Origin of the sequence: Citrobacter sp. CFNIH10, from assembly GCF_002934585.1 — a bacterium.
GTDB lineage: Bacteria > Pseudomonadota > Gammaproteobacteria > Enterobacterales > Enterobacteriaceae > Citrobacter_A > Citrobacter_A amalonaticus.
Genome location: NZ_CP026216.1, coordinates 4,697,938 through 4,755,608, shown reverse-complemented (window position 1 = coordinate 4,755,608; position 57,671 = coordinate 4,697,938). Strand labels below are relative to the sequence as shown.

General features: G+C 54.1%; 43 protein-coding genes and 4 pseudogenes (2 of these 47 only partly in view). 27 read left to right on the top strand and 20 right to left on the bottom strand.

All coding sequences use genetic code 11. The features are described from left to right. The 5 genes from C2U53_RS27245 to yfaU all read left to right on the top strand — a co-directional run. Positions 1-1,177 carry the 3' portion of a nicotinamide mononucleotide deamidase-related protein YfaY gene (locus C2U53_RS27245; protein WP_104446745.1) on the top strand. The gene continues 20 nt to the left of window position 1, outside the view, so the window shows 1,177 of its 1,197 coding nt (coding positions 21-1,197); the start codon falls outside the window, past its left edge; it ends in the stop codon at positions 1,175-1,177. A gap of 213 nt (positions 1,178-1,390) precedes the next feature. Beyond that, on the top strand, positions 1,391-2,173 hold the full coding sequence (locus C2U53_RS27240; RefSeq protein WP_043000045.1) for an IclR family transcriptional regulator: 783 nt from the start codon (positions 1,391-1,393) through the stop codon (positions 2,171-2,173). 14 nt (positions 2,174-2,187) lie between these two features. Continuing rightward, positions 2,188-3,393 (top strand): L-rhamnonate dehydratase, encoded by a 1,206-nt coding sequence (gene rhmD / locus C2U53_RS27235; RefSeq protein WP_104446926.1) that lies wholly within the window; start codon positions 2,188-2,190, stop codon positions 3,391-3,393. A gap of 56 nt (positions 3,394-3,449) precedes the next feature. Continuing rightward, complete coding sequence (locus C2U53_RS27230; protein WP_104446744.1) at positions 3,450-4,739, top strand: MFS transporter; 1,290 nt, start codon at positions 3,450-3,452, stop codon at positions 4,737-4,739. Between the two features lie 25 nt (positions 4,740-4,764). Beyond that, positions 4,765-5,568, top strand: a complete 804-nt coding sequence (gene yfaU / locus C2U53_RS27225; RefSeq protein ID WP_044258552.1) for a 2-keto-3-deoxy-L-rhamnonate aldolase — start codon at positions 4,765-4,767, stop codon at positions 5,566-5,568. Between the two features lie 45 nt (positions 5,569-5,613). Here yfaU and C2U53_RS27220 read toward each other — a convergent pair whose 3' ends face one another. The 4 genes from C2U53_RS27220 to glpA all read right to left on the bottom strand — a co-directional run bounded on the left by C2U53_RS27220 (position 5,614) and on the right by glpA (position 10,775). After that, the gene (locus C2U53_RS27220; protein ID WP_104446743.1) at positions 5,614-6,528 is read right to left on the bottom strand and encodes an Rpn family recombination-promoting nuclease/putative transposase; all 915 of its coding nucleotides are present in this window, start codon (positions 6,526-6,528) and stop codon (positions 5,614-5,616) included. 182 nt (positions 6,529-6,710) lie between these two features. Beyond that, on the bottom strand, positions 6,711-7,901 hold the full coding sequence (glpC, locus tag C2U53_RS27215) for an anaerobic glycerol-3-phosphate dehydrogenase subunit GlpC (RefSeq protein WP_043000049.1): 1,191 nt from the start codon (positions 7,899-7,901) through the stop codon (positions 6,711-6,713). Continuing rightward, positions 7,898-9,157 (bottom strand): glycerol-3-phosphate dehydrogenase subunit GlpB, encoded by a 1,260-nt coding sequence (glpB, locus tag C2U53_RS27210; protein ID WP_104446742.1) that lies wholly within the window; start codon positions 9,155-9,157, stop codon positions 7,898-7,900. The genes glpC and glpB overlap by 4 nt, the downstream gene beginning before the upstream one ends. Further along, positions 9,147-10,775 (bottom strand): anaerobic glycerol-3-phosphate dehydrogenase subunit A, encoded by a 1,629-nt coding sequence (gene glpA / locus C2U53_RS27205; protein ID WP_104446741.1) that lies wholly within the window; start codon positions 10,773-10,775, stop codon positions 9,147-9,149. Before glpA ends, glpB begins: the two co-directional genes overlap by 11 nt. A gap of 341 nt (positions 10,776-11,116) precedes the next feature. Between glpA and glpT the strand changes: the two genes are divergently transcribed. The 3 genes from glpT to inaA all read left to right on the top strand — a co-directional run bounded on the left by glpT (position 11,117) and on the right by inaA (position 14,383). Beyond that, positions 11,117-12,436 carry a glycerol-3-phosphate transporter gene (glpT, locus tag C2U53_RS27200; protein WP_104446740.1) on the top strand — a complete coding sequence of 440 codons (1,320 nt, stop codon included), beginning with the start codon at positions 11,117-11,119 and terminating at the stop codon, positions 12,434-12,436. Positions 12,437-12,440: 4 nt separating this feature from the next. Further along, the gene (glpQ, locus tag C2U53_RS27195; protein ID WP_043000052.1) at positions 12,441-13,517 is read left to right on the top strand and encodes a glycerophosphodiester phosphodiesterase; all 1,077 of its coding nucleotides are present in this window, start codon (positions 12,441-12,443) and stop codon (positions 13,515-13,517) included. 215 nt (positions 13,518-13,732) lie between these two features. Continuing rightward, entirely contained in the window at positions 13,733-14,383 is a 651-nt protein-coding gene (gene inaA, locus C2U53_RS27190) for a lipopolysaccharide kinase InaA (protein WP_043000053.1), read from the top strand. A 6-nt stretch (positions 14,384-14,389) separates the two neighbouring features. On the opposite strand, the gene yfaE is transcribed toward inaA, so the two are convergent. From yfaE to ubiG, 4 genes are all read right to left on the bottom strand, one after another. Continuing rightward, positions 14,390-14,644, bottom strand: coding sequence for a ferredoxin-like diferric-tyrosyl radical cofactor maintenance protein YfaE (yfaE, locus tag C2U53_RS27185; RefSeq protein ID WP_043000054.1), 255 nt, complete (start codon positions 14,642-14,644; stop codon positions 14,390-14,392). Next, on the bottom strand, positions 14,644-15,774 hold the full coding sequence (gene nrdB / locus C2U53_RS27180) for a class Ia ribonucleoside-diphosphate reductase subunit beta (protein ID WP_042317865.1): 1,131 nt from the start codon (positions 15,772-15,774) through the stop codon (positions 14,644-14,646). The genes yfaE and nrdB overlap by 1 nt, the downstream gene beginning before the upstream one ends. Positions 15,775-15,888: 114 nt before the next feature. Continuing rightward, complete coding sequence (nrdA, locus tag C2U53_RS27175) at positions 15,889-18,174, bottom strand: class 1a ribonucleoside-diphosphate reductase subunit alpha (RefSeq protein ID WP_044258561.1); 2,286 nt, start codon at positions 18,172-18,174, stop codon at positions 15,889-15,891. Positions 18,175-18,590: 416 nt separating this feature from the next. Further along, positions 18,591-19,319: a bifunctional 2-polyprenyl-6-hydroxyphenol methylase/3-demethylubiquinol 3-O-methyltransferase UbiG gene (gene ubiG, locus C2U53_RS27170; protein ID WP_044258562.1), complete on the bottom strand. Its 729-nt coding sequence runs from the start codon at positions 19,317-19,319 to the stop codon at positions 18,591-18,593. 146 nt (positions 19,320-19,465) lie between these two features. Here ubiG and gyrA point away from each other — a divergent pair, with 146 nt between their 5' ends. The 5 genes from gyrA to C2U53_RS27145 all read left to right on the top strand — a co-directional run bounded on the left by gyrA (position 19,466) and on the right by C2U53_RS27145 (position 25,413). After that, positions 19,466-22,102 carry a DNA topoisomerase (ATP-hydrolyzing) subunit A gene (gene gyrA / locus C2U53_RS27165; RefSeq protein ID WP_104446739.1) on the top strand — a complete coding sequence of 879 codons (2,637 nt, stop codon included), beginning with the start codon at positions 19,466-19,468 and terminating at the stop codon, positions 22,100-22,102. A 356-nt stretch (positions 22,103-22,458) separates the two neighbouring features. Continuing rightward, positions 22,459-22,980: a PTS glucitol/sorbitol transporter subunit IIC gene (locus C2U53_RS27160; RefSeq protein ID WP_042317872.1), complete on the top strand. Its 522-nt coding sequence runs from the start codon at positions 22,459-22,461 to the stop codon at positions 22,978-22,980. A gap of 9 nt (positions 22,981-22,989) precedes the next feature. After that, positions 22,990-23,388, top strand: a complete 399-nt coding sequence (locus C2U53_RS27155) for a PTS glucitol/sorbitol transporter subunit IIA (protein WP_043000058.1) — start codon at positions 22,990-22,992, stop codon at positions 23,386-23,388. Next, the gene (locus C2U53_RS27150; RefSeq protein ID WP_044266195.1) at positions 23,369-24,385 is read left to right on the top strand and encodes a PTS glucitol/sorbitol transporter subunit IIB; all 1,017 of its coding nucleotides are present in this window, start codon (positions 23,369-23,371) and stop codon (positions 24,383-24,385) included. The genes C2U53_RS27155 and C2U53_RS27150 overlap by 20 nt, the downstream gene beginning before the upstream one ends. A gap of 11 nt (positions 24,386-24,396) precedes the next feature. Beyond that, positions 24,397-25,413, top strand: a complete 1,017-nt coding sequence (locus tag C2U53_RS27145; RefSeq protein WP_104446738.1) for a Gfo/Idh/MocA family protein — start codon at positions 24,397-24,399, stop codon at positions 25,411-25,413. A 94-nt stretch (positions 25,414-25,507) separates the two neighbouring features. Here the strand turns inward: C2U53_RS27145 and C2U53_RS27140 are convergent, their stop codons facing one another. From C2U53_RS27140 to atoS, 7 genes and pseudogenes are all read right to left on the bottom strand, one after another. Continuing rightward, on the bottom strand, positions 25,508-26,263 hold the full coding sequence (locus C2U53_RS27140) for a MurR/RpiR family transcriptional regulator (RefSeq protein ID WP_104446737.1): 756 nt from the start codon (positions 26,261-26,263) through the stop codon (positions 25,508-25,510). Positions 26,264-26,455: 192 nt separating this feature from the next. Continuing rightward, positions 26,456-27,640: an acetyl-CoA C-acetyltransferase gene (locus C2U53_RS27135; RefSeq protein WP_104446736.1), complete on the bottom strand. Its 1,185-nt coding sequence runs from the start codon at positions 27,638-27,640 to the stop codon at positions 26,456-26,458. A gap of 30 nt (positions 27,641-27,670) precedes the next feature. Further along, a pseudogene (locus tag C2U53_RS27130) lies at positions 27,671-28,993 on the bottom strand (TIGR00366 family protein). After that, complete coding sequence (locus C2U53_RS27125) at positions 28,990-29,640, bottom strand: 3-oxoacid CoA-transferase subunit B (RefSeq protein WP_043000063.1); 651 nt, start codon at positions 29,638-29,640, stop codon at positions 28,990-28,992. The pseudogene C2U53_RS27130 and the gene C2U53_RS27125 overlap by 4 nt, the downstream one beginning before the upstream one ends. Then, positions 29,640-30,302: an acetate CoA-transferase subunit alpha gene (atoD, locus tag C2U53_RS27120; protein WP_043000064.1), complete on the bottom strand. Its 663-nt coding sequence runs from the start codon at positions 30,300-30,302 to the stop codon at positions 29,640-29,642. Before atoD ends, C2U53_RS27125 begins: the two co-directional genes overlap by 1 nt. Positions 30,303-30,499: 197 nt before the next feature. After that, entirely contained in the window at positions 30,500-31,885 is a 1,386-nt protein-coding gene (atoC, locus tag C2U53_RS27115; protein WP_044258579.1) for an acetoacetate metabolism transcriptional regulator AtoC, read from the bottom strand. Next, entirely contained in the window at positions 31,882-33,708 is a 1,827-nt protein-coding gene (gene atoS, locus C2U53_RS27110; protein ID WP_054175989.1) for a two-component system sensor histidine kinase AtoS, read from the bottom strand. The genes atoC and atoS overlap by 4 nt, the downstream gene beginning before the upstream one ends. 174 nt (positions 33,709-33,882) lie before the next feature. Between atoS and rcsC the strand changes: the two genes are divergently transcribed. Then, positions 33,883-36,729, top strand: coding sequence for a two-component system sensor histidine kinase RcsC (rcsC, locus tag C2U53_RS27105; RefSeq protein WP_104446735.1), 2,847 nt, complete (start codon positions 33,883-33,885; stop codon positions 36,727-36,729). 51 nt (positions 36,730-36,780) lie between these two features. On the opposite strand, the gene rcsB is transcribed toward rcsC, so the two are convergent. Continuing rightward, positions 36,781-37,431, bottom strand: a complete 651-nt coding sequence (gene rcsB / locus C2U53_RS27100; protein WP_001061917.1) for a response regulator transcription factor RcsB — start codon at positions 37,429-37,431, stop codon at positions 36,781-36,783. 15 nt (positions 37,432-37,446) lie between these two features. After that, entirely contained in the window at positions 37,447-40,116 is a 2,670-nt protein-coding gene (gene rcsD / locus C2U53_RS27095; protein WP_104446734.1) for a phosphotransferase RcsD, read from the bottom strand. 740 nt (positions 40,117-40,856) lie between these two features. Here rcsD and C2U53_RS27090 point away from each other — a divergent pair. From C2U53_RS27090 to mgtE, 6 genes and pseudogenes are all read left to right on the top strand, one after another. Further along, a pseudogene (locus C2U53_RS27090) lies at positions 40,857-41,987 on the top strand (porin OmpC). 115 nt (positions 41,988-42,102) lie between these two features. Then, a complete protein-coding gene (gene apbE / locus C2U53_RS27085; RefSeq protein ID WP_043000070.1) occupies positions 42,103-43,158 on the top strand; it encodes an FAD:protein FMN transferase ApbE in 1,056 nt (351 codons plus the stop codon). An 83-nt stretch (positions 43,159-43,241) separates the two neighbouring features. Next, positions 43,242-44,306 (top strand): bifunctional DNA-binding transcriptional regulator/O6-methylguanine-DNA methyltransferase Ada, encoded by a 1,065-nt coding sequence (gene ada, locus C2U53_RS27080; protein WP_044328459.1) that lies wholly within the window; start codon positions 43,242-43,244, stop codon positions 44,304-44,306. Then, complete coding sequence (gene alkB / locus C2U53_RS27075) at positions 44,306-44,956, top strand: DNA oxidative demethylase AlkB (RefSeq protein WP_058586850.1); 651 nt, start codon at positions 44,306-44,308, stop codon at positions 44,954-44,956. The genes ada and alkB overlap by 1 nt, the downstream gene beginning before the upstream one ends. A gap of 75 nt (positions 44,957-45,031) precedes the next feature. After that, positions 45,032-46,675 (top strand): multidrug ABC transporter permease/ATP-binding protein, encoded by a 1,644-nt coding sequence (locus tag C2U53_RS27070; RefSeq protein WP_043000073.1) that lies wholly within the window; start codon positions 45,032-45,034, stop codon positions 46,673-46,675. A 140-nt stretch (positions 46,676-46,815) separates the two neighbouring features. After that, complete coding sequence (gene mgtE, locus C2U53_RS27065; protein ID WP_044258589.1) at positions 46,816-48,252, top strand: magnesium transporter; 1,437 nt, start codon at positions 46,816-46,818, stop codon at positions 48,250-48,252. Here mgtE and C2U53_RS27060 read toward each other — a convergent pair. After that, positions 48,215-49,462 carry a SulP family inorganic anion transporter gene (locus C2U53_RS27060; protein WP_104446733.1) on the bottom strand — a complete coding sequence of 416 codons (1,248 nt, stop codon included), beginning with the start codon at positions 49,460-49,462 and terminating at the stop codon, positions 48,215-48,217. The genes mgtE and C2U53_RS27060 overlap by 38 nt on opposite strands. Positions 49,463-49,740: 278 nt before the next feature. Between C2U53_RS27060 and mqo the strand changes: the two genes are divergently transcribed. Further along, positions 49,741-51,396, top strand: a complete 1,656-nt coding sequence (gene mqo, locus C2U53_RS27055) for a malate dehydrogenase (quinone) (protein ID WP_104446732.1) — start codon at positions 49,741-49,743, stop codon at positions 51,394-51,396. Positions 51,397-51,443: 47 nt separating this feature from the next. Here the strand turns inward: mqo and eco are convergent, their stop codons facing one another. Beyond that, positions 51,444-51,941, bottom strand: coding sequence for a serine protease inhibitor ecotin (eco, locus tag C2U53_RS27050; protein ID WP_043001880.1), 498 nt, complete (start codon positions 51,939-51,941; stop codon positions 51,444-51,446). Between the two features lie 410 nt (positions 51,942-52,351). On the opposite strand from eco, the gene napF reads away from it, so the two are divergent. Together napF and C2U53_RS27040 are read left to right on the top strand one after the other, a co-directional pair. Next, positions 52,352-52,843, top strand: a complete 492-nt coding sequence (napF, locus tag C2U53_RS27045) for a ferredoxin-type protein NapF (RefSeq protein ID WP_043000077.1) — start codon at positions 52,352-52,354, stop codon at positions 52,841-52,843. Continuing rightward, positions 52,833-52,985: pseudogene (locus C2U53_RS27040) on the top strand (chaperone NapD); the annotation flags it as partial. The gene napF and the pseudogene C2U53_RS27040, both read left to right, overlap by 11 nt. A gap of 10 nt (positions 52,986-52,995) precedes the next feature. Here C2U53_RS27040 and C2U53_RS27035 read toward each other — a convergent pair. Next, entirely contained in the window at positions 52,996-54,147 is a 1,152-nt protein-coding gene (locus C2U53_RS27035) for an IS30-like element IS30 family transposase (protein WP_001254932.1), read from the bottom strand. A 61-nt stretch (positions 54,148-54,208) separates the two neighbouring features. Between C2U53_RS27035 and C2U53_RS27030 the strand changes: the two are divergent. From C2U53_RS27030 to napH, 4 genes and pseudogenes are all read left to right on the top strand, one after another. Next, positions 54,209-54,319, top strand: a pseudogene (locus C2U53_RS27030) (chaperone NapD); the annotation flags it as partial. Beyond that, the gene (gene napA / locus C2U53_RS27025) at positions 54,316-56,802 is read left to right on the top strand and encodes a nitrate reductase catalytic subunit NapA (RefSeq protein ID WP_044258593.1); all 2,487 of its coding nucleotides are present in this window, start codon (positions 54,316-54,318) and stop codon (positions 56,800-56,802) included. The pseudogene C2U53_RS27030 and the gene napA, both read left to right, overlap by 4 nt. Positions 56,803-56,808: 6 nt before the next feature. Then, positions 56,809-57,504 carry a ferredoxin-type protein NapG gene (napG, locus tag C2U53_RS27020; RefSeq protein ID WP_043000080.1) on the top strand — a complete coding sequence of 232 codons (696 nt, stop codon included), beginning with the start codon at positions 56,809-56,811 and terminating at the stop codon, positions 57,502-57,504. Further along, on the top strand, positions 57,491-57,671 hold the beginning of the coding sequence (gene napH / locus C2U53_RS27015) for a quinol dehydrogenase ferredoxin subunit NapH (RefSeq protein WP_044258594.1). The gene runs 683 nt beyond the window's last position; 181 of the gene's 864 nt are visible here — the first part of the coding sequence; it begins with the start codon at positions 57,491-57,493; its stop codon lies off the right edge, out of view. The genes napG and napH overlap by 14 nt, the downstream gene beginning before the upstream one ends.

The window sequence follows — 57,671 nt, the reverse complement described above, 5'->3', positions numbered from 1 at the left end:
ATCCACCGGGGATGAAGTGTTGCACGGGCAAATCGTCGACACGAATGCAGCCTGGCTGGCCGATTTTTTCTTTAATCAGGGATTGCCCTTAACCCGTCGTAATACGGTGGGCGATAACCTCGATTGCCTGGTCGCCATTCTGCGCGAGCGGAGTCAGCATGCTGACGTACTGATCGTCAACGGTGGACTGGGGCCGACCAGTGACGATCTCAGCGCGCTTGCTGCGGCGACGGCGAAAGGGGAAGGGCTGGTTCTGCACGAAGCCTGGCTTGCCGAGATGGAACGATTCTTCCGCGAGCGCGGCAGAGTGATGGCGCCCAGCAACCGCAAACAGGCGGAATTGCCCGCCAGCGCTGAATTCATCAATAATCCTGTCGGCACCGCCTGTGGTTTCGCGGTACAGCTTAATCGCTGTCTGATGTTCTTTACGCCGGGTGTACCGTCAGAATTTAAGGTGATGGTAGAACATGAGATCCTGCCGCGTCTGCGCGAGCGCTTCTCTCTCACCGAACCGCCGCTGTGTCTGCGTCTGACCACCTTTGGTCGTTCGGAAAGCGATCTGGCGCAAAGCCTCGACTCGCTTTCATTACCGGAAGGGGTGACGCTGGGTTACCGTTCTTCGATGCCAATTATCGAACTGAAATTAACCGGACCGTATGCCCAGCGTGAAGCGATGCGCAGTCTGTGGCAGGAGGTCAAACGCGTTGCTGGCCAAAGCCTGATTTTTGAAGGTACCGAGGGACTTCCGTTGCAAATCGCCCGCGAGTTGCAGAAAAGGCAGCTCAGCCTGACGATGAGCGAGCAGTTCACCGGCGGGTTGGTGGCACTGCAGCTCTCCCGCGTGGGCGCGCCGCTGCTGGCCAGTGAAGTGGTGCCTTCGCAGGAAGAGACGCTGGCGCAGACTGCGCACTGGACGACAGAACGGCGCGATAACCATTACGCCGGACTGGCGCTGGCGATCTCAGGGCTGGAAAACGATCACCTGAATTTTGCGCTGGCGACCCCCGACGGGACGTTTGCCCTGCGCGTGCATTTCAGCGTGACCCGTCACAGTCTGCTGGTCCGTCAGGAGGTCTGTGCGATGATGGCGCTAAACATGTTACGTCGCTGGTTCAACAAGCAGGATATTGCCAGCGAACACGGCTGGATTGAGGTGGTTGAATCCCTGACGCTGTAGTCTTTACCTCGCCCGAAGGCATTGCGTTTTTCGGGCTGATTCTTTTTTTTGTCCAACCCATTGTACTCCCCACGAAAAAATCCGTGCGTCACCTCACATTCCTGCACGTAATTTCTCCATTCTGCTGGAAGAAAGGCGCGACATGACGCGCTTCACAAATTTACCTGACGCGACCGATCACACTGATTCCAGTATCTCAGACTGGAGTCCAGTATGTTGGAATCAAGCAAAGTCCCGGCGCTCACCCGCGCCATCGATATTCTCAATCTGATTGCGCGGATTGGCCCCTGTAGCGCCGCCACGATTATCGAAACGCTGGGTATTCCCAAAAGCACGGCGTACCTGCTGTTGAGTGAACTGAAGCGTCAGCGGTTTATCAGTGTCGATCACCAGGAGAACTTTTGTCTGTGGACCAAACTGGTAGAACTCTCCGGCCATGCGCTCAGCAAAATGGATCTGCGTGAACTGGCGCGACCACGCCTGACGCAACTGATGGATGAAACGGGGCTGCTCTGCCATTTGGGGATCATTGACCATGAAAGCGCGTATTACATCCTGAAGGTGGAATCGTCTTCGACCATCAGCGTGCGCTCCCATGAAGGGAAAAGCCTTTCGTTGTATCGCTCTGGTATTGGTAAGTGCCTGTTGGCCTGGCAGCCCGCCGCCGTGCGTAACGCCATTATTGAACAGCTGGTGTGGGAGCAGGCGACCCCCACCACGATCACCCAACCTCAGCAACTTAGCGATGAACTGGAACGCATCCGTCAGCGCGGCTGGAGCTTCGACAACGGAGAGGATTATCCGGATGTACGCTGTGTTGCTGCCCCTGTATTTAATGCCAATAACGAACCCGCCGCCGCCATTTCGGTGGTTGGCACTCGCTTAGAAATTAACGAAGAGAATCGTGATTATCTTGCCGGCAAAGCCATTGCCTGCGCGAAGGATATTTCACGTCTGTTGGGATGGAAAAGTCCCTTCGATTCACTCGCATCATAATAATGGAGAACATCATGACCCTACCCAAAATTAAACATGTCCGCGCCTGGTTTACCGGTGGCGCTACCGCAGAAAAAGGCGCTGGCGGCGGTGATTATCATGACCAGGGGGCGAATCACTGGATTGACGATCATATCGCCACGCCGATGAGCAAATATCGTGAATACGAACAGTCACGCCAGTCCTTTGGGATTAACGTGCTGGGTACGTTGATTGTCGAAGTTGAGGCCGAAAACGGACAGACGGGATTTGCGGTCTCTACGGCAGGGGAGATGGGGTGCTTTATCGTTGAAAAACACCTCAATCGCTTTATCGAAGGGAAATGCGTCAGCGATATCAAACTCATTCACGATCAGATACTTGGCGCGACGATGTACTACTCCGGTTCAGGCGGGCTGGTAATGAACACCATCTCCTGCGTGGATTTGGCGCTGTGGGATCTGTTCGGCAAAGTGGTGGGGCTGCCGGTGTACAAACTGCTGGGCGGCGCGGTGCGCGATGAAATTCAGTTCTACGCCACTGGCGCACGTCCGGATTTGGCAAAGGAGATGGGCTTCATTGGCGGCAAAATGCCGACGCACTGGGGGCCACACGATGGCGATGTGGGGATCCGCAAAGATGCCGCGATGGTGGCGGAGATGCGTGAGAAGTGCGGCCCGGATTTCTGGCTGATGCTCGACTGCTGGATGAGTCAGGACGTGAATTATGCCACGAAGCTGGCCCACGCCTGCGCGCCATCTAACCTGAAGTGGATCGAAGAGTGTTTACCGCCACAGCAGTATGAAGGCTATCGCGAACTGAAACGCAATGCGCCGGCAGGCATGATGGTCACCAGTGGTGAACACCACGGCACACTGCAGTCCTTCCGTACGCTGGCGGAAACCGGTATCGATATCATGCAGCCGGATGTCGGCTGGTGCGGCGGCCTGACCACGCTAGTCGAGATTGCTGCGATTGCGAAATCGCGCGGACAACTGGTGGTGCCGCACGGCTCGTCGGTCTACTCACATCATGCGGTGATTACCTTCACCAACACGCCGTTCAGTGAGTTCCTGATGACCAGCCCGGACTGCTCAACCATGCGTCCGCAGTTTGACCCGATTCTGCTTGATGAACCGGTACCGGTACAGGGCCGCATTCATAAGTCCGTGCTGGATAAACCAGGATTCGGCGTGGAGCTTAACCGCGACTGCAATCTGAAACGGCCTTATAGCCACTAATGACCTGTGCGTTGCCGCAGCGTCGGCAACGCCCTCATCTCTTTGAGGATCTTGCTATGAGTACCACTCTTCTTGACGGCGTGGTGAAGAAAAACCGCGCACGTTTAATCCCGTTTATGCTGGCACTGTATGTACTGGCGTTTCTGGACCGTTCGAACATTGGCTTTGCCAAAGAGACCTATCAGATTGATACCGGGCTGAGCAACGAAGCCTATGCGCTTGGCGCGGGGATTTTCTTTGTGGTCTACGCCTTTCTTGGCGTGCCCGCTAACCTGCTGATGCGCAAGCTGGGGGCCAGAACATGGATTGGCACCACCACGCTGTTGTGGGGATTCCTCTCCGCCGCGATGGCGTGGGCGGATACCGAGGCGAAATTCCTGATTATCCGTACCCTGCTGGGAGCGGCGGAAGCCGGTTTCTTCCCCGGCATGATCTATCTCACCTCGCAATGGTTCCCGCAGCGTAACCGCGCCAGCATTATGGGGCTGTTTTACATGGGGGCGCCGCTGGCGTTGACGCTGGGATCGCCGCTGTCCGGCGCGCTGCTGGAGATGCACGGTTTCATGGGGCATCCTGGCTGGTTCTGGATGTTCGTTATCGAAGGTTTGCTGGCAGTTGGTGCCGGGGTCTTCACCTTCTTCTGGCTGGATGATACCCCGCAGCAGGCCCGTTTCCTCAGCGCAGAAGAGAAAGCGGCGCTCATAAGCCAACTGGAGAGTGAAGAAGAGAAGAAGACCACGTCAAAACTGACGGATGCCCTGCGTAACGGACGCGTCTGGCAACTGGCGATTATCTATCTGACGATTCAGGTGGCGGTGTACGGACTGATTTTCTTCCTGCCGACTCAGGTTGCTGCACTGCTGGGCACCAAAGTCGGCTTCACGGCGTCGGTGGTGACTGCCATTCCATGGGTTGCCGCACTGTTTGGGACCTGGCTGATCCCTCGCTACTCAGACCGTACGGGTGAACGTCGTAATGTCGCTGCGCTGACGCTGCTGGCGGCGGGGATTGGCATCGGCGTATCCGGGCTGGCGTCTCCGGTGGTGGCGATTCTGGCGCTTTGCGTAGCGGCTGTCGGTTTTATCGCCGTACAACCGGTGTTCTGGACCATGCCGACGCAATTACTTTCCGGCACCGCGCTGGCGGCGGGGATCGGCTTCGTGAACCTGTTTGGCGCGGTGGGCGGGTTTATTGCGCCAATCCTGCGTGTTAAAGCAGAAACGATGTTTGCCAGCGATGCCGCAGGACTGTTGACGCTGGCGGGCGTCGCCATCATCGGCTCATTGATTATTTTCACCCTGAGCGTAAATCGTCCTGCGTCGCAACCGGGTGCTGCGCATCAATAAGTTTATCCATGTTGTAAGGATCATTATGAACGCATTGTTAGCAAACCCTTTTAAGGACGCACTCCGCAAAGGGGAAGTACAAATCGGACTGTGGCTGAGTTCGACCACCTCTTATATGGCGGAAATTGCCGCGACGTCGGGTTATGACTGGCTGCTGATCGACGGCGAACACGCGCCGAACACGATGCAGGATCTCTATCATCAGTTGCAGGCGATAGCCCCTTACGCCAGCCAGCCGGTGATTCGTCCGGTAGAAGGCGCTAAGGCATTGATCAAGCAGGTACTGGATATCGGCGCGCAGACGCTGTTGATACCGATGGTCGATAGCGCAGAACAGGCGCGGCAGGTGGTTGCTGCGACCCGTTACCCGCCGGTGGGGGAGCGCGGCGTCGGCGCCAGCGTGGCGCGGGCAGCGCGCTGGGGACGCATTGAAAACTATATGGCGCAGGCCAATGAGTCACTCTGTCTGCTGGTGCAGGTTGAAAGTAAAGCCGCGCTGGATAATCTGGATGCGATCCTCGATGTAGACGGGATTGACGGCGTGTTTATTGGTCCCGCCGATCTTTCGGCTTCGTTGGGGTATCCGGACAACAGCGGGCACCCGGAGGTGCAGAGGATTATCAAAGAGAGCATCCAGCGCATTCGTGCGGCCGGAAAAGCGGCGGGTTTTCTCGCCGTCGATCCGCTCATGGCGCAGAAATGTCTGGAATGGGGGGCAAACTTTGTCGCCGTGGGCGTTGATACTATGTTGTATACCGACGCGCTGGATCAGCGGCTGGCAATGTTTAAGCCCGGTCAGACGATGCCGAAACTGAAAAGCAGTTACTAAATCCATAATCCGGCGGCGCTGCACCGCCGGGCCATCTGTCAGACTTTACGGACTGTTTGCCATGATATCGTCGAGTGACAGTCCGGTTATCATTAACACCTTGTCGCGTTCGATCCCGCTCTTCAGCATCATCCGCGCGATACGTAATGCCTCCTCCCTGGTGCCTTTTTGCCTGCCTTCCTGCAATCCCGTGTCGTGGCCTTCCTGCCGAAGCCTTTCTGCAATCGTCATCAATTTCTCCTTGTGATGGGGAACTCGCTCAGCGACGTTACGGATAAAGTCACTGAAGCGGGACACATCGCCGTACTGCACCAGATAATTAAACAGCGTATGCAACTGGCTGTCATTAGCAGTACCTGTAATTAACAGCGTGACCAGTCGGTCAACCAGCCCCATCAAATCACGATCGCGGATATGTTTTTGCATCAGTTCCAGCAGAGCTATGCGCTTATGCTGCATGATTTCGTCGTCAGTAATCACCGTGATATCGACCAGTGGAAAGGCTTCTGTGTAGAGTTGCCGCGCCAGCTGTGGGTCGTTAAATTCGTCCAGCCAGTTCAGTGAGAAAGGGTATGGGCTTTGTTCGCCATGATAAAACAGCATCGGGATCACCAGCGGCAGGGTTTTATTTCCGCTATCAAGGTGGTGTTGCATCGCGGCAGTGGCATAGCGCATCAAACGAAAGGCCATGTGCGGCACGGCGGTACTCTGATGTTCGATAACGCAGTAAATGTAACCCTCACCCTCGTGTGTTTTCAGCGACCACAAAACATCGGAATAGTAGGTTCTCAGGTCGTCTTCAATGAAGGTGGTGGATTCCAGTTTGAGCGTGGTTAACTCGCAAAGTTTGCATAATGACTCAGGAAGATGAATCTTAAGAAAATCCTGCGCAATTTCAGGATGGGTCATCATCTTTTTAAACACGGCATCGTGCGGTGTTGACGTCGTTGATTTCGCCATGGTTGTCCGTCACCAAAGAATCCAGTGACGTGACGATACGAGGTTACATTAAGGGCTGCATGCCCGAAATTCAGTCTTTGCGAAGAGGGACGGGAGATAAATACGTACGACGGTAACGTATTCAATTTTGTGGAAGGCTAAACGCAAAAACGCCCGGGGCACCGTGCCGCCGGGCGAGTCATTTAGCCTAATGCTTTCGCCAACAGGGTGATCGGATGTTCGCAGCGTTTGCTGGTGGACATCTCGATTTGCCATTTGCAGGTCTCGCAGTCGGTCACCACAATATCCGCGCCGCTGTCTTCAATCTGTTTAAACAGCGGTGCGCCGATGGCTTGCGAGGTAGGATAGTTCTCTTTTTTAAAGCCGTAGGTACCAGCTATTCCGCAGCACTGAGAATCCAGCACCGTGAGTTCCAGCCCCGGAATGCGGCGTAACAGTTCAAGGGTGTACAGCGTCCAGCCCATTTTTTCCATATGGCACGGCGTGTGATACACCACTTTTAACGGTAACGGCTTCAGCGGCAGGGTTTTTCCTTCGTCCAGTTTTCGCCACAGCCAGCGGGTTGCCAGTTCGATATGTTCCCGCAGACCGCTGTTGTCGACGTCCAGCACTTCCGGGTACTCGTCACGCAGTGCAAAAGTACAGGTCGAGGAAGTGGCAATGACCGGAATCCCCTTCACGCCAATCGCTTCACGCAGTGATTCGACGTTAGTCACCGCCTGTTTACGCGCCTTGTCGGTGAATCCGTTGGCAATCAGCGGCACGCCGCAGCACTTCTCTTTACTCAATAACTGAACGCCGGTGCCCATCGCGTTCAGCACTTTGATCAAATCTTTGCCGAGCTGCGGATGGTTGTAATTCACAAAACAACCGTGGAAGAAGGCAACCTGATCGTTGTACTGTGCCTGCTGGGCCGCCACGCTGCGATACCAGCGGCGGAAGGTGCCGAAAGAGTATTTTGGCAACGTCCGGCGATGGTCGATTTTCAGCGCGTAATCGAGCAACTGGCGCACCGGTTTCAGTGATGTTGCCGTGTTGACCACCGGCGCGAACGGGGTGGAAACACTGCCCATCAGGTCGGTGTGGCTTAAGATAAAGTTACGCAGCGACGGGGTGGAGGTGTCATATTTTGCCCGCGCGCGCTGAATGATATCGCCGATTTTGACGTCAGACGGGCAGGCCACTTCGCAGCGTTTGCAGTTAATGCAATATTTCAGCGCGTCGTCGTACAGCGCGCCATCTTTCAGACGCAGGCGCTCGCCGTCGGGACCGGCCTGTTTGGGGCCCGGGTAACCTGGATTCACACGGCTGACCGGACAGGCGGTAGTACAGACCGTGCATTTGATGCAACTTTCAAAACTCGTATCGCTCATTGCTCACCTCCTGCACGTGCTGCAATGTGATGGGCGGCATGTAACGCGGTGACTGCGCAGACGCCGCCTCCGCATCCCTGGACAATGGGGTCGAATCCGCCGAGAACCGAGCCAATCGCATAGAGGTTGTCTACGGTTTGTCCGGCCAACGACGGGCGCAGCGCCTCATCAGTGGTGACGCCAAACTGTTGCCAGGGTTGCGCGTCAAAGAAATCGCGTTGATACCATTCGGCGCGGGTCGCCGTTTGCTGAACATCCAGTCCCAGAATCGGTTCGCGGATCCCTTCACGTTCGGCAAGCAGGCCGCTGCTAAAGAAACTCCCGCTGGCAAGCACCGCGAAACGCGGGCGTAGCGGAATGTCCGCGTGGTTCCGCGTCCAGATTTCGCTCACTACGCCATTTTTGCAGGTGACTTTCTTCACCTCATCGCCTGGCATCCAGATCCCGCCCTGACGGACGAACTGACGCTGCAACTGGTTATGCAGACGGATCCCCAGCACCGATGGCGGTAGCGTAGGCAGTAGCATCAGCGAGCATGGCAGACGCTCGTTGAGCCAGCGCCAGAGGCGGTCATCCGCCAGACCAAAGCAGGCGGGCATGATGATCATTTCGCAGGTTTTTGCGATCGGCAACAGCGCGTCATACAACAAGGGCCATTTATCTTCGTTATCCAGAAAACGCGCAATATTCACCGCCCGAAATTCGGTGGCGTTGTCACGCAACACGTCCAGTTCCGGCAGGTCGATTTCGGCGGTTTCAACCGTCAGATCGTGTTGACGTAAAGAGGCCGCCGCCAGGTGCGCCTGAAAATCGAGTAAGCCGCTAATGCCCACCACACAGAGGCGTTTTGCCGCCAGCGGCCAGACAGGGACTTCCGGTGAACTGAGCCAGGTCGAACGCAGTGTGCCGAGCGGGGTGACCCGCTGATGTGACTGCCGAACCTCGCCTTGCAAATGCGCGCCGGAGGCTTCCAGCAGCGCCTGTGTCTGTTCAGCGAGTGTCAGAGCGCGTTGCGTACCCAGCGTGGCGTAGGGATGTGTTGGGGCCTGTTCGCGCAGGGCGTCCAGACCGGCAGTGATGTCATTCACTGGTTGCCCGTCCGGTAGCGCGCTGAGCAGATCCAGCGAGCCGGAAGAGAAGTGCAGCGCGCTCTGACCGCGAGTGACCACCGCACAGCGTAATCCGCTCTTTTGCAACTGCAGTCCGCACAGCAGTCCGGCGAGACCGCCGCCCATAATGACCGTATCAAATCTCATCGCGAGGCTCCTTTTCCAGACCACATAATCCCTGGTATACCCAGCGGGTAAATTCGCTTTCGCGCAGGGCATCACCCCAGGCGATCGGTTGTACGCCTTTCCAGCGTTCGTTGAGGAAGTCTGACAACTGGGTAATGGACTGCGCAGCGGTGGTGATGTTAAAGCGTTGCAGCAACCCGGCGGCACGGCAGGCGCAGAGCTCGCCCTGACAGGTACCCATCCCCACGCGGGTGCGACGACGGAGATCAAGCAGGCTGTTGACGTTTAAATTTTCGACAGCGTACTGCACTTCACCCGCGGTGACGGCTTCACATTCACAGACCAGACTGCGGTGCTGACGACCATGACTCAGCCATGCTGGCGTACGGTCGCCGTGGCGATACACCGCGGAGCCTCGCAGTGGGGCTGGCAGAGAGATCACGCGCTTCAGCGTGCTTTCCGTGGGTTCCTGCGAGCCCGGTAGCAGCGTGTCTGCAGTGATGCAAGGACGCGTGTTACCCAGTTTCCGACAGACCGCGTCGGTGGCCCATTCCGCCATTAGACGATAAGTCATCAGTTTGCCGCCGGTAATCGTGATAAACCCGTCCAGGCCGTCGCGTTTCGCGTGATCGAACAGCACAATGCCGCGACTGACGTTACGACCGCTGGGATCGTCATCGCTTGCCACCAGTGGACGCACCCCGGAGTAGGCGCGCAGAATGCGCGTTTTCGCCATGATCGGCGCCAGCTTTTCACCTTCGCGCAGCAGAATATCGACCTCATCGGCGGTGACGCGGTTGCTGTCGATATCATTGTAATCAATGTGGGTTGAGGTGGTGCCAATCAGCGAAATGGTATCGCCGGGTACCAGAATATCGGCGTCGGAAGGCTTGCGGCAGCGGTTAATGACGTGTTGGTTGATGCGGTGGTCCATAATGAGCAGCGACCCTTTCGCCGGGAACATGCGGATACTCAAATCGGCATATTCCGCGATCCGCTGTCCCCAGATCCCGGCGGCGTTCACCACCACCGGCGCATGCAGCGTTTGCGTTTCGCCATTGAGATGGTTGCGCACATGGACACCGCTAACGGTCGCGCCTTCACGGATCAACCCCGTCACTTCGTGGGCGGTCAGGATAATGGCACCGTGCTCTTTCGCATCAAGCATGTTGGCTGCAGTCAGGCGGAACGGATCGACCGTTCCGTCCGGCACTTTGACCGCGCCGATCAGCTGTGGGTTCACCGACGGTTCGATAATCCGCGCCTGTTGCGGATCGATCGCTTCTGCCCGAATGCCCGCTTCTTCACAGGCACGGATAAAGGTGGCCTGAAAGGAAAGCTCATCTTCGGGCAGGGTAATAAACAGACCGTCCGTCGGCTCAACGCAGTGGCGGGCGATACGTTTCAGAATTTGGTTTTCGCTGATGCATTCGCGGGCAGATTCGGCGTCAGTCACCGCATAACGCGCGCCGCTGTGCAGCAGCCCGTGGTTACGACCGGTCGCTCCGGTCGCAATATCATGACGCTCGACTAAAATAACACGGAGTCCACGCAGCGCGCAGTCGCGGGCAATCCCTGCGCCAGTGGCACCACCCCCAATGATAATCACGTCACTGGTTTGCGAGTCGCGAGTTTTCATTGTTTTCCCTCACAGTTCGTTTTTTATCATTTAGCCACATAAAAAGCATGATTTGTTTGATTTCGCGCATATTCGCTCATAATTCGAAAATGAAACGTGATTTCGTGCGCCTTTCTGAACATTCATCATAAATCTGTAACAATATGTGCTGTAATTCACATTCACGGCATGTATCTTTGCATAAGATCGCGACCAACACTGGAAGCAGCGGGGGTTGCGTGTACCACCTGCGGTGTTTACTACTTATAAAAGACGGGCCACGGAGGCTACATTATGTTGAGTATTTTTAAACCAGCGGCGCATAAAGCTCGCTTGCCTGCAGCGGAGCGCATAAAGCTCGCTTGCCTGCAGCGGAGATCGATCCGACATACCGCCGGCTTCGCTGGCAAATATTCCTGGGGATATTCTTTGGCTATGCCGCGTACTATCTGGTGCGCAAGAACTTTGCCCTTGCAATGCCTTACCTGGTCGAGCAGGGGTTTTCACGCGGTGATTTAGGTTTTGCCTTGTCGGGGATCTCTATTGCCTACGGATTTTCGAAATTCATCATGGGGTCGGTTTCGGATCGCTCGAATCCGCGCGTTTTCCTGCCTGCCGGTCTGATTCTGGCCGCGGCAGTGATGCTGTTCATGGGCTTTGTACCGTGGGCGACATCGAGCATTGCTATTATGTTCGTGCTGTTGTTCCTCTGCGGATGGTTCCAGGGAATGGGCTGGCCGCCGTGCGGACGCACCATGGTGCACTGGTGGTCGCAGAAGGAACGTGGCGGGATTGTCTCCGTCTGGAACTGTGCGCATAACGTCGGTGGCGGGATTCCTCCGCTGCTGTTCCTGCTCGGGATGGCCTGGTTTAACGACTGGAAAGCTGCCCTGTATATGCCAGCGTTCGGCGCCATTCTGGTGGCTATTTTCGCTTTCGCGCTGATGCGTGATACGCCGCAATCCTGTGGCCTGCCGCCCATCGAAGAGTACAAAAACGACTATCCGGACGACTACAACGAGAAAGCGGAAGAAGAGCTGACCGCGAAGCAGATCTTCATGCAGTACGTTCTGCCGAATAAACTGTTGTGGTACATCGCGATTGCGAACGTGTTCGTTTATCTGCTGCGTTACGGCATTCTCGACTGGTCTCCAACCTATCTGAAAGAAGTGAAGCACTTTGCGCTGGATAAATCCTCCTGGGCCTACTTCTTCTATGAATATGCAGGGATCCCTGGCACGCTGCTGTGCGGCTGGATGTCGGACAAAGTGTTCCGTGGTAACCGTGGCGCGACCGGTGTGTTCTTTATGACCCTGGTGACGATCGCTACCATCGTTTACTGGATGAACCCGGCAGGTAACCCGACCGTCGATATGGTTTGTATGATTGTGATCGGCTTCCTGATTTACGGTCCGGTGATGCTGATTGGTTTGCATGCGCTGGAACTGGCACCGAAAAAAGCCGCAGGGACGGCAGCGGGCTTTACCGGCCTGTTTGGTTACCTCGGCGGTTCCGTGGCGGCCAGCGCCATCGTCGGCTACACCGTGGACTTCTTCGGCTGGGACGGCGGTTTCATGGTGATGATCGGCGGCAGCATTCTGGCGGTGATTCTGTTGATTGTGGTGATGATCGGCGAAAAACGCCACCATGCTGAGATGCAACTGAAACGCAACGGGGGCTAAGTGAATGAAAAAAACACTGAAAAACCTGAGCCTGACGCTGATGATGGCGGGCGCGGTAATGGGAAGTCATGCCCTGGCCGCCAGCAACACGGATAAAGTTGTGATTGCCCACCGTGGCGCGAGCGGCTACCTACCGGAACATACGCTGCCCGCGAAAGCAATGGCCTACGCGCAGGGGGCGGATTATCTGGAACAGGATCTGGTGATGACCAAAGACGACCAACTGGTCGTCCTGCATGACCACTATCTTGATCGCGTGACGGATGTCGCCGAGCGTTTTCCGGATCGTGCACGCAAAGACGGTCGTTATTACGCCATCGACTTTACGCTGGACGAAATCAAATCTCTGAAATTTACCGAAGGGTTTGATCTGGAAAATGGCAAGAAGGTGCAAACCTATCCTGGGCGTTTCCCGATGGGTAAATCGGATTTCCGCGTGCATACCTTTGCTGAAGAGATCGAGTTTGTTCAGGGACTGAACCATTCTACCGGCAAGAACATCGGTATCTATCCGGAGATCAAAGCGCCGTGGTTCCATCATCAGGAAGGGAAGGACATTGCGACGAAGACTCTGGAAGTGCTGAAACAGTACGGTTACAGCGACAAGCAGGACAAAGTCTATCTGCAAAGTTTTGATGTAGCAGAACTCAAGCGCATCAAAAATGAGCTGGAACCTAAAATGGGGATGGATCTGAACCTGGTGCAGTTGATTGCCTATACCGACTGGAATGAAACCCAGGAGAAGCAGCCGGACGGCAGTTGGGTCAATTACAACTACGACTGGATGTTCAAACCCGGGGCGATGAAACAGGTGGCGGAATATGCGGACGGCATCGGTCCGGATTACCACATGCTGATTGACGAGAAGTCGACGAAAGGCAATATCGTCCTGACAGATATGGTGAAAGAGGCCCACCAGAATAAGATGGCGGTTCATCCTTATACGGTGCGCGCCGATCAGTTGCCGGAGTACACGACGGATGTGAATCAGCTGTACGACATCCTCTACAACAAAGCGGGCGTGGACGGGCTGTTCACCGACTTCCCCGACAAAGCGGTGATGTTCTTACGTAAAGAGTAACAACCGCGTTATCCCTCTCCACTGCACCCCAAAGGCGGGCAACCGCTGAGTAAGGTGCAGTTTTTTTATCTCTTTTCCTGCCGGTTTAATGCAAAAAAGCACACGTCAGATCAAGAAGTCCGTAGCCGATCATGAATTTCTTAAGATTTCCTTAAGAAGAAGATTTATATTTGTTCGATAAATAATTTATGTCGTTACTGTAACGGATGGTCAGAATGGCGCAGGCAGCAGTGCAGGATGAGTTTGAGAGCTGGTGGGCAACGGAAGGCGATTGGGTCGAAGAACCGAATTATCGACGCAAAGGGATGAGCGGTGTGCAATGCATCGAACGTGACGGGAAGAAATTGTATGTGAAGCGGATGACACAACACCTGTTTCACTCGGTACGCTATCCTTTCGGACGTCCGACGATTGTGCGCGAAATCGAGGTGATCAACGAACTGGCCCGAGCGGGCGTTATCGTGCCGAAAATTGTCTATGGCAACGCGACAAAAGTTAACGGTGAGTGGCGTGCGCTGCTGATCACCGAAGATATGAAAGGTTTTGTGAGCATCGAGGAGTGGTATAAACAGCATGCAGTGACGCCGTATCCTGATGAGGTGCGTGATGCAATGCTAAACGCGGTCGCGCTGGCCTTTAAAAAGATGCACAGCGTCAATCGTCAGCACGGCTGCTGCTACGTAAGACATATCTATGTGAAAACGGAAGGGACGGTTGAAGCCGGGTTTTTAGATCTGGAAAAAAGCCGTCGTCGTTTGCGCCGCCATAAAGCGGCGCACCATGACTTCTCTCAGCTTGAGAAGTACCTGAGTCCCATCCCGAAAGCGGACTGGGAACAGGTGAAAGCGTATTACTACGCGCTGTAACGCGCGCTACATCTCAATTTCGATGTCGCCTTTTGCCCTGCAACAGCAGGGCAAAATTTCGCCGGGCTGAATGAATGCTAACGGCTCAGCGATCCAGTCCACTTGACCTGCAACCAGACGGCAGCGGCAAGAGCCGCAATAGCCTTCGCGGCACTGATATTCCACTTCAACGTTGTGCGATTCAAGCGCGGCGAGCAGGGAAGGGTGTTCATCCTGGCACAGCAACTGTGTGCCAGTGATGCGCAGTGTGACGCGTCCCATCAGAGCTGGAAGTTACTCAGATCGTCGGTATCGACTTCAGAGTCGATCTGCCCGACCAGATAAGAACTCACTTCCACTTCCTGCGGGGCCACCTGAACGTTATCGGACACCAGCCAGGTGTTGATCCACGGGATCGGATTGGAACGGGTCTGGAACGGCAGATCCAGACCGACCGCCTGCATACGAATGTTGGTGATGTATTCGACGTACTGGCACAGAATGTCTTTGTTCAGGCCGATCATTGAACCGTCGCGGAACAGATAGTCTGCCCACTCTTTTTCCTGCAGGGCGGCCTGCACAAACAGGTCATAGCACTCCTGCTTACACTCTTCGGCAATTTCCGCCATTTCCGGATCGTCAACGCCGCTGCGCAACAGGTTCAGCATGTGCTGAGTGCCAGTCAAGTGCAGCGCTTCGTCACGGGCAATCAGGCGAATGATTTTAGCGTTGCCTTCCATCAGTTCACGCTCGGCGAAAGCGAATGAGCAGGCGAAGCTGACGTAGAAGCGGATTGCTTCCAGCGCGTTGACGCTCATCAGGCACAGATACAGTTTTTTCTTCAGCGCACGCAGGTTCACGGTGACGGTTTTGCCGTTCACGGTGTGCGTCCCTTCGCCCAGCAGGTGCCAGTAGCTGGTCATCTCAATCAGCTCATCGTAATAGCTGGAAATGCCTTCCGCACGTTTCTGGATCTGCTCGTTGGTGACGATGTCATCAAACACAATAGCCGGATCGTTAACGATATTACGAATGATATGGGTGTAAGAGCGCGAGTGAATGGTCTCGGAGAAGGCCCAGGTTTCGACCCAGGTTTCCAGTTCCGGAATGGAGATCAGCGGCAGCAGTGCCACGTTCGGGCTACGCCCCTGAATAGAATCCAGCAGCGTCTGGTACTTCAGATTGCTGATAAAAATGTGTTTTTCATGCTCTGGCAGCGCTTGGTAGTCGATGCGGTCGCGTGAAACGTCAACCTCTTCAGGACGCCAGAAGAAGGAGAGTTGTTTTTCGATCAGCTTTTCGAAGATGTCATATTTTTGCTGATCGTAGCGGGCCACGTTAACCGGCTGACCAAAAAACATCGGCTCCAGCAGTTGATCGTTTTTCGTCTGTGAAAATGTGGTGTATGCCATTGAAGTGAGTCCTGTCAGCTGTGTAATGCCGGATGGCGCTTCGCTTATCCGGCCTACAACATCCGATTGATTTTGTAGGCCGGATGAGGCTTTTCGCCGCCATCCGGCAACAGATTAAATCTTACATGCGCCGCTTTCGCAGCCATCGTCCTGAATGGATGGCACCAGATCGTCCTGGGCATCTTCCGCGCCGTCGCGGGTGTTCTGATAATACAGCGTTTTGACCCCGAACTTATAGGCGGTGAGCAGGTCTTTGAGCAACTGCTGCATCGGCACTTTTCCGGACGGGAAGCGCGACGGATCGTAGTTGGTGTTGGCTGAAATCGACTGATCGATAAACTTCTGCATAATCCCGACCAGTTGCAGATAACCATCATTCCCCGGCATTTCCCACAGCAGCTCATAGGCGTTGCCCAGGTGCTCGTAGTCCGGCACCACCTGACGCAGGATACCGTCTTTCGACGCTTTAATGCTGACGTAACCGCGCGGCGGCTCAATACCGTTAGTGGCGTTCGAGATCTGCGAAGAGGTCTCGGACGGCATCAGGGCAGAGAGCGTTGAGTTACGCAGACCGTGGGTCTTGATGGACTCACGAAGCGCTTCCCAGTCATGATGCAGCGGTTCACTGGTGATGGCATCCAGATCTTTCTTGTAAGTATCGATCGGCAGAATGCCCTGTGCGTAGGTGGTTTCGTTAAACCATGGGCAGGCGCCTTGTTCAATCGCCAGTTCGTTAGAGGCCTTCAGCAGATAGTACTGAATGGCTTCAAACGTTTTGTGCGTCAGGTTGTTGGCGCTGCCGTCGGAGTAACGTACGCCGTGCTTCGCCAGATAGTAAGCGTAGTTAATCACGCCAATACCCAGCGTACGACGCCCCATCGCACCACGTTTGGCGGCCGGGATCGGGTAGTCCTGATAATCTAACAGCGCATCAAGGGCACGAACGGCCAGTACCGCCAGCTCTTCCAGTTCCTCGAGGCTGTTGATTGCTCCCAGGTTGAACGCGGAGAGCGTACACAAGGCGATTTCACCGTTTTCGTCGTTCACATCCATCAGCGGTTTGGTTGGCAGCGCGATTTCCAGACACAGGTTGGACTGGCGCACCGGCGCGACCTGCGGATCGAACGGGCTATGGGTGTTGCAGTGGTCAACGTTCTGAATATAGATACGCCCCGTAGAGGCGCGTTCCTGCATCATCAGCGAGAACAGTTCAACGGCTTTGACACGCTGTTTGCGGATGCTGTCGTCTTTCTCATATTTCGTGTACAGACGCTCGAACTCGTCCTGATCGGCGAAGAACGCATCATACAGGCCAGGGACGTCGGACGGGCTGAACAGGGTAATGTCTTCCCCTTTCAGCAGACGGGTGTACATCAGTTTGTTGATTTGTACGCCGTAGTCCATGTGACGCACGCGGTTGCCTTCCACGCCACGGTTGTTTTTCAATACCAGCAGGCTTTCCACTTCCAGATGCCACATCGGGTAGAACAGCGTGGCCGCACCACCGCGTACACCGCCCTGAGAGCAGGATTTCACGGCGGTCTGGAAGTGCTTGTAGAACGGGATACAGCCGGTGTGGAACGCTTCGCCGCCGCGAATCGGGCTGCCCAGCGCACGGATACGACCGGCGTTGATACCGATACCAGCACGCTGGGAAACGTATTTCACAATCGCGCTGGAGGTGGCGTTGATCGAGTCCAGGCTGTCGCCGCACTCGATCAGCACGCAAGAGCTGAACTGACGCGTCGGGGTACGAACGCCGGACATGATCGGCGTCGGCAGAGAAATTTTGAACGTCGACACCGCGTCATAAAAACGTTTGACGTATTCCAGACGGGTTTCGCGCGGGTAATTCGAGAACAGGCAGGCTGCTACCAGAATATAGAGGAACTGGGCGCTTTCGTAGATCTCACCGGTGACACGGTTTTGTACCAGATATTTCCCTTCCAGCTGCTTAACGGCGGCGTAGGAGAAGGTCATATCACGGTCGTGTACGATGAACGAGTCCATCTGCTTGAACTCTTCTTCCGTGTAGTCTTCCAGCAGATGATTGTCGTATTTGCCCATTTCAACCATTTTCACCACATGGTCAAACAGTTTCGGCGGTTCAAATTCGCCGTAGGCTTTTTTACGCAGATGGAAAATCGCCAGACGCGCAGCCAGATACTGATAATCCGGCGCATCGCGGGAGATCAGGTCCGCCGCCGCTTTAATGATCGTTTCATGGATATCGGAGGTCTTGATACCGTCATAAAACTGGATGTGGGAGCGCAGTTCGACCTGAGAGATCGATACGTTATTCAGTCCTTCTGCCGCCCAATCCAGAACCCGATGGATTTTGTCGAGATTGATGCGCTCTGTACTACCATCACGCTTTGTCACCAGCAGACTCTGATTCATGTGGTTTTTTACCTGTCCGTGAAAGAAAAAATATCCCCTGCATTATCCACAATGCCACCTTGTGACTAACTCTGTGGATAAATACTATATGTAGGGGTTGAGTGTTAAAGTAAACGCTATATGGTGAGTATTCTAGTAGGGATTCTTTTCAGCACAAGAGTTGATTTTGAGGTTAAATTGAGGTTGCAAAAGGGTAAGAAAGGCTAAGTGCACGTCGCATAAGGCCTGGCGGGGATGTCAATAATTCATAAAAAAAATAGATAATTTGATCGAGTGCTGATTTCTTCAACGAAGGTGTAGAAAGTTCTCATGATCTGGCGCAATTTTTGTAAGCCGGATGGCGACAGTAATGTTGTATCCGGCCTACAGGCACATCTTTGTAGGCCTGATAAGCGAAGCGCCATCAGGCAGGGGGCTTATTCCGCTTTTGCGGTGGTATGCACCATATAGTTCACATCAACGCCAGGGCCAAGCTTGAAGGTGTTGGTGATAGGGTTGTAGTGCAACCCGGTCATATGGCGCTCCTGCAAGACCGTCTGATCCACCCAACCTAGCAGCTCCGCAGGTTTAATAAATTTCTTCACATCATGGGTCCCTTTCGGCACCATGCGTAAAATATATTCCGCACCGACAACCGCCATCAGCCAGGATTTGCCATTACGGTTGAGCGTTGAGAAGAACACCTCGCCGCCGGGTTTCACCAGTTGTGCGCAGGCGCGAACCACCGATTGCGGATCGGGCACATGTTCCAGCATCTCCATACAGGTTACCACGTCATACTGATGGGCATGTTTTGCCGCGTGCTCTTCCACGGTTTCCTGCACGTAATCCACCTGAATACCACTTTCCAGCGCATGCAGTTTTGCTACCTGCAAGGGCTCAAACCCCATGTCCAGACCGGTCACTGTGGCGCCTTCACGCGCCATGCTCTCTGCCAGAATGCCGCCGCCGCAGCCGACGTCGAGCACCTTTTTACCAAACAGGCCGCCTGAGCGTTCAGCAATATAACCCAGCCGCAGCGGGTTAATGCGATGCAACGGCTTAAATTCGCCTTCCAGATCCCACCAGCGCGACGCAACTGCTTCAAACTTGGCAATTTCTTCATGGTCAACGTTGTGGTTTACCGGTGGTTTTACGGCATTCATCGGGGCTTTTACTCCTTATAGGGCTAGTGACAGGAGTATATCAGTCCACGCGGGTGAATAAAGCTTATTGGTTTACCTCAATCTCTGTGGTTGTGTTATAATTTGCGACCTTTGAATCCGGGATACAGTAGAGGGATAGCGGTTAGATGAGCGACCTTGCGAGAGAAATTACACCGGTCAACATTGAGGAAGAGCTGAAGAACTCTTATCTGGATTATGCGATGTCGGTCATTGTTGGCCGTGCGCTGCCGGATGTCCGAGATGGCCTGAAGCCGGTACACCGTCGCGTACTTTACGCCATGAACGTATTGGGCAATGACTGGAACAAAGCCTATAAGAAATCAGCCCGTGTCGTTGGTGACGTAATCGGTAAATACCACCCGCATGGCGACTTTGCGGTATACGACACCATTGTCCGTATGGCTCAGCCGTTTTCGCTGCGATATATGCTGGTGGATGGCCAGGGGAACTTCGGTTCCATCGATGGCGATTCCGCGGCGGCGATGCGTTATACGGAAATCCGTCTGGCGAAGATTGCCCATGAGTTAATGGCCGATCTGGAAAAAGAGACGGTTGATTTTGTCGACAACTATGACGGCACGGAAAAAATCCCTGACGTTATGCCGACCAAAATCCCGAACCTGTTGGTAAACGGTTCGTCCGGTATCGCAGTAGGGATGGCGACCAACATCCCGCCACACAACCTGACGGAAGTGGTTAACGGCTGCCTGGCGTATATCGACAATGAAGACATCAGCATTGAAGGGCTGATGGAATACATCCCGGGTCCGGACTTCCCGACGGCGGCGATCATCAACGGTCGTCGCGGTATTGAAGAAGCCTATCGTACCGGTCGCGGTAAAGTGTACATCCGTGCCCGCGCGGAAGTGGAAGTAGACGCGAAAACCGGTCGTGAAACCATTATCGTGCATGAAATTCCGTATCAGGTGAACAAAGCGCGCCTGATCGAGAAAATCGCGGAACTGGTAAAAGACAAACGCGTTGAAGGCATCAGCGCGCTGCGTGACGAGTCTGACAAAGACGGTATGCGCATCGTGATTGAAGTTAAGCGCGACGCGGTCGGGGAAGTGGTACTGAACAACCTCTACTCCCAGACTCAACTGCAGGTCTCTTTCGGTATCAACATGGTGGCACTGCACCATGGTCAGCCGAAGATCATGAACCTGAAAGACATCATTTCAGCGTTTGTGCGCCACCGCCGTGAAGTGGTGACTCGTCGTACCATTTTCGAACTGCGTAAAGCCCGCGATCGTGCGCATATCCTTGAAGCACTGGCGATTGCGCTGGCGAACATCGACCCGATCATTGAGCTGATTCGTCGCGCGCCGACCCCGTCGGAAGCGAAAGCCGCATTGATCGCACGTCCGTGGGATCTGGGCAACGTGGCTGCGATGCTGGAACGTGCTGGTGACGACGCTGCGCGTCCGGAATGGCTGGAGCCAGAATTCGGCGTGCGTGACGGTCAGTACTACCTGACAGAACAGCAGGCCCAGGCGATTCTGGATCTGCGTTTGCAGAAACTGACCGGCCTTGAGCATGAAAAACTGCTCGATGAATACAAAGAGCTGCTGGAACAGATCGCGGAACTGCTGCACATTCTGGGCAGCGCCGATCGCCTGATGGAAGTGATTCGCGAAGAGCTGGAGCTGATCCGCGATCAGTTTGGCGATGAGCGTCGTACCGAAATCACCGCGAATAGCGCTGATATCAATATCGAAGATCTTATCAACCAGGAAGATGTGGTTGTGACCCTGTCTCATCAGGGCTACGTGAAGTATCAGCCGCTGACCGACTACGAAGCACAACGTCGTGGTGGGAAAGGCAAATCGGCTGCACGTATTAAAGAAGAAGACTTTATTGACCGTCTGCTGGTGGCCAACACCCATGACACGATCCTCTGCTTCTCCAGCCGGGGCCGTCTGTACTGGATGAAGGTTTATCAACTGCCAGAAGCGAGCCGTGGTGCGCGTGGCCGTCCGATCGTCAACCTGCTGCCGCTGGAAGCCGACGAACGTATTACCGCTATCCTGCCGGTTCGTGAGTACGAAGAGGGCGTGAACGTCTTTATGGCGACCGCCAGCGGTACGGTGAAGAAAACCGCGCTGACCGAATTCAGCCGCCCGCGTTCTGCCGGTATCATTGCGGTGAACCTGAACGATGGCGACGAACTGATTGGCGTGGATCTGACCTCCGGTTCTGACGAAGTCATGCTGTTCTCGGCGGCGGGCAAAGTGGTGCGCTTTAAAGAGGACGCCGTCCGTGCGATGGGCCGTACTGCGACTGGCGTACGAGGCATCAAGCTGGCGGGCGAAGACAAAGTCGTCTCCCTGATTATTCCACGTGGTGAAGGCGCGATCCTGACCGTGACGCAAAATGGTTACGGTAAGCGTACGGCGGCGGAAGAGTATCCGACCAAGTCCCGTGCGACGCAGGGCGTTATCTCTATCAAAGTGACCGAGCGCAACGGTTCTGTTGTTGGCGCGGTGCAGGTTGATGATTGCGACCAGATCATGATGATCACCGATGCCGGTACGCTGGTGCGTACTCGCGTGTCGGAAATCAGCGTGGTAGGACGTAATACTCAGGGCGTGATCCTCATCCGTACGGCGGAAGATGAAAACGTGGTGGGTCTGCAGCGTGTGGCTGAGCCGGTGGATGACGAAGAACTCGACTCCATCGACGGTAGCGCGGCGGAAGGGGATGATGATATCGCCCCGGAAGCGGAAACCGACGACGATGTCGCTGATGACGCTGACGAGTAATCGGCGAGTTTAACGACTGCACAAAAGGGAGGCGCTGCCTCCCTTTTTTTCGTCCTGAATTCACCATTTCCCCTTGCCAAAAGGTCCTGTCCGGTGACTTTTTCCTTCATGTATAAAAATACAAAATAAAATGAATAATTATAACTCTGTGAAGGTGCTCACTGTTTGTGCAGCCATTTCCCGTTAACTTTCCTGTTACCAAACCGCGATATTTACGAGCCCTTACTGCCAGGAGAACTGAAAAATTATTAAATAACATCATCTGAATTCTTAAAGACAAAAGCGTTGGCTGCCTTCATCTGTCAATACACTTCTGACGGATGAATATACTTATACCTACACGTTGGGAGTTAACTATGATAGTTGAAATAGCAGAAGGCTTTATCCATCTTTTCCAGAGCGCAGGTAAGATATTCTCCGGGATGATCGTCAGTACCATTCCGATGCTGATAACCTTAATTTTGACCGTTAATTTTATTATGAAATTAATTGGCCAACAGCGAATGGAAAAAGTCGCCACCCTGATGGGGAAGTCAAAAATATTAACCTATGGAATTTTGCCGAGTTTTGCCTGGTTCTTTCTTAGCAGTCCGGGTGCGCTGACGATGGGTAAATTTCTGCCCGAACGTTGTAAACCCGCTTATCAGGATGCGCTGGGCAGCACCGTACACCCGCTGACCTCTCTGTTCCCACACATTGTGCCATCTGAACTCTTTATCTGGCTGGGCGTCGCCGCTGGCCTGACGCGACTCGATCTACCGGTTGCCGACCTGGCATTACGCTATATCGCTGCGGGTATTCTACTCGGTTTTATCCGTGGTTTTCTGACGGAATATATCTTCACCCGGCTGGAGAAACGCGAACTTAATCAGGAATAAGGGAAAACAATGAAAGTACTATTTTCGGCTGACGTCGTAAAGGCTGGAAGAAAAGTGGAAGAGGGACTGCTTAATGGCATGTTGATTACCTTTAATGACCATGCTCCGGAAGATTATCTCGATTATGTCCTGGTCATTAAGAATATTGTTTGTGATGTTACCCCATTACAAAAAACAATGGATTATGTTCTGCAGATTAATAATCAGACCTGGAATATAACCTGCTGGGGAGAGGCCGCATGGCAAAATTTATGCGAGTTAGGTCATGTGACAGTGGTATTTGACGGGGCTGAAAAGCCAATAGCCTATGGTTCATTACACGTTAACAGTCATTGTTCTCCATCCGTAAATGAATTGATTGGCCCATTGACAATAATGAGGAAAACCAATGAAAACCGTACTGATTAAAAAAGGTCATTCAGGGATTGGCGATGACATGTATTTATCTCGCGATACCCGCATGGTCATCCTGTCGCTTACCGGCAAAACCATTGATCCGGTCGCGAAAAAACTGGGTGAAATGCTGGAAATGACCGTGGTTAACGGCTTTGACGCCATGCCGGATGATAAGAAAATCCTTTGTGTGGTCATCAACTGTGGCGGTTCACTGCGCTGCGGCATTTATCCGCAGAAAAGAATCAAGACAATCAACGTACTCCCTACCGGTGCGATGGGGCCGCTGGCGAAATATATCACCGAAGATATTTACATCTCTGATGTCAGTCTTGAATCGCTTTCGCTGATTGAAACCATTAATCAACCGGTAACCGGGGAGGAAAACGTTGAGCTCAGTGATCCTCTCCCGGCAGACCATGCCTGTGCCGTGGCTCACGAACGCGTGGAGGCAAAACCACGCGGTTCCGCGACCAACACCGCGCTGGAGTTGATGACGCGTTTTGCGACGGGAATCGGTAACTTTGTCAGCCTGCTCTACTCCTCGGCGCGTGAATCGGTCGAGCTGTGTATTAAAAACGTGATCCCCTTTATGGCCTTTATCTCGGTTCTGATCGCTCTGGTTCAGGAGACCGCGATTGGTCAGTGGACCGGGAATGCGCTGTCGCCGCTTGCCGGATCGTTAACCGGTCTGTTTGTGATTGCGATTATTTGTGGTCTGCCCTTCATCTCTCCCATTCTGGCTCCTGGCGCGGCGATTGCGCAGGTCGTTGGTGTGCTGGTAGGAACGCTAATCGGTAGCGGGGTGGTTTCACCGCTGATGGCGTTGCCGGCGCTGTTCGCGATTAACGTCCAGGTCGGTGCCGATTTCATTCCCGTTGGGCTTTCCATGCAGGAGGCGAAAGAGAAGACCATTCGTCTTGGCGTGCCCTCTTTCTTGCTGTCACGGATGATTACCGCGCCTCTGGCGGTGGCCATCGGTTATCTGTTTTCGTTTGGCTTGTTTAACTGAGGAAATGTGTAATGAACAAAATCAATGCCGCGGTGGTGGGGGCCGGTATTTATGGCAAACATCATATCAATGCGTATCACTATAATCCGTGGGTGAACCTGGTGGGGTTTTGCGAGATCAATCCGGACATCCGCGCCAACGTTGCGGCGGAGTTTCAGGTGCCTGGTTATGCCTCGCTGGCAGAGTTGTTTGCCGCGACGGACGTTGATCTGGTATCAATCGCGACACCGGATCCGTTCCACTTTGATGCCACGATTGAAGCCATCAGGGCGGGCAAACATGTGCTGATAGAAAAACCGATGGCGACAACGTCAGCGGAATGTCGGGAAATCATCCGCTGTGCGCAGCAACAAGGAGTGAAGATTGGCGTTGATTACCACAAGCGTTGGGACGGGATGGCACAGCATATTCACCATGAGCTGTTGAAACCCGAAACCGGTCAGGTCCTGCGTGGCTATATGAGCATGGACGATATTATCGACGTGCCGAAAAACTGGCTGTCATGGGCGAATGAGAGTTCTCCCGTTCATTTTCTCGGAACGCATTGTTTTGATTTGATTAGATATTATATGAACGGTGCCAATGCGGTGAGCGTCTATGCGATAGGGCAGAAGAAGAAGCTGGTGGCGGAAGGCGTTGATTCCTGGGATACCATTCAGTCGTTTGTCACCTTTGATAATGGCGCGCAATGGACCGTTGAAGTGGGGTGGTGCTTACCACCTTCATTTCCCAAAGCAAACGATGGGCGTAGTTTTGTTATTACCGAGAATAACTATTATCGCGCCGATGCGCAGTTGCGGGGATATGAAATGTTCACCCCTCAGCGCAGTGCAACGCCAAATTATAATTTTATTAATTACGTTAATAATAAAGCCAGTGGCTATGGGATTCAGCCAATACATGATTTTGTTGAGCACATATTATTTGATACCCCTTATCTGGCAACCGCTGATGATGGGTTGCAGGCGACGTTAATATGTGAAGCCGTGCATCATTCGTTATCGACAGGACGTATCGTGCAGTTATAACTCATCGGTGGTTTACGCCTCATAAACCGTTTTGCTGGCTTTAATTTCTTTGATTAAGGCAGGGTTCGTTATTCCCCCTCAACCCGGTCGATGATCATTGTTTATGAGGCGCCTTTTCATTATTCATATTCAGATAGCAATATTGCAGCGCGTGGAAAAAAAGCGAGTGTAAAGACATTTTCAGTGCGGCGAAACTGAGGGGGCTGACGCTGGACTGAGGCGTATATAAGGTTACATCGGCAAGCGTCGCGCCGCTCTGATGGCAGGCGACTGCCAGTGAGGCGGCCTCATGCTCGCGAATCAAGGTAATGAGTTGATTATCCGGCTCATCTTTGAGTCCAGGAAGCAGGATCACGGAATCACAATCCGTCAGGGTGTTTGTCAGCAATGAATGGGCATTCTGGTACTCTACGGGAATGCAGACTTTACCAATATCACTATAATCCTGAATGATATTGCTGAGTAATGAACTCAGTTCTCGCGGATGACAGAAATAGAGGTTACGGCTGGAATTAATAATTTCAAAAAAAGTATTAAGGGCCGCAGGGTTATTATTATTAATAAACTCGCCAAGAATAACATTGTTTTTCGTTGCCTGGGCCGGAAGCAGTGCCTCAGGTTCGCTGCGCAGACACTTAATTAAATCATATTTAAATGAAGTAAAGCCGGTATAACCGAGAGATTGCGCAAAGCGAACAATGGAGGGTTGGCTGGTTTGCGTCTTTTTTGAAATTGCCGTCGACGTCAGTTTTTCCGCGCCCGATAATGTAGCCAGAATGTAACGGCTAATTGTTTGCTCCGCGTGCGTACCTGTTTTTACCAGTAACTGAAGTTGTTCGATAATGTTCATTGAGGTCCCTCGGTTTTGTTTATTATGACAGATACACTTTATCCTTCAAGCAGCCTCTGTGTTGGCGATGGAGCGATCCGGCTCGTCCATGAGCCTCGTCCCTTTAAGCCAGCGCAAGCGTTGTTCAAAATGCCTGCTGCCTGTTGTCCTGCGACTCGAAGGATTTAGTGTCTAACCAGGGGACCCCAGGGGTTAATTCATCCTTTCCACAATCATTGCAATACCCTGACCGCCGCCGATGCACAGCGTTGCCAGACCCAGCGTTTTATCCCTGGCGGAAAGCGCATGCAGCAATGTCACCAGGATCCGCGCGCCGCTGGCGCCGATCGGATGCCCAAGCGCAATCGCGCCACCGTTCACGTTCACCTTTTGTGGGTCGAAGCCCAGCGTCTTGCCGACGGCAAGGAACTGCGTGGCAAACGCCTCATTGGCTTCAATCAGATCGATATCGGAAAGCTGCAATCCGCATTGTTTCAGGGCTTTCTGCGTGGCGGGTACCGGCCCCATCCCCATCAGCGCTGGCGCGACGCCGCCGCTGGCATATGACTTAATGCGTGCCAGCGGTTTCAGTCCTGCCGCCAGTGCGGCAGATTCTTCCATGACCACCAGCGCGGCCGCGCCGTCGTTGATCCCAGAGGCGTTGCCAGCGGTGACGGTGCCGGCCTTATCAAACGCCGGACGCAGTGCCGCAAGACCTTCTGCTGTTGAGTCAGCCTTGGGGAATTCGTCGCGGTCAAAGACAATGGTTTTTTTACGCGACGTGACGCTGACCGGCACAATTTCGGCCTCAAAGGCGCCAGAATGGATGGCGGCGACCGCTTTTTGCTGAGAGAGCAGTGCGAGCTCATCCTGCATGTCGCGGCTGATACCGTATTCACGGGCGACGTTTTCGGCGGTGATCCCCATGTGATAACCATGGGTGGCACAGAGCAGACCGTCACGCAGAATCACATCCGACAACTGGCCGTCGCCGAGGCGATAACCCCAGCGGGCTTTCGCATCCAGCAGATAGGGGGCTAGACTCATGTTTTCCATGCCGCCAGCAACCAGCGCCTGTGCCTGACCGGCCTGAATTGCCTGGGCGGCCAGTGCGACGCTTTTGAGCCCTGAACCGCAGACTTTGTTGACGGTAAACCCGCAGACGGTTTCGCTAAGGCCGCTTTTTAACAGTGCCTGGCGCGCCGGGTTTTGTCCCAGACCGGCCTGCAACACGTTGCCCATGATCACTTCATCCACACGTTGCGGGTCGAGTTGCGCGCGTTCCAGCGCGGCGCTAATCACAGTCGCGCCAAGTTCGATGGCACTGGTGGTGGCCAGCGCGCCGTTGAAGCTGCCGATGGCGGTACGTACTGCGCTGACGATGACACAATTTTTCATCTTCTGTTCCTTAAACGTGAGTCGCTGCCGTCAGAAAAAGGTCAGACCGACAACAAAAATGACACCGGAGAAAAGCAGGGCGGTGATGCAGTACCCCATGATGTCGCGAACCCCCAACCCGGCGATGGCCAGTGCGGGAAGCGCCCAGAAGGGTTGCGCCATGTTCATCCACTGCTCGCCGTAGGCAATCGCCATCACGGATTTACCCAGATCGGCCCCTAGCGCTTGCGCGGCTGGCATGACGAACGGTCCCTGAATAACCCAGTGACCACCGCCTGACGGCACGGCAAAGTTGATCAGCGCAGAGCTGAAGAAGGTCATGACCGGGAAGGTGTCTTTATTGGCGACGTTGATGAAGAACTCGGTGATGAGTCCTCCGAGACCGGAGTGCTCCATCATCAACTGGATACCGGCATAGAACGGGAACTGCACCAGGATACCGGCGGTGCTGCGCGCAGCGGCACTAATGGCGCGCATATAGGCCATCGGCGTTTTGTGCAGCAGCAGACCGGCAATCATAAACATCAGGTTGACGGTGTTGATGGTGATGTTGAACCCTTTCTCGGCGAAGTAGATCCCGAGATAAGCGATGCCTAATGCCCCAATGATCAGCGCCAGGATTCGGCTCTCTTCCAGTTTTTCGGACGGAGGCGCATCTGCTGGCAAGGTCTTCTGGAAATCAGGCTCTTCCATCAACAGTTTCGGATCGACGCTGACAACATCCGACGGTTTTGGCGTCATCATGCGGGTGATAAACGGCATGACCACAATCAGACCGAGAGTGATGAAGATGTTGAAACCGGTAAACAGGGTGTTGCTGACCGGAATCAGGCCCGCAATGTGTTCCACCGGGTTACCCGGCGTTGCCGCCAGCAGGGGCATCGAGCCGGAGAAGCCGCCGCCCTAGGTCAGAAAACCGATATAAGCGCAGGCAATCAGCAGCGGATAATCGGATCCCGGCACGCGACGGGCAACTTCACGGGCAAACATCGCTCCCACTACCAGACCGAAGCCCCAGTTGATGACGCAGGCGACGGAGCCAAAGAAGGTCACTAGCATTACGCCCTGCGCGGGCGTTTTTGCGGCAGACGCGGCAGTACGCAGCAGGTTTTTCACCGGACCGGAACTGGCCAGCGCGTGACCTGTCACGATGATCAACGCCATCTGCATCCCGAAGGCCAGCAGATTCCAGAAGCCATCCCCCCAGAAACGCACCATACTGATCGGCGTTTGCGGCGTCAGCCACAGCGCGATGCCGAACGTCAACAGCGTCAGCAGCATGGCGAAAATCAGGGGATCGGGCAGCCAGCGACTGACGAAGCGCGTCATGAAACGCGAGATACGGCCGATCATGCTTCACCTCGCTGAACGACCAGATCGGCGGCAATGTCAAACTGCGCTTCTGTTTTTGCTCGCAGAGTATCGAGGTCGCACCCGTCGACGATTTCCGTCAGCCACATTTTGCCGTCGATAAAGCGGAACACGGCGAGTTCGGTAACCAGCATATGCACCGCATGCTGGGCCGTCAGTGGCATGGTGCAGTGACGAAGGATTTTCGCTGAGCCGTCTTTCGCGCAGTGTTCCATCGCGATAATCACTTTGCGCGCTCCGGTTACCAGATCCATCGCGCCGCCCATCCCAGGGACCATTTTGCCGGGCACGACCCAGTTCGCGAGGTTAGCCTGTTCATCAACCTGCAATCCGCCCAGTACGCAGGCATCGACGTGGCCGCCACGAATCAGTGCGAATGACATCGCGCTATCGAACATCGCCGCCCCCGGTAATATTCCGCAGGGTTGACCACCGGCGTTCACCAGATCGGGATGCGCGGTGGTGACCGGTCCCAGTCCGAGAAATCCGTTCTCTGATTGCAGGGTGATATGAATGTCATCCGGCAGATAGTTGGCGACCATCGTCGGCAGGCCAATGCCTAAATTCACAACATCACCATCGCGAAGTTCTTGCGCCACACGGCGCGCAATACGTTGTTTAGCATCCATTATTTGCTCTCCTGTGGCATGACGATATGGTCGATAACGGCGCCGGGGGTGACTATCTGGTCAGGCAACAGATCGCCTGTCTCAACGAGTTCGTCAGGTTCCACCAGGGTGATATCGGCGGCGAGGGCAATAAGCGGGTTGAAGTTGCGGGCGCTGAGTTGGTAGGTCAGGTTGCCGAGTGGGTCGGCACGGTGCGCGCGGATGAGTGCCAGGTCGGCACGCAACGGTCGCTCCAGTAGCCAGGTTTTGCCGTCAAGCGTCAGGGTTTGTTTGCCATCTTCCACAATCGTGCCGACGCCGGTTGGGGTCAGGAAGCCGCCGAGTCCAGCACCGCCGCAGCGGATCTGTTCAATCAGCGTACCCTGCGGCACCAGCTGAACGTCCATCTCTTTGGCGATCATCCGACGCCCGGTTTCCGGGTTAGTACCGATATGGGACGCAATGACTTTGTTCACCCGGCCATTGACGATCAGCGGGCCGATGCCGGTATCGACAAAGGCGGTATCGTTGGCGATCAGTGTCAGGTCTCTGACGCCGGATTCAAGTAAGGCTTCGACAAGGCGGGGCGGGGTCCCGACCCCCATAAAACCACCAACCATGATGGTCATGCCGTCACGAAAGAATCCGGCAGCGTTCTGTAAGGTAATCAGTTTTGTTTTCATTATGTTTCCCTTTTGCATACTCCATTTTGGGTACACAAAGGGAATAGCAAGCGGGATGCCAGAATGGCTAACGGACAGGGATATTAGTTAACCTGTTGAATATAATTAAATATTCATGGGAGTGTTGTGTGATCTTAGTGCGGATGCTATGCAGAATTTTGCGCACTGTGCAAAATTCTGCATAGCAGATTCTGGTTCTACAAGCCTGCCGTATCGATACCGTATTCCTGCAATTTATACATCAGGGCACGTCGACTGATGCCTAACATCAGGGCGGCGCGGGTGCGGTTTCCTTCATGCTGTTCAAGTACCTCGATAATGATCCGCTTCTCTTCGCGTTTAATCTCTTCTTTCAGATTGCGTTCACCGGGCTGTGTGGCCTTTATCTCGCTGCCACCACCCACCGGCTGGCGGAGCGGGGCAGGCAGATCTTCTGCAAAAATGACGGCGCCGGTATTCATCACCACCGCCCGCTCAATGACGTTTGAAAGTTCGCGGATGTTTCCGGGCCAGGGCCAGGTGGTAAGCATTGACATGGCCGCCGGATCGATCTCAATAATGTCGCGCTGATTTTCCGAACTGAATTTCTGCAGGAAGTGGTTAGCCAGCAGCGCAATGTCTTCCCGTCGTTCGCGCAGCGGGGGAAGTTGCAGATGAATCACATTCAGACGATAGAACAGGTCTTCACGGAAAGCGCCTTCTTTCACCATCGCATGGAGATCGCGGTTGGTGGCAGCGACGATGCGGATATCCACCTGAATCGTCTGGTGTCCGCCCACGCGTTCGAATTCCCGTTCCTGTAGAATGCGCAGTAATTTAGCCTGGAGCACCAGCGGCATTTCACCAATTTCATCGAGTAGCAGCGTTCCCTGATGAGCGCGTTCAAACAGTCCCTGACGCTGAGTTTGTGCGCCGGTGAAGGCCCCTTTTTCATGACCGAACAACTCGCTTTCCAGCAGCGACTCCGGTAACGCGGCGCAGTTGATTTTGATAAACGGACCGTTTGCCCGGCGCGAATTGTAGTGAATAGCGCGCGCAATCAACTCCTTGCCGGTACCGCTTTCACCACTGATCAGAACGTTGGCCTGCGACAGGGCAATTTTCGCCGTATCTTTGCAGATATCCATCATCCGCGGACTGTTGGTCAGGATATGTCCCCACTGCCAGCTGGTGCTCAGCGCCTGATGCAGGCTGCGGATCTCCTGTTTCATCGCCTGCAGTTGCAGGGCGCGTTGGATCAGTAAATTCAGTTCATCGAGATCGAAAGGTTTGATCACGTAATCAAACGCCCCGCTGCGTAACGCTTCGACGGCGGTTTCGACTTCGGCGTAAGCGGTCATCAGGATCACGGGGATACGCGGCTGCTGAGTGCGCATGACTTTCAGGGCGTCGATCCCGTTCATTTCCGGCATGCGGATATCCATCAGCACCACATCCGGTGGAGCGTCGGCAAAGCGCTGCAACGCTTCCTCCCCGTTGCTGGCACAGTGTGTTTCATGCCCCTGTAGCGAAAAGGCGGTGGTGAGCATGCGACGAACGTTATCTTCGTCATCCACAATGAGGATACGGTAGCGGGTTTTCATACTGACAAGTTTCCCTGTGGGTTAATCGGTAAAATAAGGGTAAACGTCGCGCCACATCCGGGCATGCTGGCGACGTGAATATCGCCCTGATGAGCATTGATAATGCGCTGGCTGAGCGCGAGTCCAAGCCCTGTTCCTGAGGCTTTGGTGGTGAAAAAGGGGTCAAAAATCTTTTTCTGTAGCGCGATATCGATCCCACCGCCGTTATCTTCAATCGCCACGGCTTGTTGCGTGGCTGAATATTGCCAGGTGCGAATGCGGATTTCACCGCGTGCGTTGATGGCCTGCACGGCATTAATCAAAAGATTGAGGATCACCTGTTTTAACAGCTCACGATCGGCAACGATGGCAGGCAGTCCCGTATCCTGTTCAAAGTTGAACGTGATCCGTGCCTGAACGCCGGAGGTTTGCACCAGAATCAGCGTCTCTTCGATCAGCGAATTGAGCAGCACTTGCTGCCACTGGCTTTGTCGCGGCCGGGAGAAATCCAGCAACTGCTGAATGACTTTGTTGATGGAATCAATTTCTTTTAGTACCACGGACAGATATTCCTGATGCACAGGCAGGCTGGTTTGTTGACGGATGATCTGCACATAACCCCGGATGGCGGTGAGCGGATTACGTACCTCATGCGCCACCCCGGCCATCAGTTCACCCAAAGTGGCAAGTCTCTCGGTTTGCGCCAGGCGACGCTGCGTTTCTTTGCGGGCGGTCAGGTCGGAAAAAATCACCAGCGCACCGATCAATTCACCATTGGGGTTATGAATACGGCTGGTGGTGACACTGAGTTCGATGGTGCGGTCGCGCGCCGGAAAGCTAACTTCCTGTGCCAGATGCTCCGTCCCGTGCGCCAGGGTATCGAGAACCGGGCTGGCAAAATGCGGGTCGGAGAAGAGGGTGGCATAGGGGCGACCGACCAGTTCATTGAGCGTATAGCCGGTAATCATTTCCGCCGCAGGGTTCATGGTGGTGACATCGCCCTGTCTGTCGATTGCGATCACCCCGTCGGCGGCGTTTTCAATGATCAGATCGTTAAGGGTTTTCGTTTCACGCAACGTTTGCGCCAACGCGTTAACGCTGCGGCTAATTTGCCCCAGTTCGCCAGGCAGATTGGGAAGTTGCGCTGGCGTTTTTTGCGCCAGCGTCGACAGACCGTCCGTGATGATGTCGATATTGGCGCCAAGGCGTCGGGAAAACAGCACGATCAAGAGCAGACTACAGAGCAGACCTGCCGCCAGCACCGCAATGATGCGCACGTCCATCCTCCACGCCTGACGCTGGATATCTTCCGTCAACTCATTCGCCCAGATGTAGCCCAGCACGTCGCCATCCCGGGTGATGGGGATCATGGAGTTAAGAATATCGCCGCGCACCTGGCGACCGGAAAAGACGACCGGGGCATTGCTGCGCATCACTTCGCGTCCGGGGTGATCGGCGGCAATCGTCACGCCAACGTTATTTTGGTACAGCGCGGAAGGGGCGTAGGTCACAATCGCATCCAGCGCTTTGTTATAGTAGCCCGCGCCGACGCCCGGAAATGCCTGAGTGATCCGCTCAGTGATGGGGCCGAGTTCGGTATTCAGCGCCTGAATACGTTCGTCCCGCGGCAGCGCCGTAAAATGGGTAAAGCGATCGCCCAGCGCCTGATCGAGCAGGTGTACAACGGCAGATAATTTTTTCTCTTTTTCAGATAAGACTGCTGACCGTCCTTCGGTTTCTACGATATAACCAATCGACAGCGTCGGCACGATGACCATCAGAAGCGCCATCAGGATCATCTGATTGCGTAAGCGTCGCGGGTATAACCCTCTCAAAAAGCGCATGCTGGCATCCCTGTGACCCATTTTCTGACAAACGCTAATTATCGGGGGTTGCGGCAACTGTTTCTCAGCGGTGTATCATATTCCCGCAAACGCAGGCGCGGGCATTGCGACGACGCGCATTTACCGCTACCTTAACCACACTCCATTTATCGCCTGAGGCGGAGCTTCGCCCTTTTGAAATACCTTGCATCCTTTCGCACGACCCTGAAAATCTCGCGCTATCTGTTCAGAGCGTTGGCACTGTTGATTTGGCTGCTGATTGCCTTTGCTTCGGTGTTCTACATTGTGAACGCCTTGCATCAGCGGGAGTCAGAGATCCGCCAGGAGTTTAATCTCAGTTCCGATCAGGCCCAGCGCTACATTCAGCGCACGTCGGATGTGATGAAAGAGCTCAAGTACATCGCGGAGAATCGCCTGACGGCGGAGAACGGCGTGTTGTCTTCGCGGTCGCGTGACGATAAAACCGAGGTGCCGACCTTTCAGCCGCTGTTTGCCGATTCCGACTGCGCGGCAATGGGCAACGCCTGGCGCGGATCGCTGGAGTCGCTGGCGTGGTTCATGCGCTACTGGCGTGACAACTTTTCCGCTGCGTACGATCTGAATCGTGTATTTCTCATTGGCAGCGATAATCTCTGCATGGCGAATTTCGGCCTGCGCGATATGCCCGTCGAGCGCGATAACGCGCTGAAAACGCTGCACGAGCGGATTATGAAGTACCGCAACGCGCCGCAGGATGAATCCGGAAACAACCTCTACTGGGTGGCGCAGGGACCACGTCCAGGGATTGGCTATTTCTACGCGCTGACGCCGGTTTATCTGGCAAACCGCCTGCAGGCGCTGTTGGGCATTGAACAATCCATTCGAATGGAAAACTTCTTTACGCCGGGCAGTCTGCCGATGGGCGTGACCATTCTGGATGAAAATGGGCATGCGTTGATTTCGCTGACCGGGCCGGAAAGTACCATCAAGGCGGAACCTCGCTGGATGCAGGAACGCTCCTGGTTTGGCTATACGCCGGGCTTTCGTGAGCTGGTGCTGAAGAAAAATCTGCCGCCGTCTTCGTTAAGCATTGTCTATTCCGTTCCGGTCGATCTGGTGCTGGAACGGATCCGGATGCTGATTCTGAATGCCATTCTGCTGAATGTGCTGGTAGGTGCGGCACTGTTTACCCTCGCGCGGATGTACGAACGACGGATCTTTATTCCGGCGGAAAGCGACGCCCAACGGCTGGAAGAGCATGAGCAGTTTAACCGTAAGATTGTCGCGTCCGCGCCGGTCGGGATCTGTATTCTGCGCACCGTTGACGGTATTAACATCCTCAGTAACGAGCTGGCCCATACCTACCTGAACATGCTCACCCATGAGGATCGACAGCGGCTGACGCAAATCATCTGTGGACAGCAGGTGAACTTTGTCGATGTGCTGACCAGCAATAACACCAATTTGCAGATTAGCTTCGTCCATTCCCGCTATCGCAATGAAAACGTGGCGATTTGCGTGCTGGTGGATGTTTCCGCCCGCGTCAAAATGGAGGAGTCGTTACAGGAGATGGCGCAGGCGGCTGAACAGGCGAGTCAGTCGAAATCGATGTTCCTGGCGACCGTCAGCCACGAGCTGCGCACGCCGCTGTATGGCATTATCGGTAACCTTGATCTGCTGCAAACCAAAGAATTGCCAAAAGGTGTCGATCGCCTGGTGACGGCGATGAATAACTCTTCCAGTCTGCTGCTGAAAATCATCAGTGACATTCTCGACTTCTCGAAAATCGAATCGGAGCAGTTGAAAATTGAGCCGCGTGAATTCTCGCCACGTGAGGTGATGAGCCACATTACCGCGAACTATCTGCCGCTGGTGGTGCGCAAGCAGCTCGGGCTGTACTGCTTTATCGAACCGAATGTGCCGGTTGCGCTTAATGGCGATCCGATGCGCCTGCAACAGGTGATTTCTAATCTGTTGAGCAACGCGATTAAATTCACCGACATCGGCTGCATTGTGCTGCATGTCAGCCGCGACGATGATTATCTCAGCATTCGGGTGCGGGATACCGGCGTCGGGATCCCGGCGAAAGAAGTGGTGCGCTTGTTCGATCCGTTCTTCCAGGTCGGTACGGGTGTGCAGCGCAATTTCCAGGGAACGGGGCTGGGACTGGCGATTTGCGAAAAGCTGATCAGCATGATGGATGGTGACATTTCGGTTGATTCTGAACCAGGGATGGGGAGCCAGTTTACAGTGCGTATTCCGCTGTATGGCGCGCAGTATCCGGCGAAAAAAGGGCTTGATGGACTTGCCAGAACACGTTGCTGGTTGGCGGTGCGTAATGCGTCTTTGTGCCAGTTTGTCGAAAACAGCCTGACGCGTAACGGTGTTGAGGTGATGCGTTATGAAGGGCAGACACCGGCGAGTGATGACATGTTGATCACCGACGATGCCCTGGAACAGCCGTGGCAGGGGCGGGCAGCGGTGATTTTCTGTCGGCGCCACATTGGTATTCCACTGGAAAGGGGGCCGGGTGAATGGGTGCACAGCGTGGCGTCGCCGCATGAACTGCCGGCGCTGCTGGCCCGGATCTACCGTATTGAGCTGGACGATGAGGAGCTCTCTTCCGCGTTACCGGCTCCGGAAAAAGCGGCGGCCACCAATGATGACATGATGATCCTGGTGGTTGACGATCATCCGATTAACCGCCGTCTGCTGGCCGATCAGCTGGGATCGCTCGGGTATCAGTGCAAAACCGCCAATGACGGCGTGGATGCCCTGAACGTGCTGAGCAAAAACCATATCGATATCGTGCTGAGCGACGTAAACATGCCGAATATGGATGGCTATCGACTGACACAGCGCATACGTCAGTTAGGGCTGACTTTACCGGTAGTTGGGGTGACGGCCAACGCTTTGGCCGAAGAGAAGCAGCGCTGTCTGGAGTCGGGGATGGACAGTTGTCTGTCGAAGCCGGTCACGCTGGACGTTATCAGGCAGACGCTGGCGGTGTATGCGGAGCGGGTCAGGAAAACGCGAGCATAAAAAAGCCCGGTAAGCGCTGAAACTTACCGGGCTTTTTTACGTCTGCAAGAATCAGTCTTTGTCTGCCGGACTCAGGGTCACGGAAGAGAGATAGTTCAGCAGTGCGATATCGTTTTCAACGCCCAGTTTCATCATTGCTGATTTCTTCTGGCTGCTGATGGTTTTGATACTGCGGTTCAGCTTCTTGGCGATTTCAGTCACCAGGAAACCTTCGGCAAACAGACGCAGAACTTCACTCTCTTTCGGAGAGAGACGTTTGTCACCGTAGCCGCCCGCGCTGATTTTTTCCAGCAGGCGAGAGACGCTTTCCGGGGTGAACTTTTTGCCTTTCTGCAGCGCAGCCAGCGCTTTCGGCAGGTCTGTTGGCGCGCCCTGTTTCAGGACAATCCCTTCGATATCGAGATCAAGCACCGCGCTCAGGATTGCCGGGTTATTGTTCATGGTCAGAACAATGATCGACAGGCTTGGGAAATGACGCTTGATGTATTTGATCAGGGTGATCCCATCGCCGTACTTGTCGCCCGGCATAGAGAGATCGGTAATCAACACGTGTGCATCTAATTTTGGCAGGTTGTTGATCAGTGCTGTGGAGTCTTCAAATTCGCCAACAACATTCACCCACTCGATTTGCTCAAGTGATTTGCGAATACCGAACAGTACAATCGGATGGTCATCGGCAATAATTACGTTCATATTGTTCATGTAAAGGCTACCTTGCTACAGCAAGCTCTTGACGTAGGTGTCAATGTCGCTGATGTATTTTTCTATTCCTGGAGCATCTTTCTCACGAATCAGATGTTCCAGCGTTTCACATAACTGCTTGCCGGGTACCAGATTTAGCATGGCAAACACGCCTTTCAGGCGGTGAGCCGTTTGGGCTAGCGCAGCAAAATCGCTGATTGCAGCCTCAGTATACAACCTCTTAACATCATCCGGTACTGTGTCTACAAATAGTGCGTAATAACCGCTGGCATGAAGTTCGGCGTTTTCATCACCTCCCAGAGGGGATTCCGGGATCGCTTCTTGTGCCAGTTGCTCTTCAATTAGTTGTAGTACAGCTTCCTGCATAGCGTTGCTCATATTAAAGTTGACGCGAAGCTGGCCTGGGCCAATTTTCCGCACGCCTGACTCATCATCGCTTAAAAGCAAGCCGGAGGCAGTAAGATTAGACGGATTATCAGTTAAAAAGAGATCATATTCTTGACTTATGAGTCTCTCATCCGGGGTGATGCAGGTCGCTCCCCAGTTTTCCAACTGGCGAAGCACGATATTGCGCACCTCGTTAGAGGTCACGTCGATCATCACGCTGACATCATCCAGCAGACGCTCTTCGTCTTCTTTATGCTGGTCGAGCGGCGTCATTTTAACATGGACTGTATAGCGTGTACCCAGCGCATCTCGCGCTTTTATGCTCAAATGTCCGCCAAGTTTACGTGCCAGCTGATCGCATAACCAAAAGGCCAGCGGATTGGCTTTACCGTAACGGTCTTTCTGCGTCTCACTGATGAACGGGAAATGCAGGTTGTCAATTTCGCTTAACGTCACGCCTTCGCCGGTATCCAGAATGCGGAACGTCAGGCGCTCGGCCACCGATTCGTCCTGATCAACCTCGAGCGTGATTTTGCCAATCTGGGTAGTTGTTACCGCGTACTGCATCAACAGCAGTAAGATCCGTCGCAGTGCATCGCGATCGCCATGTCGTTCGTCGTTTGCCTTCAGATGGTTGTTGATGAGCAGTTGCAGGCCTTTACGCTTCATCGCGGGCAGCACTTGCGGGACGACTTCGTCAATTAACGCCTGAACCGAGAAGAGGGTAGGCTCACTCTTCCAGGCGTCGTTTTCCAGCATGTTCGCCAGTTGAATTTCATCGATCATGCGGACCAGTACATCGGAATGATTCGCCAGTTGCTGTGCATCAGACGTTTGCAACTGGGCAACTTCCGCTGCCAGCGTTTTGACCGGCTCTTTCAACGTCTCGCTGATGTTTTGCATAAAGGCGACGCGGCCCTGCTGATTTTTTTCATATAACCGCTGAGCCTGTTTGAGCTTTTTGTTCACCAGCACTTCACGATCCTGGTCGCGGATAATAAAGATCTGGGTGCGTGGAGCGACCTGGCTGCGGAACAGGCGTATCTCATACAGCTCGTTATTGACGGTCGCCTGGATCACGCCCTGATGCTGTTCCGCCATGCTGGTGATGTTTTGCAGATTCAGATGCGGCAACAGATGGTCGGCAATTTTGTTACTCATCACTGTGCGGTTCGCTTCTTGATCATGCACCAGCAGACCCAGCGGCAGTAGGGAGACAATCTCTTCGTTAATCGCGCGCAGAATCCGTAGCTCATTATTAGCAGCGGTATTGGGCGCGACTTCCGTTGTGCGTCCTGGCTGGTTGCGGAAGGTGGTATAGCCGAACAGGGCGAGCGCCAGCAGCCCGATATTCAGCAATAGCGGTAACAGGATGTTTTGCAGCGTATCGAGCAGTAGGGTGCCAAACGGCACCTGCCAGACCAGGCGCATTCCCGTCGAGTTCAGCGCCGACGAGATTTCAATTTTCGAACTGTTAAAGCTGATGCTTACGCTGTCGGGCGATTCTTTATCTGCATTGCGTGCGCTGGCTGGAGTCGTGTCAGGCTCAAGGCGGAAGCTGTCCAGTGGCATGCCGGGAGGAATTAAGTCGTTGATGGGCAGGTCAAACGCGACAACGGTCGCCAGGTGTCCCGGCTGATTAAACGTGGTTCGCAGCGTAAAATAGTGGCCGTTTTGCCATGCCAGCCGACGCAGCGATGAGAAACTTTCCCGTTCGTCAAGCGCATTGGCCTGCTGGAGCATTTCTGCCCGACGGGAATCGACAATGCTGCCGATGGTCGACTCTTTAAATCCCGAAGAGAGATCTTTTAACGGCAGCGTCGAGATGAGCGTCAGGCTGTTATCCTGCCCGTTGAGATAATACATGGACCACGGCACCGTCTCAGCGCCCCACAGTGTGTCGAGGTAGGACGAGATGCGCTGCGTCATTTCCAGCGTTGAGCTGTCATGCGAGCCAAAGATCAGCGCTTCGGTTTTTCGCCGTGGTTTTTCAAGATAGTAAACGTCCTGTTTCAGGCGAGTTTCCTGCAATCCTTCGCTGCTCGACGGATTCGTCGTCGCGGCGATGTTGTCATAGATTTGCCAGGTCGCGTAACGCCAGGTATCGATACGCTTATGAATTGCATGGGTGATATCGACGATTTGATAACTTTTATCTTTCAACCAGGCGTTAACCGCGCTTTGCACCATCACGCCCATCGTCACCAGCAACACAATGATCAGCAATAAAAAGAAACGGGTAATGCTTCCCGGCAGGAGGGAAAATCGGGACGTAGCCGTTGTATCAGACTGACTCATTCGTGGTTATGACCTGTAAAACAACGCAGAAGGTGAAAGGGCAGTATAAAGGGTACGGTGTGAATTTCCACACTCTCTACTCATTGATGTTCTGCATTTTTTGCCAAAAAGAATTCATCAGTTAAATGGCGTAAAAGTGTACAGGCCCACCAGAGGCGTACACATATTCCCCGTCAAGTGTGAAGAAATAGCACGAAATAACAAGAAATCGGTTTCTGATATCAGTCAGTGACTGAATGAAGGTAAATAGTTAATAGTTGTTATTATTTTTATGCGGTAGCACATAAAGAGAAAATAAGTGTAAAGAAGGGTAAAAAAAAACCGGACGCATCGCATCCGGTTGAAATAGGGGTAAACAGACATTCAGAAATGAATGACGGTAATAAATAAAGTTAATGATGATAGCGAGAGATATTTTAGAGATGCATGACGATTTTGTTTTGTCATTCAGTGCTATCAAACTTATTTGTGTAATTAATTGTTTTATATGTATTTTATATATTTCTTGAGTGATCGTGCTTATTTTTTGTCTTTTTGAAGCAAAAAAAAAGTTCCTTGGAATTTACATTTTGAAACATCTATGTGGATAAATGAAACATCTTAAAAGTTTTAGTATCATATTCGTGTTGGATTATTCTGCAATTTTGAGGAGAATGAACTTGCCGACTGGTTAATGAGGGTTAATCAGTATGCAGTGGCATAAAAAAGCAAATAAAGGCATATAACAGAGGGTTAATAACATGAAAGTTAAAGTACTGTCCCTCCTGGTACCAGCACTGCTGGTAGCAGGCGCAGCAAATGCGGCTGAAATTTACAACAAAGACGGCAACAAATTAGACCTGTTCGGTAAAGTCGACGGTCTGCATTATTTCTCCGATGATAAAAACGCTGATGGCGATCAGACCTACATGCGTATCGGCTTCAAAGGCGAAACCCAGGTTAACGATCAGATCACCGGTTACGGCCAGTGGGAGTATCAGATCCAGGGTAACGCGCCTGAATCCGAAAACAACTCCTGAACTCGTGTTGCCTTCGCCGGTCTGAAATTCGGCGATGCGGGTTCTTTCGACTACGGTCGTAACTACGGCGTTGTGTATGACGTCACGTCCTGGACCGACGTCCTGCCAGAATTCGGTGGGGATACCTACGGTTCTGATAACTTCATGCAGCAGCGTGGTAACGGCTTCGCGACTTACCGTAACGCTGATTTCTTCGGTCTGGTTGATGGCCTGAACTTTGCCCTGCAGTATCAGGGTAAAAACGGTAGCCCATCTGATGAAGATGCTGATGGCATCGCTTACACCGGCGTGACTAACAACGGTCGTGAAGCGCTGCGTCAGAACGGTGACGGCGTTGGCGGTTCTGTAACCTATGACATCGGCGAAGGCTTCGGTCTGGGTGCGGCAGTGAGCAGCTCCAAACGTACTGATGAGCAGAACAGAGCGATCTACCTGGGTAACGGCGATCGCGCTGAAACCTACACCGGTGGCCTAAAATACGACGCTAACAACCTGTACCTGGCGGCGCAGTACACTCAGACCTATAACGCAACGCGTGTAGGCGGCGAAGGTTGGGCAAACAAAGCGCAGAACTTCGAAGTGGTTGCTCAGTACCAGTTCGACTTCGGTCTGCGTCCGTCCGTTGCTTACCTGCAGTCCAAAGGTAAAAACCTGGGGACTCTCAACGGTCGTAACTACGACGATGAAGATCTGCTGAAATATGTTGATGTGGGCGCAACCTACTACTTCAACAAAAACATGTCCACCTACGTTGATTACAAAATCAACTTGCTGGATGACAACAACTTCACTCGTGATGCCGGTATCAGCACCGACGACGTTGTTGCACTGGGCCTGGTTTACCAGTTCTAAGTTTGCTTAATGTCGATAAAAGGCCCTGCGGGGCCTTTTTTTGTGCGGTTTTTCGGCGTACAACCGCCGGTTTTTGGTGTACTCTTGCGCCTCTTTTGCAGGAGGACAATCACGTATGGAAATGAACGTTGCTCGTGCGGCCTTACTGGCTGTGACTCTCTTTTTTACCGGGTGCGATAACGCACCGGACGCGGCGCAAACGCCTGCCGCGGCTCCGGTCGTGCTGGAAGGGAAAACAATGGGCACCTTCTGGCGTGTGAGCGTGGTCGGAGTCGATGCCAAATCAGCAGCGGCGCTACAAACGAAAATTCAGACGCAACTGGATGCCGACGACCAACTGCTCTCCACTTATAAAAATGATTCGGCGCTAATGCGCTTCAACCAGTCGAAAAGTCTTTCTCCCTGGCCCGTCAACGAGGCAATGGCGGACATTGTTACCTCAGCGCTGCGTATTGGGCAAAAAACCCAGGGGGCGATGGACATCACCGTTGGGCCGTTGGTGAACTTGTGGGGGTTTGGTCCCGACAAGCAACCGGTCCAGATCCCGACGCAGGCGCAAATTGATGCGGCAAAAGCCAACAGCGGGTTGCAGCACCTGTCGGTGATCAACCAGGCGAAACAGCAGTACCTGCAAAAAGATCTGCCAGATTTGTTTGTCGATCTCTCCACTGTCGGTGAAGGCTATGCCGCCGATCACCTGGCACAGTTGATGGAGCGCGAAGGTATCGCACGCTATCTGGTCTCTGTCGGGGGGGCGCTGAACAGTCGCGGGATGAACGCTGAAGGGCATCCGTGGCGGGTGGCGATCCAGAAGCCTACCGACCGTGAAAACGCGGTTCAGGCGGTGGTGGATATTAACGGGCACGGTATTAGTACCTCCGGCAGCTATCGCAACTATTATGAGCTGAACGGAAAACGCCTCACTCATGTTATCGATCCGCAGACGGGACGCCCCATTGAGCATAATCTGGTGTCAGTGACGGTGATAGCGCCAACGGCGCTGGAAGCGGATGGCTGGGATACCGGACTGATGGTGCTCGGCACGGAGAAAGCCAAAGAGGTCGTACGCCGGGAAGGGCTGGCGGTGTACATGATTATCAAAGAGGGGGAGGGATTCAAAACCTGGATGTCTCCGCAGTTTGAAAGTTTTCTCATTCGTGAACAAAATTAAAAAGCAAGATTGCGGGTTTTCGTGTGATGGGTTTCGGACACACTGCCGCTAAGCAGGCACTATGCTTAACGAAGGAGTCCAGTATGAAAAATTCTCTACGCGTAAATGACGACCAGCGCTGGCAATCGGTGCTGGAACGTGATTCTGAGGCTGACGGACAGTTTGTCTTTGCGGTGCAGACGACCGGCATCTTTTGCCGACCTTCCTGCACGGCAAAACATGCGCTGCGTAAAAATGTCCGCTTCTTTCCTGACGCGCAGGCCGCGTTGCTGGCCGGGTTTCGCCCGTGTAAACGCTGTCAGCCGGATAAAGCCAACGCCCGGCAGCATCGACTGGATAAAATTACGCTTGCCTGTCAGCTTCTGGAGCAGGAGAGCCCCATCACGCTCGATGCGCTGGCTGAACAGGTGGCGATGAGTCCGTACCATCTGCATCGCGTGTTCAAAGCCACGACCGGGATGACGCCAAAAGCGTGGCAGCAGGCGTATCGCGCCCGCCGACTGCGCGATGCCCTGAGCCACGGCGAAAGCGTGACGCAGGCGATTCTGAATGCCGGATTCCCGGACAGCAGCAGCTACTATCGTAATGCTGATGCAACGCTTGGGATGACGGCGAAGCAGTTCCGTCGCGGCGGTGACAAGCTGGCGGTGCGCTATGCGCTGGCGGATTGCTCACTCGGACGCTGTCTGGTGGCGGAAAGCGAGCGGGGGATTTGCGCCATTTTGTTAGGAGATGACGATGCGGCGCTGATGGCTGAACTGCGGACATTGTTCCCGGCCGCTCAGGCTCAACCCGCCGATCCCGCTTTCCAGCAGCGTATTCACCGCGTTATCGCCAGTATTGACGGGCGTGATGCCGCGCTGTCGTTGCCGCTGGATATTCAGGGTACCGCGTTTCAACAACAGGTCTGGCAGGCGCTGCGGGCGATCCCTTACGGTGAGACCGTCAGCTACCAGCAACTGGCAAAAGCCATCGGTAAGCCGAACGCGGTTCGTGCCGTCGCCAGCGCCTGTGGCGCGAATAAACTGGCGATCGTGATCCCCTGTCATCGCGTTGTGCGAGGAGACGGATCGCTTTCCGGCTATCGCTGGGGCGTGTCGCGTAAGGCACAAATCCTGCGACGTGAGTCTCCTGATGAGGGGGCATAATGCTTGATTTGTTTGCCGATTCGCAGCCCTGGCAGGAACCGCTGGCACCTGGTGCCGTCATTTTGCGCCGCTTTGCCTTCAACACAGCGTTGCAACTGGTGCAGGAGATTGAGGCGGTCGCCCGTCGGTCGCCGTTTCGCCAGATGATCACCCCCGGCGGTTACACCATGTCGGTGGCGATGACTAACTGTGGACGGCTGGGCTGGACGACCGACCGTCACGGCTACCTCTATTCGCCAATCGATCCGCTGACGGGGCACGCCTGGCCGGATTTTCCGCCGTCCTTCCTGCGGTTGTGTCAGCAGGCGGCAACGGCGGCAGGCTATACGGATTATCAGCCGGACGCCTGCCTGATCAACCGCTATGCGCCTGGCGCAAAGCTTTCGCTGCACCAGGATAAAGACGAGCCGGATCTGCGGGCGCCTATTGTTTCTGTCTCGCTGGGATTACCGGCTGTCTTTCAGTTTGGCGGCCTGAAACGTAGCGATCCGCTGACGCGCGTTCTACTGGAACATGGCGATGTAGTGGTCTGGGGCGGCGAATCGCGCTTGTTTTACCACGGAATTCAGCCGCTGAAGGCTGGGTTCCATCCGGCGACCGCCGACTGTCGTTACAATCTGACTTTTCGCCAGGCGGGTAAAAAAGAATAAAAATAAGAATTATTATTGCTGAACGCGTTGAGATGTTTAAACTGCGGGCTGTTATTCCTTGTCCGGGTTGTATGAATGGAACTACTTCTTCTTGTCTGGCGGCAGTATCGCTGGCCATTTATTTGCGTGATGGCGCTCAGCCTCGTCAGCGCGGCGCTGGGGATTGGCCTTATCGCTTTTATCAATCAGCGTCTTATTGAGACTGCGGATCCCTCTCTGCTGGTTTTACCGGAATTTCTCGGACTACTGTTACTGCTGATGGCGGTGACGCTGGGTTCACAACTGGCGCTCACCACGCTGGGACACCACTTTGTCTTCCGTCTGCGCAGTGAATTCATCAAGCGTATTCTCGATACGCACGTGGAACGTATTGAACAACTGGGCAGTGCCTCTCTGCTGGCCGGGTTGACCAGCGACGTGCGCAATATCACCATCGCTTTTGTTCGTCTGCCTGAACTGGTGCAGGGGATTATTCTGACCGTCGGTTCGGCGGCGTATCTGGCGATGCTGTCGACCAAAATGCTGTTGGTCACCGCTATCTGGATGGTCATAACCATCTGGGGCGGGTTTATGCTGGTATCGCGGGTTTACCGGCACATGGCGACGCTGCGCGAAACCGAAGATAAGCTGTATAACGATTATCAGACGGTGCTGGAAGGACGCAAAGAGCTGACGCTCAACCGCGAGCGGGCGGAACATATCTTCAACAACCTCTATATTCCGGATGCCAAAGCGTATCGCCACCACATTATTCGCGCCGATACCTTCCACCTCAGCGCCGTAAACTGGTCGAACATTATGATGCTCGGCGCGATTGGCCTGGTGTTCTGGATGGCAAACAGTCTCGGCTGGGCGGATACCAACGTTGCGGCGACCTACTCGTTAACGCTTTTATTCCTGCGCACGCCGCTGCTGTCGGCGGTGGGGGCACTCCCTACGCTGCTTACGGCGCAGGTTGCTTTCAACAAGCTGAACACATTCGCGCTGGCACCGTTTAAAGCAGAATTTCCGCGCCCGCAGGCGTTCCCGGGATGGAAAACCCTCGAACTGCGTAACGTCATGTTCCACTATCAGGACAACGCGTTCTCCGTGGGGCCGGTGAATCTGACGATCAATCGCGGTGAGTTGCTGTTCTTAATCGGCGGTAACGGCAGCGGCAAATCGACGCTGGCGATGCTGCTGACGGGGCTGTACCAGCCGCAGTCCGGGGAGATCCTGCTGGACGGTAAGCCTGTCAGCGCCGAAAAGCCGGAAGATTATCGCAAGCTCTTTTCCGCGGTGTTTACCGACGTCTGGCTGTTTGACCAGCTACTGGGACCAGAAGGCAATCCGGCCGATCCTGCTCTGGTTGAGAAGTGGCTGGGGCACCTGAAAATGGCGCACAAACTGGAACTGAGCGATGGCCGGATCCTGAATCTGAAACTGTCGAAGGGGCAGAAAAAGCGCGTGGCGCTGCTGCTGGCACTGGCGGAAGATCGCGACATTATCCTGCTCGATGAGTGGGCGGCCGATCAGGATCCGCACTTCCGCCGCGAGTTTTACCAGGTGTTGTTGCCGCTGATGCAGGAGATGGGGAAAACCATTTTCGCCATTAGTCACGACGATCACTATTTTATTCACGCCGATCGTTTGCTGGAAATGCGTAACGGACAACTGATTGAGCTGGTGGGCGATGAGCGTGATGCTGCGTCACGCGATGCCGTCGCGCGCACGGCCTGATTCATCTGACCGTGGTCCCGATGGCGCAAGGCGTTTCGGGACAACGGTAGTTTTTTTATTCATCTGACGCCCCCGTTTATTGTTATTTACATAACCTCGCGCCATGCTTAATGGCATCTCGTATCATGGATTTATGATTAATGTTCGCAAAACACCAAAACAGCGCAAGGCTGCGCGATGAAGAGCGTGCGCGGCTGATCTGGCTGCTTACCACCGATAAAGCCATTGTTTCCACCCTGTTAGGCAAGCTCACCCTGGCTGAGCAATATGATGTCGGAACGTTAGCCGACGATATTGCTGAGGTAGGCGCGCTGGTCGACCATCTTCCACCACCTGACCTGGCGGATACCCTTGAAGCGCTCCCGTCGGAAGAACGTCACGCCCTCTGGCGGCTGATTCAGAGTGAAAAGCGTGGATACGTCCTGCTTGAGGCGTCCGAAAACGTCTGGGATGACCTGATCGATGAAATGACCGACCGGGAACTGCTTGAGGCGCTGCAATATCTCGACATCGACGAACAGATTTACCTGGTTCAGCACCTGCCGCGTAACCTCACAGGCCGGTTGCTGGCGACGCTGCCGCCCGAAGAGCGGGCCCGCGTGCGCCAGGTCATGCATTACGAAAAGAATCGCGTCGGCGCGATCATGGAATTCGAGGTCATCACCGTGCGCCCGGATGTGACGCTGCAAGTAGTGCAGCGTTATCTGCGTCGTCTGGGCAAGATGCCGGAAAACACTGACAAACTGTTTGTCACCCGTCGCGACAAAACGCTGGTCGGTGAGCTAACCCTGACCTGTATTTTGCTCAATGACGTGCAGTGCAAAGTCAGCGAGGTGATGGATGACGATCCGCTGACCTTCGCCCCGGAAGATAAAACGGAAAATGCGGCGCGTACCTTCGAGCGTGACAACCTGGTCAGTGCGGCGGTAGTCGATTCTGCCGGTAAACTGATGGGACGCTTGACGATCGACGAGATCGTCGACGTGGTCTACGAAGAGACGGACACCGATCTGCGTCGAATGGGCGGATTGAGCGCCGAAGAGGATGTTTTTGCGCCCGTTCCCAAAGCGGTGAAAACGCGCTGGGCGTGGCTGGCTATCAACCTGTGTACTGCGTTCATTGCCTCGCGCGTGATTGATGGCTTTGAACACACCATTTCACAACTGGTGGCGTTAGCGTCGCTGATGCCCATTGTCGCCGGGATCGGCGGGAATACCGGTAATCAGACCATCACCATGATTGTTCGGGCGCTGGCGTTACAAAACATCCAGCCGGGCAACCTGACGTTTCTTATTCTGCGCGAGATGGGGGTGGCACTGGTCAATGGCCTCGTCTGGGGGGGGATTATGGGCGGGATCACCTGGTGGCTGTACGACGACATGGCGCTCGGCGGGGTGATGACCCTGGCAATGATGCTGAACCTGTTAATGGCGGCGCTGATGGGGGTGATTATCCCGATGACGATGGTGAAGCTCGGGCGCGACCCGGCGGTCGGCTCGAGCGTGATGATCACCGCGATTACCGATACCGGCGGATTCTTTATTTTTCTTGGGCTGGCGACGCTGTTTCTGATGTAGTGCGTCGTTTACGTTTCACGACGCGAGGCAGTAATCCCATCGCCACCACCCCGGCAACCACGCCAATCGCCAGGTTGCCGGTGGAGACCGTTGCGCCAACGGTAATGACCATTACCAGCGTTTCCACCACAGGCAGTGTCGTCAGGCTGGCGGGCTGGATACTGTGCCAACTGAACGTTTTCACCGCCACAATCACCATGATCCCGGCCAGAACCGACATCGGGATTTTCGCCATCACGTCGCTCAGCGCAGTGACCAGCAGCAGTAAAACCAACCCGGCGGCGATCGTCGACACGCGGCTACGGCCTTTCCCCATCTCCACATTCACGATGGTCTGTCCGATCATCGCGCAGCCAGCAATGCCGCCGTAGAAGCCCGCCAGAATGTTGGCGAACCCCAGACCCGCGCTTTCACGATTTTTGTTCGACGGCGTGACCGTCAGGTCATCAACCAGTTTCGCCGTCAGCAGAGACTCCATCAGGCCCACAAAGGCGATACTCAGCGCGCAGGGCCAGATAATTGTCAGCGTTTGCAGATTCAGCGGCACTAACAGCTGCGTCAGTCCCGGTAGCCCGCCGCTCATTGCGCCTTCATCACCAACGGTCGGCAGCAATTGTCCGGTGGTTGCGGTAAACAGCGTCAATAAAACAATGGCAATCAGCGGCGCAGGAATGCTTTTAATAACGCGCGGCATCCACAACACAATGAGTAGCGTTAAGGCAAACAGCCCCCAGATGAGCGGGCTTTTGCTCCAGAAATGGGGGACCTGGGCGAAAAAAATCAGAATACCGAGGGCGTTCACAAACCCGGTCATGACGGCGGCGGGAATAAAACGCATCAGGCGCGCCATCCCGGTAACGCCAAACAGAATCTGGATAAACCCGGCTAATACGACCGCTGGCAGAATGTACTGTACGCCATGCTGGAGCACCATCGGGCCTATCACCAGCGCAACGGAACCGGCTGCTGCCGTGACCATCGCCGGGCGACCGCCCATGAAAGACATTGCCAGACAAAGCACCACTGAGGCAATCAGGCTGACTTTCGGGTCAACGCCGGCAATCACCGAAAAGGAGATTACTTCCGGGATCAGCGCCAGCGCGGTGATCACCCCAGCCAGCGTTTCGCGTACCAGCAGACGTGGGGAGCGAAGAACGCCACTGACCGTGTGTTCCGCTGCCAGAGCAGGAGACGAAGGGGTTACAGACATATTTACTCTCAGGTCGGAAAGGGCCTGATAACAGCAGACCGACAGGCGTCCGTGCGGTGAATCACAACGCGCCGCATAGTACCTTTCTGGAGCGTCTGTTTCCAGAAAATATTGTGAATAACCCTATAAAGATTCAACGTATTTTTAACGTTTTTAAAATCTTAATATAATTTATAAACAATATTTAAATATTATTACTGAAGTGTTAACGTTGGTGCCGCTCGATTTTCACCTGTAAAAAAGCAAAAAAACGATACTAAAAGTAAGGCATTAACCATATGAAAAAAATGACTGCCATGCTCTTCTCGATGGCCGTAGGGCTGAATGCTGTCTCGATGGCGGCAAAAGCGAAAGCGACGGAAGAGCAGGAGACGGACGTACTGTTGATCGGCGGCGGCATCATGAGCGCCACACTGGGAACTTATCTACAGGAACTGGAACCCGACTGGTCGATGACCATGGTGGAGCGCCTGGACGGTGTCGCGCAAGAGAGTTCAAACGGCTGGAACAATGCCGGAACCGGGCACTCTGCGCTGATGGAGTTGAACTACACACCAAAGAAAGCCGACGGGAGTATCAGTACCGAAAAGGCAGTCGAAATTAACGAAGCTTTCCAGATTTCCCGCCAGTTCTGGGCGCATCAGGTCAAGAGTGGCGTGATGCACGATCCGCGCACCTTCATCACCACCGTTCCGCACATGAGCTTCGTCTGGGGTGAAGAGAACGTCAACTTCCTGCGCGCCCGCTATGCGGCCCTGCAACAAAGCACGCTGTTCCGTGGTATGCGCTACTCCGAAGACCACGCGCAAATCAAAGAGTGGGCACCGCTGGTGATGGAAGGGCGCGATCCGAAACAGAAAGTCGCCGCTACGCGTACCGAAATGGGAACGGACGTGAACTACGGCGAAATTACGCGCCAATTGATTGCTTCGTTGCAGAAAAAGCCTAACTTTGCACTGGAGTTGAGCACCGAAGTCCGTGGATTTAAACGTAACGACGATAATACCTGGACGGTGACCGTCGCCGATCTGAAAAACGGCGAAACGGAACATAACATCAAAGCCAAATTCGTCTTTATCGGTGCGGGCGGCGCAGCGCTGAAACTGTTGCAGGAAACCGGTATTCCGGAAGCCAAAGAGTACGCAGGCTTCCCGGTTGGCGGGCAATTCCTGGTCGCAGAAAACCCGGACGTGGTGAACCGGCATCTGGCGAAAGTGTACGGTCAGGCTTCCGTCGGCGCGCCGCCGATGTCGGTCCCGCATATCGATACCCGTATTCTGGATGGTAAACGTGTCGTGCTGTTCGGGCCGTTCGCCACCTTCTCCACTAAATTCCTGAAAAACGGTTCGCTGTGGGATCTGCTGAGTTCAACCACGCCTTCCAACTTCATGCCGATGGTCAACGTCGGGATGGATAACTTCGATCTGGTGAAATACCTGATTAGTCAGGTGATGCTGAGCGATGATGACCGCTTCGACGCGCTGAAAGAGTACTATCCGCAGGCGAAGAAAGCGGACTGGCGTTTATGGCAGGCGGGTCAGCGTGTCCAGATCATCAAACGTGATGAAGACAAAGGGGGCGTGCTGCGTCTGGGGACGGAAGTGGTGAGCGACAAAGAGGGGACCGTTGCCGCACTGCTGGGCGCGTCACCGGGCGCATCCACTGCGGCACCGATCATGCTCCATCTGATGGAAACCGTCTTTAAAGAGAAGGTGAGTACGCCGCAATGGCAGGCGAAGCTGAAAACGATTATTCCGTCTTACGGTACAAAACTGAACGGCAACGTTGAGGCGACGCAGCAGGAACTGCAATACACCAGTGAAGTGCTGGGGCTGCAATATGTCCAGCCGCAGACGACGGACGCGGCACCAAAAGCGCAGCTTAAACCACAGGCTCAGCCTGCGCGTAAAGAAGTGGCAGATATCGCACTGTAACGGTATTGCCGGATGGCGCTGTGCCGCCATCCGGCATCATCAGAGACTTAACGCGTTACCGCGTTCTGCACGTTATCTTCCGCTTTCCAGATACGGAATTTCACATCAACATTTGCCGGGGTATACACCACGATCGGCAACTTGCTGTTGTAACGCAGCATACCGTCATTACCCAGATAGGCGGTCACAAATTTCTGCTCTTTTTTGCCATCCGGACAGGCCATCATGGTCGATACCGGGGAGGTGACTTTATTAAAGACGTAGTAGTCATAACCCCAACCTTCCAGCGTTTTGCTTTCCAGCTCGCCGCCCAGGCGATGCTGATTGCAGTCGACTTCCAGCGTCTGTCCGATCATCAGTTCCACTTTAAGAGTAGATTCATCTTCCTGATGGGGTAGCTGAATAACCTGGCGCTTCATGCCTTTTTCCGCCTGCGGCCAGGGGGCGATTTTTTCCAGCGGTTGCGGATTAGCTTCCGTGGAGGCCGCCCACACAGAGGTGCTGGCGAAAGCAGCGAACAAAACGGCAGGAACCATTGTCTTTATTTTTGAGTTCACAGGTTTTCCTTTTTTATCTTATGAACGATTTCACGGCAGATTAACATATAGACCAGAATCATTGATCTGTCTTTACGTATTTTTAAAGTCTATTTACTGTGGTTATGTAAATTGGTTGGTTATTTATTCTTGTTTTTGCCGTTTGTTTTGGTTAATTATCCCGACAATTATTACGATATATAAAATATTACATAACCATTTGATCTGTGCGGAGAAGCACATTCTGACAAGCTTCATTAACACTCTTTTGATCCAACCACTGGTTTTACCCCGATTGGGGTATGCACCTGGAACACATCCTTTACTATCTTACCGATCATAATAATGACTTAGTAGTAACGCGGTTTTTATTGTCGTTCACCCAGCCGGGGGAGCGTCGTTTATGGAAGGGCGATGCCATGGTTGATCTATCCCGTCGAGGCATACTGACTGGCAGTTGGCGTAGTGCCAATCGTGGGATTCGTCCGCCGTGGATCATGGAAGCATCTCAGTTTCTGTCCCAGTGCACCCGTTGCGACGCCTGTATTCAGGCTTGTGAACACGATGTTTTGCAGCGTGGCCCGGGTGGCTATCCGAGCGTTAATTTCCAACAAAGCGAATGCACCTTCTGCTACGCCTGTGCGCAGGCTTGCCCTGAATCTCTCTTTTCTCCGCGCCACACCAGGGCATGGGATCTGATTTTCACCATTGGGCAAGCGTGTCTGGCGTATCAGTCCGTAGAGTGCCGCCGCTGTCAGGATAGCTGTGAACCGCAGGCGATCCTGTTTCGCCCAACGTTGTCCGGCATTTATCAGCCACAACTCGATAACCAGAACTGTAACGGATGCGGCGCGTGTGTCGCCAGTTGCCCGGTGTCAGCCATTACCGCGGAGTATAACCATGCACATTAACTGGCAGGTCTGCAGCCTGATTGTTCAGGCCAAAGGCGAACAAGTACAGGATATTAGCACGCAGCTAAATGCTTTGCCGGGCTGCGAAGTGGCCGTAAGCGACGAGCAAAGCGGCCAGATGATTGCGGTGGTTGAAGCAGAACACTGTAGATTCAATCTGTCAATGCAACACCCCTTTCAATTATCTCTTTCGGTGTTTTGAACTTCAGTGTCTTTCTCGGTCTGTTGTTTAGCTGAGCAGCAACCAGATCTAGTTCATGTTGAGTATATTGGGCAAGACATGTCTTTTTAGGAAAGTACTGCCGAATTAGCCCATTTGTGTTCTCATTTGTTCCCCGCTGCCAAGGACTCTGAGGATCGCAGAAGTAAACTTTAACGCCGGTGCTGACAGTAAATTCTAGATGTCTGGCCAGTTCCATTCCTCTGTCCCATGTCAGTGATTTTCTGAGTTCTGACGGTAAACTCAGGAATTTGTCGGTAAGAGCCTGATTTACTGAGACAGAATCTTTGCCCCTGAGTCTGAGGATGATCGTATAACGTGATTTTCGGTCTACAAGTGTGGCTATATGAGAGTTTTTTGTACCTGAGACTAAATCGCCCTCCCAATGCCCCAGAGAGCGTCTGTTATCGATATTTCGGGAACGTTCGTGAATTGGTGTTCCGTTCACTATGTTAATCGTACCTCTTTCGCCTTTGCGGGTATGACGCCTGCCATGGCGAAGGCTATGCGACCGTCGCAGATGCTGTATATTCAGGTGGTGTAGCGCTTCACGGCTACGAAAGTACAGCGTTTTATAAATTGTCTCAGGTGATATTCGCAGCGTTTTTTGACGTGGTTTTGTTCGCCTTAACCATCCTGATATTTGCTCTGGAGACCATTTCATCTCCAGCTTTTCCAGAACAAGCTTTCGCAATGGTAAATTTTGATCCAGTAAGCACGGTTTTGGCCTTTTCGCCATTCTGTTGGCTCGGTTATTAGCATCAACAGCTTTGTAATAGCGTCTGCCCCGATTACGCTGAACTTCACGTGAGATCGTCGAAGGACTGCGATTCAGCGCAGTAGCTATCGCACGAATGCTCATTTTGGCTGACAAACCAGCTCGTATCTCCTCGCGCTCAGACAGTGTCAGGTGAGCTACAGCCCGCTTACGCTCATGGGGTTTTATGCCGCCAGTATCCCTTAACATAGTGAAGATCGTTCCGGGTTTTGAACCCAGGATATTCGCTATTTCACTGAAGCCTGTTCCGTTCTTCCATAGTTCAAAAACAGAGGCTTTTTCCTCTGCTGTAAATGTTCGTCTCATTCAAAAAACCTCCGCAACCCCATGTTTTCACATAACTGTTGCGTTGACCAATTGAATCTACAACAGCGAAACGCTGATGCAAACAATTGAGTCGGTACGCAACGTTGCGGGCGTGCTGGCGGTGTCGCTGGTTTATCACCAGCAGGAAGAACAAGGTGAGGAAACACCATGAAACTCAGTCGTCGTAGCTTTATGAAAGCTAACGCCGTTGCGGCCGCTGCGGCGGCTGCCGGGCTAAGCGTACCGGGCGTTGCCCGCGCAGTTGTTGGTCAACAGGAAGCCATTAAGTGGGATAAAGCCCCGTGCCGTTTTTGTGGTACAGGCTGTGGCGTGCTGGTCGGCACTCAGCAGGGGCGTATTGTCGCCTGTCAGGGCGATCCGGAAGCCCCGGTTAACCGTGGTCTGAACTGCATCAAGGGCTATTTCCTGCCCAAAATTATGTACGGAGAGGACCGTTTAACGCAGCCATTGCTGCGTATGAAAGACGGTAAGTACAGCAAAGACGGTGAATTTACGCCGATCAGCTGGGATCAGGCTTTCGATGTGATGGAAGAGAAGTTTAAAACCGCGCTGAAAGAGAAAGGCCCGGAGTCTGTCGGCATGTTTGGTTCCGGCCAGTGGACCATCTGGGAAGGTTACGCCGCCTCCAAACTGTTTAAAGCGGGCTTGCGCTCGAACAACCTCGATCCCAACGCGCGTCACTGCATGGCCTCAGCGGTGGTAGGCTTTATGCGTACCTTTGGCATGGACGAACCGATGGGCTGCTACGACGATATCGAGCATGCCGATGCGTTTGTCCTGTGGGGCTCGAACATGGCGGAAATGCACCCGATCCTCTGGTCGCGCATTACCAACCGTCGTCTCTCCGATCCGAATGTTAACGTCTCCGTGCTGTCTACCTTCCAGCACCGTAGCTTCGAGCTGGCGGACAACGGGATGGTGTTTACGCCGCAGTCTGACCTGGTGATCCTCAACTACATCGCTAACTACATCATTCAAAACAACGCGATTAACCAGGACTTCTTCAGCAAGCACGTCAACGTCCGCAAAGGGGCAACGGATATCGGTTACGGCCTGCGTCCGACGCATCCGCTGGAAAAAGCCGCGAAAAACCCAGGCTCTGATGCTTCTGAGCCGATGAGCTTTGAAGACTACAAAGCGTTTGTGGCTGAATACACGCTGGATAAAACCGCTGAAATGACCGGCGTGCCGAAAGATCAGCTGGAGCAACTGGCGAAGCTGTATGCCGACCCGAACAAGAAAGTCATCTCTTACTGGACGATGGGCTTCAACCAGCATACGCGCGGCGTGTGGGCCAACAACCTGATCTACAACATTCACCTGCTGACTGGCAAAATCGCGCAGCCGGGCTGTGGACCGTTCTCACTGACCGGTCAGCCTTCTGCCTGTGGTACCGCGCGTGAAGTGGGAACCTTTGCCCACCGTCTGCCGGCGGACATGGTGGTCACTAACGAAAAACACCGTGAGATCTGTGAAAAGCACTGGAATATCCCGGCTGGAACCATTCCGGCGAAAATCGGTCTCCACGCAGTTGCCCAGGACCGGGCATTGAAAGACGGCAAGCTGAACGTCTACTGGACGATGTGTACCAACAATATGCAGGCCGGTCCGAACATCAACGAAGATCGTCTGCCGGGCTGGCGCGATCCACGCAACTTTATCATTGTCTCCGATCCGTACCCGACCGTCAGCGCGCTGGCCGCGGACCTGATCCTGCCAACCGCAATGTGGGTGGAGAAAGAAGGGGCTTACGGTAACGCCGAGCGTCGTACCCAGTTCTGGCGTCAACAGATTAAAGCGCCGGGCGAATCGAAATCCGATCTGTGGCAACTGGTTCAGTTCTCGCGTCGTTTTAAAACGGAAGAGGTCTGGCCGGAAGAGCTGCTGGCACAGAAACCGGAACTGCGCGGCAAAACCCTGTACGACGTGCTGTTTGCCACCCCTGCGGTGAGCAAGTTCCCGTTGACGGAGTTGAAAGAGGATCAGCTTAACGACGAATCACGTGAGCTGGGCTTCTATCTGCAAAAAGGGCTGTTTGAAGAGTACGCCTGGTTTGGTCGTGGACACGGTCACGATCTCGCCCCGTTCGATGACTATCACAAGGCGCGCGGCCTTCGCTGGCCGGTGGTTGACGGAAAAGAGACGCAGTGGCGCTACAGCGAAGGCAACGATCCATACGTCAAAGCAGGTGAAGGCTACAAGTTCTACGGTAAGCCAGACGGTAAAGCGGTGATCTTCGCGCTGCCGTTTGAACCGGCCGCAGAAGCGCCGGATGCCGAGTACGACCTGTGGCTTTCCACGGGGCGTGTACTGGAGCACTGGCATACCGGCAGTATGACGCGCCGCGTGCCGGAACTGCACCGTGCGTTCCCGGAAGGGGTTCTGTTTATCCATCCGCTGGATGCGAAAAAACGGGATATGCGCCGTGGCGACAAGGTCAAAGTGATCTCACGTCGTGGTGAGGTGATTTCCATTGTTGAAACCCGTGGACGTAACCGTCCGCCGCAGGGGCTGGTCTACATGGCGTTCTTCGACGCCGCACAGCTGGTGAATAACCTGACGCTGGATGCGACGGATCCGCTCTCTAAAGAGACGGATTTCAAGAAGTGCGCCGTGAAACTGGCGAAGGTGTAACACGCCATGTCCAGGTCAGCGAAACCCCAAAATGGCCGCCGCCGCTTTCTGCGCGATGTTGTTCGCACAGCGGGCGGACTGGCTGCCGTTGGCGTGGCGCTGGGGTTACAGCAGCAAACCGCACGGGCTACAGGCGTGCGGTTGCGCCCGCCTGGGGCCGTGAACGAGAACGCCTTTGCCAGCGCCTGCGTGCGCTGCGGGCAGTGCGTTCAGGCATGCCCGTATGACACCTTAAAACTGGCGACGCTCGCATCAGGGTTGTCGGCGGGGACGCCGTATTTTGTTGCCCGCGAGATTCCGTGCGAGATGTGTGAAGACATTCCGTGCGCCAAAGTCTGCCCCAGCGGGGCGCTGGACCGGGAGATTGCCTCCATTGACGATTCGCGGATGGGGCTGGCGGTGCTGCTGGATCAGGAAAATTGCCTGAACTTCCAGGGATTACGCTGTGACGTCTGCTATCGCGAATGCCCAAAAATCGATGAGGCTATCACGCTGGAACTGGATCGCAACATGCGAACCGGCAAACATGCGCGATTTATCCCGACCGTTCACAGCGACGCCTGCACGGGTTGCGGGAAATGTGAAAAAGTCTGCGTGCTGGAACAGCCGGCAATAAAAGTGTTGCCGCTGTCGCTGGCGAAAGGGGAGTTGGGTCACCATTACCGCTTCGGCTGGCTGGAGGGGAACGATGGCAAATCGTAAACGTGATGCCGGGCGTGAAGCGCAGGCGAAAAAAGGCGTCTGGCGGAGTCATCGCTGGCTGATTTTCCGCCGGCTCTGTCAGTTTATGGTGCTGGGGATGTTTCTGAGCGGCCCGTGGTTTGGCGTGTGGATCCTGCACGGGAATTACTCCAGCAGCCTGCTGTTGG

Excerpts from the sequence above, each read along its gene's own strand:
- ubiG (WP_044258562.1), bottom strand. The coding sequence starts at position 19,319 with ATGAATGCCGTAAAACCACCGGTAAACCACAACGTTGACCATGAAGAA.
- glpB (WP_104446742.1), bottom strand. The coding sequence starts at position 9,157 with ATGAGATTTGATACGGTCATTATGGGCGGCGGTCTCGCCGGACTGCTG.
- C2U53_RS27150 (WP_044266195.1), top strand. The coding sequence starts at position 23,369 with ATGAAAACCGTACTGATTAAAAAAGGTCATTCAGGGATTGGCGATGAC.
- C2U53_RS27035 (WP_001254932.1), bottom strand. The coding sequence starts at position 54,147 with ATGAGACGAACATTTACAGCAGAGGAAAAAGCCTCTGTTTTTGAACTA.
- C2U53_RS27145 (WP_104446738.1), top strand. The coding sequence starts at position 24,397 with ATGAACAAAATCAATGCCGCGGTGGTGGGGGCCGGTATTTATGGCAAA.
- glpC (WP_043000049.1), bottom strand. The coding sequence starts at position 7,901 with ATGAGCGATACGAGTTTTGAAAGTTGCATCAAATGCACGGTCTGTACT.
- apbE (WP_043000070.1), top strand. The coding sequence starts at position 42,103 with ATGGAAATGAACGTTGCTCGTGCGGCCTTACTGGCTGTGACTCTCTTT.
- glpA (WP_104446741.1), bottom strand. The coding sequence starts at position 10,775 with ATGAAAACTCGCGACTCGCAAACCAGTGACGTGATTATCATTGGGGGT.
- C2U53_RS27125 (WP_043000063.1), bottom strand. The coding sequence starts at position 29,640 with ATGGATGCTAAACAACGTATTGCGCGCCGTGTGGCGCAAGAACTTCGC.
- C2U53_RS27135 (WP_104446736.1), bottom strand. The coding sequence starts at position 27,640 with ATGAAAAATTGTGTCATCGTCAGCGCAGTACGTACCGCCATCGGCAGC.
- inaA (WP_043000053.1), top strand. The coding sequence starts at position 13,733 with ATGGCGCAGGCAGCAGTGCAGGATGAGTTTGAGAGCTGGTGGGCAACG.
- napG (WP_043000080.1), top strand. The coding sequence starts at position 56,809 with ATGTCCAGGTCAGCGAAACCCCAAAATGGCCGCCGCCGCTTTCTGCGC.
- mqo (WP_104446732.1), top strand. The coding sequence starts at position 49,741 with ATGAAAAAAATGACTGCCATGCTCTTCTCGATGGCCGTAGGGCTGAAT.
- atoD (WP_043000064.1), bottom strand. The coding sequence starts at position 30,302 with ATGAAAACAAAACTGATTACCTTACAGAACGCTGCCGGATTCTTTCGT.
- glpQ (WP_043000052.1), top strand. The coding sequence starts at position 12,441 with ATGAAAAAAACACTGAAAAACCTGAGCCTGACGCTGATGATGGCGGGC.
- yfaU (WP_044258552.1), top strand. The coding sequence starts at position 4,765 with ATGAACGCATTGTTAGCAAACCCTTTTAAGGACGCACTCCGCAAAGGG.
- atoS (WP_054175989.1), bottom strand. The coding sequence starts at position 33,708 with ATGCGCTTTTTGAGAGGGTTATACCCGCGACGCTTACGCAATCAGATG.
- yfaE (WP_043000054.1), bottom strand. The coding sequence starts at position 14,644 with ATGGGACGCGTCACACTGCGCATCACTGGCACACAGTTGCTGTGCCAG.
- C2U53_RS27230 (WP_104446744.1), top strand. The coding sequence starts at position 3,450 with ATGAGTACCACTCTTCTTGACGGCGTGGTGAAGAAAAACCGCGCACGT.
- C2U53_RS27070 (WP_043000073.1), top strand. The coding sequence starts at position 45,032 with ATGGAACTACTTCTTCTTGTCTGGCGGCAGTATCGCTGGCCATTTATT.
- C2U53_RS27240 (WP_043000045.1), top strand. The coding sequence starts at position 1,391 with ATGTTGGAATCAAGCAAAGTCCCGGCGCTCACCCGCGCCATCGATATT.
- alkB (WP_058586850.1), top strand. The coding sequence starts at position 44,306 with ATGCTTGATTTGTTTGCCGATTCGCAGCCCTGGCAGGAACCGCTGGCA.
- C2U53_RS27155 (WP_043000058.1), top strand. The coding sequence starts at position 22,990 with ATGAAAGTACTATTTTCGGCTGACGTCGTAAAGGCTGGAAGAAAAGTG.
- mgtE (WP_044258589.1), top strand. The coding sequence starts at position 46,816 with ATGTTCGCAAAACACCAAAACAGCGCAAGGCTGCGCGATGAAGAGCGT.
- C2U53_RS27220 (WP_104446743.1), bottom strand. The coding sequence starts at position 6,528 with ATGGCGAAATCAACGACGTCAACACCGCACGATGCCGTGTTTAAAAAG.
- C2U53_RS27140 (WP_104446737.1), bottom strand. The coding sequence starts at position 26,263 with ATGAACATTATCGAACAACTTCAGTTACTGGTAAAAACAGGTACGCAC.
- C2U53_RS27060 (WP_104446733.1), bottom strand. The coding sequence starts at position 49,462 with ATGTCTGTAACCCCTTCGTCTCCTGCTCTGGCAGCGGAACACACGGTC.
- gyrA (WP_104446739.1), top strand. The coding sequence starts at position 19,466 with ATGAGCGACCTTGCGAGAGAAATTACACCGGTCAACATTGAGGAAGAG.
- nrdA (WP_044258561.1), bottom strand. The coding sequence starts at position 18,174 with ATGAATCAGAGTCTGCTGGTGACAAAGCGTGATGGTAGTACAGAGCGC.
- atoC (WP_044258579.1), bottom strand. The coding sequence starts at position 31,885 with ATGAAAACCCGCTACCGTATCCTCATTGTGGATGACGAAGATAACGTT.
- C2U53_RS27160 (WP_042317872.1), top strand. The coding sequence starts at position 22,459 with ATGATAGTTGAAATAGCAGAAGGCTTTATCCATCTTTTCCAGAGCGCA.
- napA (WP_044258593.1), top strand. The coding sequence starts at position 54,316 with ATGAAACTCAGTCGTCGTAGCTTTATGAAAGCTAACGCCGTTGCGGCC.
- nrdB (WP_042317865.1), bottom strand. The coding sequence starts at position 15,774 with ATGGCATACACCACATTTTCACAGACGAAAAACGATCAACTGCTGGAG.
- rhmD (WP_104446926.1), top strand. The coding sequence starts at position 2,188 with ATGACCCTACCCAAAATTAAACATGTCCGCGCCTGGTTTACCGGTGGC.
- rcsD (WP_104446734.1), bottom strand. The coding sequence starts at position 40,116 with ATGAGTCAGTCTGATACAACGGCTACGTCCCGATTTTCCCTCCTGCCG.
- rcsB (WP_001061917.1), bottom strand. The coding sequence starts at position 37,431 with ATGAACAATATGAACGTAATTATTGCCGATGACCATCCGATTGTACTG.
- napF (WP_043000077.1), top strand. The coding sequence starts at position 52,352 with ATGGTTGATCTATCCCGTCGAGGCATACTGACTGGCAGTTGGCGTAGT.
- ada (WP_044328459.1), top strand. The coding sequence starts at position 43,242 with ATGAAAAATTCTCTACGCGTAAATGACGACCAGCGCTGGCAATCGGTG.